This window comes from Clostridium sp. CTA-1 (assembly GCF_054768215.1).
Genome location: NZ_BAAAAP010000006.1, coordinates 57,672 through 115,342, shown reverse-complemented (window position 1 = coordinate 115,342; position 57,671 = coordinate 57,672). Strand labels below are relative to the sequence as shown.

Annotated in this window: 59 protein-coding genes, 1 tRNA gene and 1 pseudogene (1 of these 61 only partly in view); 9 read left to right on the top strand and 52 right to left on the bottom strand. The window is 26.8% G+C overall.

Annotated elements, in window-relative coordinates; genetic code table 11:
* Positions 1-96 carry the final stretch of an SH3 domain-containing protein gene (locus ACYUEW_RS06575; protein ID WP_460276487.1) on the top strand. 2,145 nt of this gene lie to the left of the window's left edge, so only the last 96 of its 2,241 coding nucleotides appear in the window; the start codon falls outside the window, past its left edge; its stop codon occupies positions 94-96.
* Positions 97-245: 149 nt separating this feature from the next.
* Here ACYUEW_RS06575 and ACYUEW_RS06570 read toward each other — a convergent pair whose 3' ends face one another.
* Positions 246-1,196, bottom strand: coding sequence for a response regulator (locus ACYUEW_RS06570; RefSeq protein ID WP_042386118.1), 951 nt, complete (start codon positions 1,194-1,196; stop codon positions 246-248).
* Between the two features lie 61 nt (positions 1,197-1,257).
* On the bottom strand, positions 1,258-2,001 hold the full coding sequence (ymfI, locus tag ACYUEW_RS06565) for an elongation factor P 5-aminopentanone reductase (RefSeq protein ID WP_003488425.1): 744 nt from the start codon (positions 1,999-2,001) through the stop codon (positions 1,258-1,260).
* A 372-nt stretch (positions 2,002-2,373) separates the two neighbouring features.
* Between ymfI and tpx the strand changes: the two genes are divergently transcribed.
* Entirely contained in the window at positions 2,374-2,868 is a 495-nt protein-coding gene (gene tpx, locus ACYUEW_RS06560) for a thiol peroxidase (protein WP_003488423.1), read from the top strand.
* A gap of 96 nt (positions 2,869-2,964) precedes the next feature.
* Here the strand turns inward: tpx and ACYUEW_RS06555 are convergent, their stop codons facing one another.
* A complete protein-coding gene (locus ACYUEW_RS06555; protein ID WP_003356414.1) occupies positions 2,965-3,228 on the bottom strand; it encodes a DUF3892 domain-containing protein in 264 nt (87 codons plus the stop codon).
* A gap of 218 nt (positions 3,229-3,446) precedes the next feature.
* Positions 3,447-4,100, bottom strand: a complete 654-nt coding sequence (gene trmB / locus ACYUEW_RS06550) for a tRNA (guanosine(46)-N7)-methyltransferase TrmB (protein WP_460276486.1) — start codon at positions 4,098-4,100, stop codon at positions 3,447-3,449.
* A gap of 261 nt (positions 4,101-4,361) precedes the next feature.
* Here trmB and ACYUEW_RS06545 point away from each other — a divergent pair, with 261 nt between their 5' ends.
* The 3 genes from ACYUEW_RS06545 to ACYUEW_RS06535 all read left to right on the top strand — a co-directional run bounded on the left by ACYUEW_RS06545 (position 4,362) and on the right by ACYUEW_RS06535 (position 7,650).
* A complete protein-coding gene (locus ACYUEW_RS06545; RefSeq protein WP_460276485.1) occupies positions 4,362-5,684 on the top strand; it encodes a hypothetical protein in 1,323 nt (440 codons plus the stop codon).
* 126 nt (positions 5,685-5,810) lie between these two features.
* Positions 5,811-7,073, top strand: a complete 1,263-nt coding sequence (locus ACYUEW_RS06540) for an ArsB/NhaD family transporter (protein ID WP_042386453.1) — start codon at positions 5,811-5,813, stop codon at positions 7,071-7,073.
* A 106-nt stretch (positions 7,074-7,179) separates the two neighbouring features.
* A complete protein-coding gene (locus ACYUEW_RS06535; protein WP_003488415.1) occupies positions 7,180-7,650 on the top strand; it encodes a hypothetical protein in 471 nt (156 codons plus the stop codon).
* Positions 7,651-7,774: 124 nt separating this feature from the next.
* Here ACYUEW_RS06535 and ACYUEW_RS06530 read toward each other — a convergent pair whose 3' ends face one another.
* The 18 genes from ACYUEW_RS06530 to ACYUEW_RS06445 form a co-directional block, all read right to left on the bottom strand.
* Positions 7,775-8,923, bottom strand: a complete 1,149-nt coding sequence (locus tag ACYUEW_RS06530) for an ABC transporter permease (protein ID WP_460276484.1) — start codon at positions 8,921-8,923, stop codon at positions 7,775-7,777.
* On the bottom strand, positions 8,923-10,050 hold the full coding sequence (locus ACYUEW_RS06525) for an ABC transporter permease (RefSeq protein ID WP_460276483.1): 1,128 nt from the start codon (positions 10,048-10,050) through the stop codon (positions 8,923-8,925). The genes ACYUEW_RS06530 and ACYUEW_RS06525 overlap by 1 nt, the downstream gene beginning before the upstream one ends.
* Positions 10,051-10,061: 11 nt before the next feature.
* Positions 10,062-10,997, bottom strand: coding sequence for an ABC transporter ATP-binding protein (locus ACYUEW_RS06520; protein WP_043031293.1), 936 nt, complete (start codon positions 10,995-10,997; stop codon positions 10,062-10,064).
* Positions 10,998-11,610: 613 nt separating this feature from the next.
* Positions 11,611-12,243 carry a response regulator transcription factor gene (locus tag ACYUEW_RS06515; protein WP_242850917.1) on the bottom strand — a complete coding sequence of 211 codons (633 nt, stop codon included), beginning with the start codon at positions 12,241-12,243 and terminating at the stop codon, positions 11,611-11,613.
* A gap of 171 nt (positions 12,244-12,414) precedes the next feature.
* Positions 12,415-13,506: a sensor histidine kinase gene (locus tag ACYUEW_RS06510; protein ID WP_460276482.1), complete on the bottom strand. Its 1,092-nt coding sequence runs from the start codon at positions 13,504-13,506 to the stop codon at positions 12,415-12,417.
* A 251-nt stretch (positions 13,507-13,757) separates the two neighbouring features.
* Positions 13,758-14,408 (bottom strand): site-2 protease family protein, encoded by a 651-nt coding sequence (locus ACYUEW_RS06505; RefSeq protein WP_072585353.1) that lies wholly within the window; start codon positions 14,406-14,408, stop codon positions 13,758-13,760.
* Positions 14,409-14,650: 242 nt separating this feature from the next.
* The gene (locus ACYUEW_RS06500; RefSeq protein WP_043031287.1) at positions 14,651-15,793 is read right to left on the bottom strand and encodes an ABC transporter permease; all 1,143 of its coding nucleotides are present in this window, start codon (positions 15,791-15,793) and stop codon (positions 14,651-14,653) included.
* Between the two features lies 1 nt (position 15,794).
* Complete coding sequence (locus tag ACYUEW_RS06495; RefSeq protein WP_460276481.1) at positions 15,795-16,919, bottom strand: SagG family ABC transporter permease subunit; 1,125 nt, start codon at positions 16,917-16,919, stop codon at positions 15,795-15,797.
* An 11-nt stretch (positions 16,920-16,930) separates the two neighbouring features.
* Complete coding sequence (locus ACYUEW_RS06490) at positions 16,931-17,863, bottom strand: ABC transporter ATP-binding protein (protein ID WP_043031283.1); 933 nt, start codon at positions 17,861-17,863, stop codon at positions 16,931-16,933.
* A gap of 161 nt (positions 17,864-18,024) precedes the next feature.
* The gene (locus ACYUEW_RS06485) at positions 18,025-18,753 is read right to left on the bottom strand and encodes a SagF family protein (RefSeq protein WP_043031282.1); all 729 of its coding nucleotides are present in this window, start codon (positions 18,751-18,753) and stop codon (positions 18,025-18,027) included.
* A gap of 7 nt (positions 18,754-18,760) precedes the next feature.
* Complete coding sequence (locus ACYUEW_RS06480) at positions 18,761-19,399, bottom strand: CPBP family intramembrane glutamic endopeptidase (protein ID WP_042386110.1); 639 nt, start codon at positions 19,397-19,399, stop codon at positions 18,761-18,763.
* Positions 19,374-20,732 (bottom strand): YcaO-like family protein, encoded by a 1,359-nt coding sequence (locus tag ACYUEW_RS06475; protein ID WP_003488393.1) that lies wholly within the window; start codon positions 20,730-20,732, stop codon positions 19,374-19,376. The genes ACYUEW_RS06480 and ACYUEW_RS06475 overlap by 26 nt, the downstream gene beginning before the upstream one ends.
* A 15-nt stretch (positions 20,733-20,747) precedes the next feature.
* Complete coding sequence (locus tag ACYUEW_RS06470) at positions 20,748-21,830, bottom strand: streptolysin associated protein SagC (RefSeq protein ID WP_460276480.1); 1,083 nt, start codon at positions 21,828-21,830, stop codon at positions 20,748-20,750.
* Between the two features lie 2 nt (positions 21,831-21,832).
* Entirely contained in the window at positions 21,833-22,789 is a 957-nt protein-coding gene (locus ACYUEW_RS06465) for a SagB/ThcOx family dehydrogenase (RefSeq protein WP_460276479.1), read from the bottom strand.
* A gap of 164 nt (positions 22,790-22,953) precedes the next feature.
* Positions 22,954-23,127, bottom strand: a complete 174-nt coding sequence (closA, locus tag ACYUEW_RS06460) for a clostridiolysin S (protein WP_003359769.1) — start codon at positions 23,125-23,127, stop codon at positions 22,954-22,956.
* A gap of 321 nt (positions 23,128-23,448) precedes the next feature.
* The gene (locus ACYUEW_RS06455; protein WP_003488385.1) at positions 23,449-24,465 is read right to left on the bottom strand and encodes a hypothetical protein; all 1,017 of its coding nucleotides are present in this window, start codon (positions 24,463-24,465) and stop codon (positions 23,449-23,451) included.
* A gap of 9 nt (positions 24,466-24,474) precedes the next feature.
* Complete coding sequence (locus ACYUEW_RS06450; protein ID WP_003488383.1) at positions 24,475-25,479, bottom strand: phosphodiester glycosidase family protein; 1,005 nt, start codon at positions 25,477-25,479, stop codon at positions 24,475-24,477.
* 449 nt (positions 25,480-25,928) lie between these two features.
* A complete protein-coding gene (locus ACYUEW_RS06445) occupies positions 25,929-27,305 on the bottom strand; it encodes a PhoH family protein (RefSeq protein WP_003488381.1) in 1,377 nt (458 codons plus the stop codon).
* Positions 27,306-27,869: 564 nt separating this feature from the next.
* Here ACYUEW_RS06445 and ACYUEW_RS06440 point away from each other — a divergent pair.
* A complete protein-coding gene (locus tag ACYUEW_RS06440) occupies positions 27,870-28,049 on the top strand; it encodes a hypothetical protein (RefSeq protein ID WP_003488379.1) in 180 nt (59 codons plus the stop codon).
* Between the two features lie 456 nt (positions 28,050-28,505).
* On the opposite strand, the gene ACYUEW_RS06435 is transcribed toward ACYUEW_RS06440, so the two are convergent.
* The 23 genes and pseudogenes from ACYUEW_RS06435 to ACYUEW_RS06325 all read right to left on the bottom strand — a co-directional run bounded on the left by ACYUEW_RS06435 (position 28,506) and on the right by ACYUEW_RS06325 (position 45,422).
* Entirely contained in the window at positions 28,506-29,471 is a 966-nt protein-coding gene (locus tag ACYUEW_RS06435) for an NlpC/P60 family protein (RefSeq protein WP_460276478.1), read from the bottom strand.
* A 277-nt stretch (positions 29,472-29,748) separates the two neighbouring features.
* A pseudogene (locus ACYUEW_RS06430) lies at positions 29,749-30,516 on the bottom strand (N-acetylmuramoyl-L-alanine amidase).
* 41 nt (positions 30,517-30,557) lie between these two features.
* Positions 30,558-30,752, bottom strand: coding sequence for a hypothetical protein (locus tag ACYUEW_RS06425; RefSeq protein ID WP_460276477.1), 195 nt, complete (start codon positions 30,750-30,752; stop codon positions 30,558-30,560).
* Between the two features lies 1 nt (position 30,753).
* The gene (locus ACYUEW_RS06420; protein ID WP_460276476.1) at positions 30,754-31,032 is read right to left on the bottom strand and encodes an SNARE domain-containing protein; all 279 of its coding nucleotides are present in this window, start codon (positions 31,030-31,032) and stop codon (positions 30,754-30,756) included.
* Positions 31,033-31,091: 59 nt separating this feature from the next.
* On the bottom strand, positions 31,092-31,379 hold the full coding sequence (locus ACYUEW_RS06415) for a hypothetical protein (protein WP_460276475.1): 288 nt from the start codon (positions 31,377-31,379) through the stop codon (positions 31,092-31,094).
* A 28-nt stretch (positions 31,380-31,407) separates the two neighbouring features.
* On the bottom strand, positions 31,408-32,892 hold the full coding sequence (locus ACYUEW_RS06410; RefSeq protein WP_460276474.1) for a hypothetical protein: 1,485 nt from the start codon (positions 32,890-32,892) through the stop codon (positions 31,408-31,410).
* A gap of 32 nt (positions 32,893-32,924) precedes the next feature.
* Entirely contained in the window at positions 32,925-33,122 is a 198-nt protein-coding gene (locus ACYUEW_RS06405; RefSeq protein ID WP_030033404.1) for a hypothetical protein, read from the bottom strand.
* Position 33,123: 1 nt separating this feature from the next.
* Positions 33,124-35,640, bottom strand: a complete 2,517-nt coding sequence (locus tag ACYUEW_RS06400; RefSeq protein ID WP_460276473.1) for a phage tail spike protein — start codon at positions 35,638-35,640, stop codon at positions 33,124-33,126.
* A 3-nt stretch (positions 35,641-35,643) separates the two neighbouring features.
* Positions 35,644-36,084 carry a gp53-like domain-containing protein gene (locus ACYUEW_RS06395; protein WP_030033403.1) on the bottom strand — a complete coding sequence of 147 codons (441 nt, stop codon included), beginning with the start codon at positions 36,082-36,084 and terminating at the stop codon, positions 35,644-35,646.
* Between the two features lie 56 nt (positions 36,085-36,140).
* Positions 36,141-36,596, bottom strand: coding sequence for a gp53-like domain-containing protein (locus tag ACYUEW_RS06390; RefSeq protein WP_030033402.1), 456 nt, complete (start codon positions 36,594-36,596; stop codon positions 36,141-36,143).
* On the bottom strand, positions 36,596-37,387 hold the full coding sequence (locus ACYUEW_RS06385; protein ID WP_460276470.1) for a distal tail protein Dit: 792 nt from the start codon (positions 37,385-37,387) through the stop codon (positions 36,596-36,598). The genes ACYUEW_RS06390 and ACYUEW_RS06385 overlap by 1 nt, the downstream gene beginning before the upstream one ends.
* Entirely contained in the window at positions 37,387-39,087 is a 1,701-nt protein-coding gene (locus ACYUEW_RS06380; RefSeq protein WP_460276469.1) for a phage tail protein, read from the bottom strand. Before ACYUEW_RS06380 ends, ACYUEW_RS06385 begins: the two co-directional genes overlap by 1 nt.
* Before the next feature lie 246 nt (positions 39,088-39,333).
* Complete coding sequence (locus ACYUEW_RS06375; protein ID WP_460276467.1) at positions 39,334-39,816, bottom strand: hypothetical protein; 483 nt, start codon at positions 39,814-39,816, stop codon at positions 39,334-39,336.
* Positions 39,817-40,028: 212 nt separating this feature from the next.
* Positions 40,029-40,514 (bottom strand): hypothetical protein, encoded by a 486-nt coding sequence (locus ACYUEW_RS06370; RefSeq protein WP_460276465.1) that lies wholly within the window; start codon positions 40,512-40,514, stop codon positions 40,029-40,031.
* Positions 40,515-40,570: 56 nt separating this feature from the next.
* The gene (locus tag ACYUEW_RS06365; protein ID WP_460276464.1) at positions 40,571-41,164 is read right to left on the bottom strand and encodes a bacteriophage Gp15 family protein; all 594 of its coding nucleotides are present in this window, start codon (positions 41,162-41,164) and stop codon (positions 40,571-40,573) included.
* Positions 41,164-41,508, bottom strand: coding sequence for a DUF6673 family protein (locus tag ACYUEW_RS06360; RefSeq protein ID WP_030033396.1), 345 nt, complete (start codon positions 41,506-41,508; stop codon positions 41,164-41,166). Before ACYUEW_RS06360 ends, ACYUEW_RS06365 begins: the two co-directional genes overlap by 1 nt.
* Before the next feature lie 67 nt (positions 41,509-41,575).
* Positions 41,576-42,055 (bottom strand): hypothetical protein, encoded by a 480-nt coding sequence (locus tag ACYUEW_RS06355; RefSeq protein ID WP_460276463.1) that lies wholly within the window; start codon positions 42,053-42,055, stop codon positions 41,576-41,578.
* Positions 42,056-42,493 carry a chloramphenicol resistance protein gene (locus ACYUEW_RS06350; protein WP_460276462.1) on the bottom strand — a complete coding sequence of 146 codons (438 nt, stop codon included), beginning with the start codon at positions 42,491-42,493 and terminating at the stop codon, positions 42,056-42,058.
* Positions 42,494-42,796: 303 nt separating this feature from the next.
* Entirely contained in the window at positions 42,797-43,273 is a 477-nt protein-coding gene (locus ACYUEW_RS06345) for a hypothetical protein (protein ID WP_460276461.1), read from the bottom strand.
* Positions 43,274-43,352: 79 nt separating this feature from the next.
* Positions 43,353-43,517 (bottom strand): hypothetical protein, encoded by a 165-nt coding sequence (locus ACYUEW_RS06340; protein ID WP_460276460.1) that lies wholly within the window; start codon positions 43,515-43,517, stop codon positions 43,353-43,355.
* 45 nt (positions 43,518-43,562) lie between these two features.
* On the bottom strand, positions 43,563-44,351 hold the full coding sequence (locus tag ACYUEW_RS06335; RefSeq protein WP_460276459.1) for an ATP-binding protein: 789 nt from the start codon (positions 44,349-44,351) through the stop codon (positions 43,563-43,565).
* On the bottom strand, positions 44,284-45,090 hold the full coding sequence (locus tag ACYUEW_RS06330; protein ID WP_460276457.1) for a DnaD domain-containing protein: 807 nt from the start codon (positions 45,088-45,090) through the stop codon (positions 44,284-44,286). The genes ACYUEW_RS06335 and ACYUEW_RS06330 overlap by 68 nt, the downstream gene beginning before the upstream one ends.
* A 140-nt stretch (positions 45,091-45,230) precedes the next feature.
* On the bottom strand, positions 45,231-45,422 hold the full coding sequence (locus ACYUEW_RS06325) for a helix-turn-helix transcriptional regulator (protein ID WP_030033388.1): 192 nt from the start codon (positions 45,420-45,422) through the stop codon (positions 45,231-45,233).
* Positions 45,423-45,638: 216 nt separating this feature from the next.
* On the opposite strand from ACYUEW_RS06325, the gene ACYUEW_RS06320 reads away from it, so the two are divergent.
* Positions 45,639-46,070, top strand: a complete 432-nt coding sequence (locus ACYUEW_RS06320; protein WP_460276456.1) for a helix-turn-helix domain-containing protein — start codon at positions 45,639-45,641, stop codon at positions 46,068-46,070.
* Positions 46,071-46,078: 8 nt separating this feature from the next.
* Positions 46,079-46,531: an ImmA/IrrE family metallo-endopeptidase gene (locus ACYUEW_RS06315; RefSeq protein ID WP_030033385.1), complete on the top strand. Its 453-nt coding sequence runs from the start codon at positions 46,079-46,081 to the stop codon at positions 46,529-46,531.
* A gap of 288 nt (positions 46,532-46,819) precedes the next feature.
* On the opposite strand, the gene ACYUEW_RS06310 is transcribed toward ACYUEW_RS06315, so the two are convergent.
* The 3 genes from ACYUEW_RS06310 to ACYUEW_RS06300 all read right to left on the bottom strand — a co-directional run bounded on the left by ACYUEW_RS06310 (position 46,820) and on the right by ACYUEW_RS06300 (position 49,994).
* Positions 46,820-46,894: transfer RNA gene (locus ACYUEW_RS06310), tRNA-Glu, on the bottom strand.
* 430 nt (positions 46,895-47,324) lie between these two features.
* On the bottom strand, positions 47,325-49,553 hold the full coding sequence (locus tag ACYUEW_RS06305) for a heavy metal translocating P-type ATPase (RefSeq protein WP_460276455.1): 2,229 nt from the start codon (positions 49,551-49,553) through the stop codon (positions 47,325-47,327).
* A gap of 75 nt (positions 49,554-49,628) precedes the next feature.
* Positions 49,629-49,994 (bottom strand): ArsR/SmtB family transcription factor, encoded by a 366-nt coding sequence (locus ACYUEW_RS06300; RefSeq protein WP_003488369.1) that lies wholly within the window; start codon positions 49,992-49,994, stop codon positions 49,629-49,631.
* Between the two features lie 213 nt (positions 49,995-50,207).
* On the opposite strand from ACYUEW_RS06300, the gene ACYUEW_RS06295 reads away from it, so the two are divergent.
* Positions 50,208-50,369: a DUF1540 domain-containing protein gene (locus ACYUEW_RS06295; RefSeq protein WP_003488367.1), complete on the top strand. Its 162-nt coding sequence runs from the start codon at positions 50,208-50,210 to the stop codon at positions 50,367-50,369.
* A gap of 94 nt (positions 50,370-50,463) precedes the next feature.
* Here ACYUEW_RS06295 and ACYUEW_RS06290 read toward each other — a convergent pair whose 3' ends face one another.
* The 4 genes from ACYUEW_RS06290 to ACYUEW_RS06275 form a co-directional block, all read right to left on the bottom strand.
* Positions 50,464-51,315, bottom strand: coding sequence for a YitT family protein (locus ACYUEW_RS06290; protein WP_003488366.1), 852 nt, complete (start codon positions 51,313-51,315; stop codon positions 50,464-50,466).
* Between the two features lie 862 nt (positions 51,316-52,177).
* Complete coding sequence (locus ACYUEW_RS06285) at positions 52,178-52,726, bottom strand: NUDIX domain-containing protein (RefSeq protein ID WP_460276453.1); 549 nt, start codon at positions 52,724-52,726, stop codon at positions 52,178-52,180.
* A 27-nt stretch (positions 52,727-52,753) separates the two neighbouring features.
* Positions 52,754-56,284, bottom strand: a complete 3,531-nt coding sequence (locus ACYUEW_RS06280; protein WP_460276452.1) for an AAA family ATPase — start codon at positions 56,282-56,284, stop codon at positions 52,754-52,756.
* Entirely contained in the window at positions 56,259-57,488 is a 1,230-nt protein-coding gene (locus ACYUEW_RS06275; RefSeq protein ID WP_460276450.1) for an exonuclease SbcCD subunit D, read from the bottom strand. Before ACYUEW_RS06275 ends, ACYUEW_RS06280 begins: the two co-directional genes overlap by 26 nt.
* Between the last annotated feature and the right edge of the window lie 183 nt (positions 57,489-57,671).

Here is a 57,671-nt window from a genome sequence, read left to right as displayed (position 1 = left end):
ATAGGTGGTGGACAAATGATACATGCTTCAAAACCAGGTGATGTAGTAAAAATTTCATCAGTATGGGCATTTTATGCAGGAGTAAGAATAAAATAATTAACAAATCTTTATATAAATTTAAAAACTATAAAAGGATTTTAGTATGAATAAAAGGCCTACCTGCAAAATAATTGCTGGGAGGCCTTTGCTTCTTTTGATTACTCTTTATTTTAAAATAACAATAAAATTTTTCCTAATTATTATTATTATTTTAATTTTATATTTTCCCTCATCTTATCCATAAGTTTATCTAAAAGTTCCTCTACAGTATCTCCATCTACAGGATAAGTTACATTTCCATATCCTACATGATATTGTGATAATTGAGGATAAATTAAAGAAAGCATTTTATATTTTTCTTGTATTTTATTTTTCATATCTTCAACTTTATCTTCATCACAATTTGGCAATACACCTACAAAAGTTAATAAACCATGTTTTGTTATAAAATTTGGACCTTTAAAAATATCTTTTATTCCTTTATAAAAAACATCTGTTAATGTTATATAACTTTCTTTTACATCTATTTTTTCTTCCTCATCTGTATTTTTTATAAGAGTAAATATAACTGAAGAAACTTTTGTGTTATCTGTTTTAGCTTTATTTAATTCATCAACAAAATAAATTTTAAACTCTTCCGGTAATTCTTCTTCCTTAACATTGAGATCTATAATTTCTTTTTCTTTAAAAACTTCTTCTTTAACTTCATTAGTATTTTCATTATCTTCATTAATATATATTTTTTGAACTTTAGATTCCTTTTCTGTTGATACTTGTTCTTTACTACCTTTACTTTCTTTTATAGTTTTAACTATTCTATCTAATAGAACTTTATTATCAAAAGGTTTTAATATATAATCTGAAATACCTTCTCTTATTACCTTTGCAAAGGCATCTCTAGTGTTTACCTTAGTTAATATAACTATAGGAATGTCCACATTTCTTTCTCTTATTTTTTCAACTACCTCAAATCCATCTTCCCTAGTTAAACCTAACTCTAGTATTATCAAATCTATATTATCCTTTTTTTCATAAAGCTTATTAAAAAATTCAAAGGAAGTAGAAGCCTCATAAACTTTTATGTCTTTTTCCTCTAAAAGATCTTTAACTCTGTATCTCATATAACTCATATCATCTAATATTATAATATTTTGCACACTTATCACTCTCATATTTAAATTATTTTTTATACTTTGAAATTTTTATGTTTAATATTAATTAACACATAGCTCCATCTATTGTTATGATTTGTCCATTTACATAAGAAGAATCTTTACTACTTAAAAATACAACAACCTTCCCTACTTCTTCTCCTTCTCCCAATCTCATAAGTGGAATTTCATCTTTAAGACTATTTAAATCTTCCTCACATAAAGAACTATTCATATCTGTATTTATAACTCCAGGCGCTACAGCATTTACTCTTATGTTGTTAGGACCAAGTTCCTTAGCTAATGCCTTTGTAAAAGCATTTATCCCCCCTTTTGAAGCTGAATAAATAACTTCACAAGATGCCCCTATATTTCCCCACATAGATGACACATTTATAATAGTTCCTTCTCCTTTATCTAACATGTATTTAACTACATTATGGCTGCAGTTAAATACTCCTTTTAAATTAGTATTTATTATATTATCCCAATCATTTTCATCCATATCTATAAATAGTCCTATTTTAGCTATACCGGCATTATTAACTAAAATATCTATTTTACCAAATTTATTTATTGCAAATTCTACTAATTCCTTTGAACTATTATAATTTGAAACATCTGCCTTACATACATATCCATATCCCCCTAAGTCTTTAATTAAACTTAAAGTTTCTAGGGCATCTTCTTTGTTTTTGTTATAATTTATAATTACATTAGCACCAGCCTTTGTAAGCTCTAAAGCTATACTTCTACCAATACCTCTAGAACCACCTGTAATTATTGCAACTTTTCCTATTAAATTTACCATTTTTATCTCTCCCTTTAATTATCTATTAAAACCAATAATTCTTTAGTGCAATTTTTAATTTAATTAAATTTTTTTTATTATATTTATGTTGTATTTTTATAAATACTTTTACATAACTTATAATATTAAGAGCATTTATAATTTGACTTATTAATTACAATATTTATCAAATTTATATTAACATTAAGTTCTTTTACTGACAAACTTATTTATAATATAATGTAAGTTTATTAGTAAAAACTATATTATATTGTAATTGTTTTCTAATTATTTTAAAATATCATAAAATTCATTGCATAATGAAAAATTTTATGATATGCTTTTAATAAATATTAATTATTTTTTAATATGAATTATCAGGAGGTAATATAAATGGAAATAAAATTTATGGGAAACCCAATAACCCTTGAAGGAAATGAATTAAAAGTTGGAGATATGGCACCAGACTTTACTGCTATAGACAATAATATGAAACCAGTTTCTTTAAAGGATACCAAAGGTGTGCGAATACTTTCCGTAGTACCTTCTTTAGATACTGAAGTTTGTGATCTTGAGACAAGAACATTTAATTCAAAAGCTGCTGAAATTCCAAATGTAACTATTTATACCATATCTATGGATTTACCTTTTGCACAGGCTAGATGGTGTGGAGCTCATGGTGTAGATAAAGTTATAACTTTATCTGATTTTAAGGATAGATTAGTAGGTAAAAATTATGGCACATATATAAAAGAATTAGGTTTATTAACAAGAGCTGTTTTTGTAATAGATAGTAATAATAAAATAACTTTTGTTGAATATGTACCAGAAGTTACAAGTCAACCAAATTTTGATAAAGTATTAGAAGCTGCCAAAGCTTCTCAATAATATAAAATAAAACTTATTTAAACATATATATTAAAACAGGTATTTCTTAATTTGTAGAAATACCTGTTTTAATATTATTTAAAAGAATACTAAAATTTATTCAAATGAGTTTTGTTTTACAGTTGGTAATGTTTGAAGATCTATTCCGCCAGTTTTTTCTGGTATACCATGTAAATATTGTTCTCCATTTTGAGCTGTACCTATAACTACATCATTTATTTCTCCCTCTGCCGCTCTTTCTATAGCCTGTTCTTTAGTTAATAATTCACCATTATTTAATTTATAACCAGTTACAGCACCTTTTCCATCTTTTACTAGAGCTACAATATCTTTACCAAAATTATTGTTACCACCAATCATAATAACACCTCCAATTAAGGATATGTTATTATGTTTCCCAATAAAAATATATTTATATATTTTATAAATATATTTTTTAAAATTCTCTAATTAATTTCTAGTATTATTTTTAAATTTATGTATTAGCCCTCTTTACTTTTCTAAAATGGTTTTCACAAAATCTAACATCTATCCTATGGCAAATAATTTATACTATAGCTCATTACATATAAATTCTTTTATGATAACCTAGCTCTTAAAAACATTATTTTCATTCCCATAGATTCAAATTTTGTTTCATATTCTGTTTTTATATTTTCTTTAAAGTCACTATTATGAAGATCATATGTGATGTATTCTATATTAAATCCACTTTCCTTAAAATATTCCTGTGAATCCTCAAAAAGTTCTTTATCATCAGTTTTAAACCATATTTCTGTATTTGGTTTTAAAAATTTTTTATATTCTGTTAGCAATTTCGTATGAGTTAATCTTCTTTTATTATGTCTTTCTTTTGGCCAAGGATTGCAAAAGTTTATATATATTTTACTTATTTCATCTTTATCAAATACTTCTGCTATTCCCATTATATTCATTGTAATAAATTTTATATTTTTAAGTTTTCTTTCAACTTCTTCTTCTTTTTCTTCAACTTTTCTTATAGCATAAACTATAACTTCATCTTTTAAATCTATTCCTACATAATTTATATCTTTATTTTTTTCTACTAATTGTGATATAAATCCTCCTCTTCCACAACCTAATTCTAAATGTATTTCATTATTATTATTAAATTCCTCATTCCATCTTCCTTTTAGTTCTTTAGGTTCATCTGCAAATTTATCACTAGCTTCTATCTCTGGTCTTGCCCACCATTTCTTTCTAAGTCTCATCTTTTAACCTCCAGATATTTTTAATCTATTACTGAAATATTATATCATAACATCTATTATTATTAGTAATCTATAATTTAATTATATTTTAAAATACAACTTCACCATGCTGTAATTATTCTAACAAGTAACTACAAGACTAGTACTTCCCTCACATTATGTTTATTATTTACTATAATAATTTAAGTAAGCTCATTATATGGCGATAATTATACTATTTAGTAGAATTATTATTGGAAGGATTATATAGGAACATATATTATGAATAATTTTTTAGAAGAATTAAAAACCACTAAAGTTATAAGCAAAAATGATATTGARAAAATCAAGAAATTTATAAATATTAAGTATAAAGATGAAGATAGCAAAAAAAAAGCTTATATGGTATCTTCTACTATTCATAATATTATTGAAAGTAAAATAGATTTCTTTCCAAAATCAATACAGAAAGATTTCAAAAATACTATTTTAAAAAATACTTTTTTAAATGATAAAGATTCCATTTATTTATGGGATATCTTTTATTCTTATATAGATTATGCAGATTTTAAAAAAGAAAACCTAGAAATATTATTAAATTGGACTAATATTAATATAAAAAATAAAACTGATAAAGAATCTTTAGTAAATTGTTTATATAGAAATAATTTACTAAAATATGATGAAAAAAATACTAAAATTAAAGATACTTCTAGTTCTAGTTCTAGTTCTAGTTCTAGTTCTAGTTCTAGTTCTAGTTCTAGTTCTAGTTCTAGTTCTAGTTCTAGTTCTAAAGATTCTAGCACTAAGCTCTCAAATGAACAACCTGATATAAAAATTAAAAAGGATGATTCTATTTATCTACAAAATATCCATACAGAATTTAATAATAATGTTATTAATATTAAACAAAATCCAACAAATATAATAAATGATAAATATAATCCTAAAAATATTACTAAAAAACTCAATATAGATCTTTTATATAAAAATAATATATTTAAACTTTATAATAACTCTATTGCTTTTGCATTAACTATATTATTTATTTCTTTAATATCTATATATTTATTAAATATAAATACTAGCATTAAAACTAATAGTAAAAATATTATTGTTTATGAGAATAAAAATGTTAAAACTAAAAAAAATAATACTCTTGATAAAAATAAGCATCTACCCCAATATGTTAAATATAAAACTTTAAATAATGAAAAACTGAAGAAATATTTATATACCAAAAACTCTTTATTAGCAGACGAACCTTATTTTTCATCTATAATAGCATCTGCAGAGGAATTTGATATAAATCCTTTAATATTGTTTGCAATAACTGGACAAGAACAAGGCTTTGTCCCTAAAAACAATAAGTCTGCTAAAAAAATAGGAAATAATCCATTCAATGTTTTTCATAGTTGGAAGGAGTATAATTCTGATATTAAAGATTCCTCTAGAATAGCAGGAAGAACTGTATTTAATTTATTAAATACTATGCCTAAAGGACAAGATCCTTTTAAATGGGTGAACAATACATATGCTGAAGATGTTAATTGGTGGAAGGGTGTTAAATCCTTATTTAATGAATTAGAAAAAGCGGTAAAATAAGAAATCTTTGTTAAATATATAATTAATTGAAAAGGGGTTTATTTATTTCCAAATTAGTATTAAAATCTAGAGGTACATACTAAAATTTTTTATAGGGGGATGATTAAAATACTTAATAATTTTAACATGATGCTTCCAGCAATTATATTTATAATAGTTTATGGATTAATTATTTCGGAAAGGGTGAACAGGGTTGTTGCTTCTCTAAGTGGAGCTGCTATTATGCTCATATTAAAATTAATTACCCAAGAAAAAGCTTTCTTAAAAATTGATTTTAATACTATAGGCTTATTAATTGGGATGATGATTATAGTAAATATAACTAAAAGAACAGGTATCTTTGAATATATAGCTATAAAAGCAGCTAAATTTTCTAAGGGGAATCCTATTAAAATATTAATACTATTTTCTGTAATAACTGCTGTTTTATCTGGAGTATTAGACAACGTTACTACTGTGCTTTTAATAGTACCTGTAACTTTGGTTATAACTAAAACATTAGAAATAGATCCAATTCCTTTTTTAATGTGTGAAATATTTGCATCTAACATAGGAGGCACTGCTACTTTAATAGGAGATCCACCAAACTTAATGATAGGAAGTGCTGCAGGATTAAGCTTTTTAGATTTTGTTAAAAACTTAGCTCCTGTAATTATAATAATACTTATAGTTACATTATTAGGAATAAACCAATTATATAAAAATTCTATGCAAACTTCTGAAGAGGATAAGAAAAAAATTATGGCTTTAGATGAAAGTAAAGCTATTCGTGATAGGTCTCTTATGAAAAAATGTCTAACAGTACTATTTTTAACTTTAGTAGGATTCCTAACTCATAGTTATTTGGGTTTTGAATCTGCAACTATCGCCATAGCTGGTTCTGCTATATTATTAGCTATAAGCAAGGTAGAACCAGATGAAATACTACAAGAAACAGAATGGGGTACTATATTCTTTTTCATAGGTTTATTTATAATGACTGGGGTTTTAGAAGATGTTGGCATCATGGAGGTCTTAGCACAAAAAACCTTGTCACTAACAAAAGGCAACCTAGTTATGACGGGAATATTTGTGCTTTGGATATCTGCTATTGCCTCTGCATTTATAGATAATATTCCTTTTGTAGCTACTATGATACCTTTAATAAAAGCTATGGGCACCATGGGCGGTATGAATATAACTCCACTTTGGTGGGCATTATCTTTGGGTGCTTGTCTTGGTGGAAATGGAACTATGATCGGAGCTTCTGCTAATCTAGTAGTAATTGGCATAGCAGAAAAAAGTGGTTATAAAATTTCTTTTAAGGACTACTTTAAACTTGGATTTCCTGTAATGTTAGTGTCAATAATAATATGTACTGCTTATCTTTTAATGTTTTTTTTGAAATGATTCTAAAATTATTTTATAATATTTTGAAAATTGTGGATATTAATACTTGCTTAATGGTATAATATAAACAAAGGATAACTCACTTAGTTTATAGGGGGGCTTTTAAATGGACAATTATATGAAAGTTAAAAATTCAATGTTAACTTTTTTATTAGAACAAATGGGAGCTAAAATTCATAGAATCACAGGAATAGTATGCTATGTTGAATTCACCATACACTCTGTCATTATAAAATATATGTATCACTTAGATAAAAAAAATAAATACTTCTTAGAAAGAATTTCTCCCTACAATGTAGCTATTGGACAGTTTGAGAAAGAAGAAGATGTGATAAACACCATAAAAATAGATATATCTAAGTTTGAAAATGCAAAAAATAGTAATAAATTTAATAAATTTATTAATACTGGGAAAGATTTTGTTGATATAGTTAAATCTTTTGAAGATCTTTATTTACACTATAATGTTTCAAAATATGATTTAGCTGATATACAGCAAAATATAGAAAGCCTAAAAGAAAAGTTAGAAGAAGTATCTACTAAAGCTGATGTAGTTTATGATAAGCCTACAAAATAACTGAAGATTATTAAACTAAAGATAATTTATAATGTATGAAAGTATAAAAACTATAATACTAGTAAACTATTAAAGTCTAGGAACCTATTTTTCAAATATATGTTCCTAGACTTTTTTCTTTAAATTATATAAACTCCTCTGTCTTATTTTCCATTTTTAGCTTATATACTGTAATAATGAAAAATGTACTTGCAAACAATATTAAAATTAGCATATTTATACCTATATCTTTAAAATTAGCTCCAGTATTTATCTTAAAGATAGCGTCAATAGCCCATTTTTGTGGTGTAAAGCTAGCTAAATTCTGCATAAATTTTGGCATTATTTTTATCTCCCAAAAGCCTCCTCCTATCATGGTGCTTAATACTGTAACTATTACACTTAAATTAGAGGCTTCTGATGAAGATTTACAAATAGTTACTATAAATATACTAAGAGAAATAGCAACTATAGAAAACATAATTAATATTAAAAGTATTATAAGATTTTTACTTCCCATAAGATTTTCTTTTAATACATATTTGTCTACTATAATCATAACTATAATTATTTGAATTAAACTAAACATAAAATTACAGAGTATATTTCCCAAAATATATTGCTTAGGACTTACAGGAGTTGTTGCAATTCTATTATAGGTTTTATTTTTTCTTTCTTCTAATATAAACTTACTTATATTAGAAGAGGAAGTTAATACAAACATCAATAACATTCCTATAGTTATATAGCTTAATTCTTTTTCTCTAGATTTATCTTTAACTTTTTCTACATTAAGTTTAAGTATTCCGTTTTCAGTCTTATTATAAAATTCATCAAAACTTTTTTTATCCTCCTTATGGAGGTTACCTATAATTTTTAAATTATCTATATATATATTTAAATAATTTTCTAATGAACCCGTAACTTCAGCTCCTTTTATAGATACTATTTTTATTCTTTTTATATTATTATTGTATACTTCTTCTGAAAAATCCTGTGGTATAACTATTACACAATCTACCTTTTCCTTTGAAATAAAATTATTTATTTCTTTTTCCTTTACGTTTACTATTTTAAATCTATCTCTTTTTTCTACGTACTTTATTAATTTTTTAGATATTATTCCAGCATCCTTATTATTTATACCAATTTTTATATCTCTTCCACCACTTGTATTCATTATTATCATAAATACTGCTAATATAATTGGTAGTACGAAAGTTATCCATATGGTACTCTTTTTCTTCATAGCTACTTTTATCGTATTAAAAACTATTAATAAGCTTTCCCTCATTATATTGCCTCCCTTCTACTAAAATTTAAAGAGGAGATAATTAAAAATATAAATGCTATAGATAAATTTATAATTATAATTTTATAACTTAAATCATTATTATTAAAAAACATACTATTAAATATAGCATCCTTAATCTTGCTAAATATATTAAAATCATAAATCAATCCTAATACTTTACTCTCCTGAAAGTCTATAGGTGTATATCCCCCTCCCAAAAATGTTATAAAGGGCAATATACCATTTAAAAATGATTCTGCTACACTTTGTTTTTTGAATAAATATATTATAGATATTCCTGCAAATATAGCCATAATTATTTCTGATAGTAAAACTAAAAGTATTATTCCTTCACTTTTTCCCCAATACACTTTTAATGCATATTTACTAAATAAAAATACCAATAAGATTTGTATTGCAGATACAAAAGTTAACCCTAATACTTTTCCTATAAATATCTCATGCTTTGAGGCAGGAGAAGAGGTTAACTTAATTATAGTATTTCTAGTATATTCATTGCCAAAAGAATTAACTGCTGCTAAGGATATATATAGAATTATCATTACTATCATAGCTACAGCATAATATTCCAAAGAACTAGGCGTTTTTTTATTTTCTAAGGATTCCATTTCCACATATTTATTTATTTTATTTATATTATCTTTCTTAATAAGTGTGGGATTTATTTTTATTACCTCTACCACCGTATTATATTTTTTAATAAAGCTATTCGTTATTACTTCTACTACTGAAGCCTGGGAACTATATTTATCATTTTTATAAAAATCAATTTTATTACCCTCTTTATGAAAATTCAAATAACAAATATACTCTTTATTTTGAACTTTCTCCTTAGCTATTTTTGTATTATTTTCTTTATAAATTTCTATTCCTTGTTTTTTTATTATATCTAAAAATTCTTCAAATGCTTGTTTATTCTTTGTATCTTCTCCCATGGTATATATAACTTTAGTATCCTTGAATAAATCAATTTTATTAAAAGCACTATTTAAAGAAAATCCTAGCACTGTAATAAGCATCATAGGCCAAATTATAAACATTATCATACTTTTTTTATCTCTAAAATTAATTTTTATTTCATTAATAGCTATATTTAAAAATTTCATTTTCCTCACCCTTAATCTCTTAATTTTCTTCCTGTTAAACTTAAAAATACAGTTTCTAAATCCGGATTTTTAGTTTCAACATTTTTAATAGGGATATTTTTATTAGTAAAAAACAAAATTATTTTATCTAAATTATTTACCTCCTTATAGCTATCTATTTTTATTAAATTATCTTTCACATATACATCAGTAACTCCATTTATATCTTTTATTTCTTTTTCATCAATATTTTCTATTCCACCAACTGTTATATATACTGTATTTTTATCTCTAACTATTGCTTTTAATTCTTCCTTTGTACCCTCTGCCACCAATTTACCATGATCTATTATTCCTATATTAGTACATATTTCTTCAACTTCCTCCATGTAATGACTAGTATATATTATGGTTGATCCCATCTCATTAAGTTTTTTTACTGATTGTAATATGTGATTTCTTGATTGTGGATCTATACCTACTGTAGGCTCATCCATTATTATTAATTTAGGTGTGTGAGAAATAGCACAAGCAATATTCAATCTTCTTTTCATTCCCCCAGAAAATTCATTAGGGTGTCCCTTAGCCTTATCCTTTAGTCCAACAAATTCCAATGCTTTTTCCACTCTATTTTTTAACTCATCTCCCTTAAAACCATAAAGAGAAGTAAAAAATTTAATATTTTCATAGGCAGTAAGTTCTTTATATAAAGCTATATCCTGAGGAACTACGCCTATATTTTTTTTAATTTCCCTCATATTATTTTTTATGTCCTTACCTAAAATTTCAATATTTCCCTTATTAAAATTTAATAGTCCGCTAATTATATTTATCATGGTACTTTTCCCTGCACCATTTGGCCCCAAAAGTCCATATATATCTCCTTCTTTTATTTCTAAACTTACATTATCTAAAGCTGTAACTTTCCTAAAATTCTTACTCAAATTATCTATTTTAACAATATTCATAAATTATCTTTAGTGAGACAATGTATTGAATCTATACCTCCCCACTAAATATTCACTTCCTTTCTATACTATTTCATATATTTAACAAATACCTTAACAAAATTATAATTATCCAATACTTTTTAACTGCTGTTCATATATCTATATCCTTCATTAATAAGGACCAAGCTCCTAGAAACTCTGTTAGTGATATCAGATCTAGTAAAGTATATTCTTAAGCAAACCCTTGCTGATATAATGGTTTAATTAAACTAAATTAGAACTTAGTTTATAAACAGAGTTCTTGGCTTTAGAGGGAGTTTTCACTCCCTGTAAAGCCTAGAAATCGTTATCCAGGAACGTATCCGCTCTTTACTCTCACTTTGAAAAAGATGGAAGTATTAGAGCGGGTAGTCATCGGATAACTTAATTCTATAAAAAAATGACCCTTCACATCAGTGTAAAAGGTCATTTTATATGTATGACGAAAGTAATATATTTAATTATCCCCTGCCTACCTACCACAATATCTTTATATTATTAAATATTATAAATAACGAAAACTATATCTTTGAATAAGTTCTTCTAAGATTTAACTGGAGCGGGTATCCTTATAATCAAATTCTATCTAAAGCTAAGAATCACTTAATTCCCCCTTCAAATGGTATATGGCTATTTGAGTTCTATGTTCTAAACCAGTCTTAGATAAAATAGAACTTATATAATTTTTTACAGTTCCCTCTGAAATAAATAATTTTGCTGATATTTCTTTATTAGATAATCCTTCTGATATAGCCTCTATTACATCTATTTCCCTTCTTGAAAACATATCTTTATTAATATTTTTAATATTTGATTTACAGGAATTAAGTACTTTATCCATAACTACGTCCTGTATAACAGAATTACCTTTATAAACCATTTTTATAGTATCTATTATAGTATCTGGAGTATTGTTTTTTAAAATATATCCCTTAGCCCCAAAATGAAGAGCTTCTCTTATGTAATCATCCTCATCAAAAGTAGTTAATATTAAAACCTTCCCATAACCTTCTTTGCTTATTATTTTTGTAGCTTCTACTCCATTCATAATAGGCATTCTTATATCTAAAAGTGCTATATCTATTTTATTATTTCTACAATATTCTACTGCTTGCAATCCATTTTCTACGGTTTTCTCTATCTTTATATCTTCATCCATATCTAATATTATACTTAAGCTTTCTCTTATAAAAGCATCGTCATCTGCAATTAAAACCTTAATCACTCTATTCCCCCCTTTTTTATACATTAATTATATTTTAAATACACTTTCTAATTACATTACTATTTTAAATACATACAATCTTAAAATATATAGAAAATAAATTATTTCTTAACCTTAAGTGTTATTACTAAAGAATGAGCAATTTACAATGTGTTCACCAAAAATAATTTTTTACTTAGGTAAAAGTATTATGAGTGAAAAACCATCTCCTCCATCTATTATTAATTTACCATTTTCATTTTCGCATCTTTCCTCTATCCCTCTCATTCCCATTCCTTTTTCTATATTTATACACCCTATTCCATTATCCTTTATATTAAACTTTATGAATTTATTTAGCTCTTCTATAATTATAGAAACTTTGGTAGCTTTAGAGTATTTTATTATATTGGTAAGACATTCCTGCAAACTTTCCTGAATTATTTTCCACTGCTTGTAGCCTACTAAACTTAAATCCCCTTTAGTAACCAATTTTGTATCTATATCTGTTTTTAACATAAAATTATTTATAACAGTTTCTATCTTTGTCAAACCTAATTGTTCCCTTGGAGGTTTTAAATTTCTAACTGTTAACCTTACTTCTTCTAATCCCTCTCTTAAAGATGATATGGATTTTTCTATTAATTTTTCACTTTTTTCTTTATCCTTCTCCATTAATATTTTACAAGCTTCCAACTGCATTATATTCCCTGCTAACACATGTCCTATTTTATCGTGTATTTCCTGAGAAATTTTATTTCTTTCCTCCAATTGTGACAAATATAAATTATAATTTTCTTGCTTTTCATTTAGAACTATTTGATTATTTAAGTTATGGTTTTTTTGTGTAATATTATAATTTTTTTCCGTCAATTCAATTATCCTTTTATAACATTTTTTATACAATAAAAAATTCATAAGACTTAGTAGAGCTATTACTAAAAATTCCTTGGCTATTTCATAAGGAATAAAACAACTTAATATAAAAATTATAATTAATGCTATATGATTTTTCTCATTAAAATAATAGTTTATATCATATATATTAACTATTATTWAAAATATATTAAATTCACCCTTGCTTATAAACAATAACCACAAAATTATAGAACACAAATTTAAAATAAGTTTTGCCTTATTGTTTTTTGAAATTTCTATAGAAAAGTTAAATATTATATATAAAAGAAAATATAAAATAGTCCAAGTATAAACTCTTTGTTCCGTATACGTATATGCACAATATAAAAATATTATCATTTTATTATAAATTATGTATTCTCTCATAAAATTCTCCCACTTAGTATGCTAAGCATATTAATAAAAAATACAGTTTTAAATTTATATATCACAAAACATAAAATGCATTTATATCATTAATTCTATTCATTATTTGCAATTGAATCAACAATCTTTTTATTTTTAAGCAATAAATCAGTTTTACAATTACTTTTATTTTATGTAAGTTTTCTATAATTTCCACTAACTAAAAAAGTTCCTCAAAATGAATATAATTTTGAGGAACTCTTTTTTAAATTCTAAAATATAGTCATAGCTATTTTCATAAAAGAATAATGTAAAAAATTAGTTGGAATTCCTACTAAAAATGATGAAATAGGAGTTACCACAAATATCAATAGAATAATCATTTGATATCTATAAATTACATCAGATATTTTATAAAAAGTCTTAGGCCATAAATCTCTCAATATGTCAAAGCCATCAAGTCCTGGTATAGGCATTAAATTAAATATTGCTAGCATACAATTTATTCTAACTATATAGTTCAATATTAAACCTATTATACCACCTAAGGAAGTTATATCTCCAAAGTTCACTAAATTTAACTTTAACAAGAAAGCTGTTAATAATGCAAATAAAAATGCTGTAATTACATTTGCAGTTACCCCTGCTACAGAAACTTTTATCTCATCTTTATATCCTCTTTTTAATGCACTTGGATTAATTTGTACTGGTTTAGCCCATCCAAATCCAATCAATAATATCATTACAAAACCTATAATGTCTATATGTGAAAAGGGATTTAATGTTAATCTTCCTTGAAATTTAGGAGTTTTATCCCCTAATTTATCTGCTACATAGGCATGAGCAAATTCATGTACTGTAAGACCTACTAATATAGCTGGTATTATTAGTATTTTTGAAAGTATTCTATAGTTTAAGTCCAAAAAACTCATCCTCTCCTAAAATTGAAACTTCAAAACAATTATAGCAAATTTAAATAAATACAACAATTAAATAAATATTAATATAAAATAAATGGATATTCATATATTCACATTATATCAACTTTAAAATTCTCAAAATGCTTTTATAACTTTACAAATATTAACATACTAATTTTATTTTAGTCCACTAATTTTAATAAAAACCTATTTAAAAATTTTTATCAATATTTATTTTTTATATCTTAAAAAATACTTTTTAAGTTTTCATCCTTAGTTAATTTTAATATTCCTATAATAAAAAAACTTACTGCAAATAAAATTACTATACCAATATATAAAACAACCTCATTAAAACTCTTCCCTTGTTGAAGAGAATCTATAGTTTTAAGTATCCAGGTCTGAGGAAATATATTAGCTAATTTTTGCATAAAGTTTGGCATCATATCTAAAGGCCAAAAGCATCCTGATAGCATACACGTTGGAGTTATTAGTATATTTGATAAATAGGATGATTGATTAAGACTTTTAGAAAAAGCTGCAATAATTATTCCAAAACCAATAGATACAAATCCGAAGGAACATAATATTATAAACATTATCTTTGTATCTATATAAAAATTAAGTTTCAGAACATATAATGACATAAACAAAATTACAAATATCTGTATTAAAAAAATTATAAAATTAGCTATTACATTAGCTATTATATATTTACTTTTACTAATATTAGAACAAAATATTCTATAATATGTTTTATTAGCTTTATCCCTTAATATAAAAGATGATGCTGTACTAGAGGCTATAAGCATAAATACAAGTAATAACCCTATGCTTTGTTTTGTTACGGATTTACTCTTAGTTTTATCTCCTATAGATTTATAATTAAGCTTTAAATCTTGTTTTTTAAATCCATCATACATATCTTTAAAAGTTTTTTCATTCTTATTAGAAACCGTACTTATATTATTAAGAGTATCTATATAATAATTCAAATAATTTTTTATCCAAGAAGTAATATCTTCTCCTCTAACAGATATTATATCTAGTTTTTTAAAATTACCCTCTATTATTTCCTTATGAAAATCCTTAGGAATAACTACTACACAATCTACTTTTTTATCCAATAATTGTTTATTCATATTATTCTTTGAAACTTTAACTACAACAAAATTTTTCTTAGAATCTATTGATTTTATCATATCTTTAGATAAATAAGATTCATTTAAATCTACCACTCCTATTTTGCTATAAGAAGTTCCAGAGGCATTTAAAAATAAAGCTATAAATACAGCCAATAAAGGAAGTAATATAAAGGTTATTATATTAGACTTTTTTCTAAAGGTTCTTTTTAAAATACTTTTGGTTAATAAAAATACTTGTTTCATTTTATATCACATCCTTTCTTGGAAATAATATAGCTATTAATAAAAATAAAACTCCAGCCCCTATATTAATTAGCATAGTTATGCCAAATATACTTAGATTATTGCCAAAAATAATTTTAAATATAGCATCATTGCTCCATTTAAGTGGTGATATATTTGATACAGAATTTAACATTTTGCTTCCTATTGGTTCTAAAGGTACATAACCTCCTCCGAGGAAAGTTAAAATAGGTACGAACATATATATAATTATAGACATAACCCCTTCATTTTTTATAGTATTAGCTATACAAACCCCTGCAGATACTGCCATAAATATTAAAGATGCTACCACAGAAACCAAAGCTAATTTATTATTCCCCCAATTTGTCCCTAAAATATATTTACTAAACAAATATATTAAAAAACTTTGAAAGGCTATAACCAAAAAAGAAGCTAATATTTTTGAAAATAATATTTTTAAAGGTGAGGTATTACTACAGATTAATCTTTTATAAGTTCTTCTTTTTATTTCACTAGCAATACTCATAGCTCCTACTGCTGTTCCATATAAAATAGTCATAGTAAGCATAGTAACAGCATAATAATCTATTCCCCTTGGAGAATCTTTACCATCTATAGTTTTTGTATTTACAAAATTAGGTGAGGTATTAACTTTTATTTTAGACAAAGCCATTGGATTCTTTGATACCACTTCTTTTGTCATATTCACTTTATCCACAAAAGCATCCAACAAAGTACTAACTAATTGGGAGTTAAATGCTCGCAAATTATTTTCATAAATATATATTTTTTTATCATTTGGAATCTTTATATATACATCAGTTTTACCATTACTTATTTTTTCTAAAGCATCCTTTTCATCTTTAGTTTCTTTAAAATTAACTTTCATAGTTTTTTCAATTTCTTTAGTAAAATCCTTAAAGTTTTTATCTATTTTTACATCCTTATTTATAGAATACATAACATTAATCTCTGGGATATTAATTGTAGATGCAAAATTTCCTGAAAAAACCGTTCCTAGTATAGTAATTAAAAGCATAGGAAACAAGGTCATTAAAAGCATAGATTTTTTATCTCTCAAATTTTGAAGTATTTCTTTTTTTAATATATTTAATATTTTCATAGAGGTCACCTCTAATCTCTTAATTTTTTGCCAGTTAATTTAAGGAATATTGTTTCTAAATCACTATGTTTATTTTCTATATTTTTTATTTTAATTTTATTCTTTAAAAAGTACATGATTATATCATCCAAATTATCAGATGACTTGTTTGTAATTTCAATAGTATTTTCTTTAATATTAACCTCTATTACGCCATCTATAGATTTTAATGCTTTTATATCTACTTTAGTTAAATTTTCAGTATTAATTACAACCATATTTAAGTCCGAATATTTTTCTACTAGTTCATCTTTTTTACCCTTAGCAATGATAGTTCCCTTATCAATAATAGCTATATCTGTACATAATTGTTCTACTTCATCTATATAATGACTTGTATATATTATTGTACACCCTCTTTCATTTAGCTTTTTTATAGACTCTAAGATATGATTTCTTGATTGGGGATCAATACCTACGGTAGGCTCGTCCATTATAATAAGTTTAGGTTGGTGTACTAGAGCGCAAGCAATGTTTAATCTACGCTTCATACCACCAGAAAATTTATATGGAAAATCCTTTGCTCTATCTAATAAGCCAACAAATTCTAAGGTTTCCTTTACTCTTTCTTTTAGTTCTTGTCCTCTTATACCATAAAGACCTCCAAAGAAAGCTACATTTTCATAGGCAGTTAAATCCTCATATATAGCTATATCTTGAGGAACAATGCCAATATTATTTTTTAAATCCTTAGCTTTATTGTCCATTTTCTTACCTAAGATAAATATTTCACCTTTAGTTGGAGTTAAAAGTCCACAAATCATATTTATAGTAGTACTTTTTCCTGCCCCATTTGGCCCTAGAAATCCAAAGACTTGTCCCTCTTTAACAGCTAAATTTATGTTATTAACGGCAGTATTTTGTCCGAATTTTTTTTCAAGATTTTTTATTTCTACAATATTCATAAGATCATCTCCTTTGTAATATCTCCTACAGTAATCGTGCAAAATAAACATTTATAATATTTTATACATATGATAAAAGGATATAGTGTATATTTTTTCATATAACATTTCTTGTATAAAATATACGATTTACTATTCTCTAAAAGTATAATGTTTAAGGTTTATTCTTTAAAAGCTATTATAAATGAATAAAATAAATATAGAATAAGAGTAAGAATGATGGAATTACTGTAAATCATTATACAAGACCCAATAAAATTTAAAACAAAGGCCCAAATTCCATATATTAAGGCTTGCTCTTTGTTTTTTGTAAAAACTAATTTACTTACGCAATATAATATTGCTATGCCAGTAATAGAATATATAAGAGGTAATTCTAAAAAATCATTAAATATATATAACATTACATAATAATAAAGAATCACTTCAAAGAAAGCATATATTATTGGTTTAACTATTCCTGTATGAAATGGATATCTTTTATTAAATTTTATCCAGGATACCTTACTCATTTCTTTTCTACTATCCTTTTTCATTAAATATGAAATAATAACTATAATTATAAAAAAGCTTATTTCTAAAACCCCTATAAAAGACAATATTATCAAAATAAAAGACTCAATTATATTTGTTTGGGTATATATGTTATAACTTTTAACAAAACCTTTGTATAAAAAGTATGCCATGGGTATTACACCTATAATTAATAAATGTATATATTTTATTAATTTCCAACAATTAGTTGGTGATATTCCTATAAATCCACCTAAATTTAAACATAATTTTTTTATAGATTTAAATTTTTTATAATTAATATTAATAGGTAAATAAAGCAGTACTATGTACATACTCATTAAAATAAATACTAAAATTTTAAAATATAAACTCATAAACTTATCAACCTTTCAAGAGAATGACTGTATTTTCTAAGCAATGAGTTATTATAGGAATTAATATATTAAATCCACTAAAATAAAATAATCCTCCATAAACAACCCCTGCTAGTATTTTTTGAAATAATACCTGTTTACCTAAAAATATATGATTTAAGGCATATACAAAGGATGTAATAATAAAAACTCCCACTATATGTAACTTAAAATCTTTAAATAAAATATTAAACCATAATTGTCTATATACAACTTCTTCAAAAATACCTATAAAAACAGATAATATAATCACATTAATATTGGTTTTTGTAAATGCCAAGGATATTTTAAATTTGGGAAGGATCTTATCAGAAATACCTATCACAATATATCCTACAATTATTTCCAAAATTATAGTTAATGGTACAAATATAACAGCAATAATATACCAATAGTAATTATTATCTATATTTATATAAAATTTTTCCTGGGAAATAACAAATATCCCCATGAGTATTATTATATAAATTATAGCTAGTATTTTAAGGCTTTTTTTCAATGATTCATTGTAGGATTTTTCATTATTTAAAAATAACTGAGTTAATACTATCGGATTAAAGGTAACTAATAGTATTAATAAATTAAGGCATTGGGTGCGGATGTTCATTAATTACCCCCCCATATTTTTTCATTCTTGGATGATTTTCAAAGGGAAACTCTGGTATACACATTTCAATTAATTCTGGAATCATAACTCTCATAACATACCAACCCTTGTCCCTAGTTTCTGGCGGCGTTAAATCTAAATATACTGCATATTCACTCATATTTTTTAAATAATTTAATAAAGTCTTTATCTGCTCATCTACATCTTCTATATTTAATTTATTTAAAGAACTTAAATTAATTTCATTCTCTATAAACTCTTCTACTAGTTTATTTTTTTCTTCAATTTTGCTTGGAAGAGAATAATATAGCACATTTGAATCTAAATCCAAAAATTTATGATCATCTTTCATCACATTATTTAGCATATTTTTATTATAAATCGTATTAAAATATGCTCCATAGGATATTGAAGCTGCTTCCATTATTCCTCTAGTTAGAGCATGCGAAGCATCTAATCCTCCTTGTACACCAAATAGTAAATAAGGAAGTTTATTATCCTTTCTTCTTAAAAAAACTCCAAAATTATGTATAGGGCATTCCTCTAAAGCCATATATACAGGTATTATTTCATAGGGAGAATTTTCTCCTAGATTTACATCTTCTAAAACTTTAAGCACATTTTCATCATCTATTTTAACTAAAGAACATTTCCCTTTTGTATACCAAGTAATCATAAAAGAATCAATTTGAATATATTCAATTAGAGCATTTAAAAGAGCTTTTTTAAGACTTTTATGAGCTGCAGTACCTGTACTAAAGGATGGTATAAAATTCATTTCTCCTTTACTTTTATCCTCTTCATAGCCTACAAACATCATTTTTGCTGGTACATATATTTCTTCACCTTTGTTTAATAAAGAAGGGCATTTAATCCATCCTATTATGTCATCTTCTTTTACTTTTTTATCACAAATAGCCACATTTAATTCTTTAGCTTTTTTTATTTGTTTTTCTGTAAATACATCTATATATTTTAAAGGCATCACTTTATTATTTTTGCTTAATTCCTTATGACTTTTATATATAATCTTATCCTTTAATAGTGTAGGTCCCATAATACTAGAATACCTTTCAATACTTTCACCGGTATATTTAATTAAAGCTTCCTCATAATGGGATCCATAACCTATTATGTGATATTGCATAGATACATCCTTATTAAATACTTGTTTATGATAATCTGGCATGTTTCCTGTTATACTTTTCAAAAACACATCACTATTAAAATTAACTACAGGCATACAGGATGCTTCTAATATACCACTTTGATTTCCTGATAAAGCTTTAAAGTTCTCTAATATATTATTAAAACTTGGGTAAAATTTTATCATCTCAAAGCCTCCTAGTTAAGAATTAATATCTTCTAAAATTTCATCCACAATATTTCTAGTGGATATATTTATTTCACTTAACTTAGCCTTTGATATATTTCCACAAGCAGGACAAAATGGTACTCTTAATAAATCTTGAGTTTGTATTTCTAAAGTAGGTACAAATATACTAAGTACCCTACCTTCAATTTTACAAGTATTAAAATTATTTATTAAAAACCCTTCAGATATCAACATATTAGTCATAATATTTAATAAAGGAATTATGGATTTATGAGGTTTTTCACTAGTTTTGAAGTCACTTTCTATAAATTTATGATATAAAACATGATCTTCAAGTCTTGATAGTATTCTTTGTTCAAAACACTCTAGACATCCCGTTTTAGGTGGTAATGTACTTAAAATAGTTATAAATGGGCCATCAATAAAGGACATAATAATAGGTTTTTTAAGTTCTATAGATACTCTATTTATATTTCTAAATAAATTCATATTAATGTGCCCCATACATATTAATATGCTAGAGTAATTCTTTAATTTATTTTTTAGATTCTCTGTGTTTGATTTTTTTTCTAAAGCATCCAAATTAGAAGTTAAATCCATAGAAATTATATTATCTATAGTTTCTTTTGCACATAAATCTAATTTCATATTCATTCCATCAGATAAACTTTTAGCAGTTTCTTTAGCATAATCATTATCTGATATAAATAATACTTTTTGGGGCTCCCCCTCTTTTTTATTAAGATTATATCTAAAATCCCCTAATAATGCCTTTGACATTTCAAATTCATTGTCTTTTTCATTTTCACTACATAACATACCTGCTTCACTTAAAGAGCTTATAACATTAATTAAATTATTCTTCTCTTGGTCATTTAGATTATGTTTATCTAAATATTTCATTGAAAAAGCTTTATTATTTTTCAAATCATTTATAATAATTCTAAAAGCTTTTATAAAATTTGGTGTCTCTGAGCTTAAGTCTAAAACTGCTTCATTATAGTTCCACAATCCACTTCTAAATCTTATTTCATTTTCACCGCTATCATATATTCTTAAATTATTGCTTAATTTGTATATAGTATTATTTTCCATAATTAATCCTCCTGTTCCCAACCTACAACAGTCATATGTACTACATGTTTTAATACTCCATCTATATTTAAAAGCTCTTCTATGTATTGTTTTTCATATCCCCCTATATCACAAGCTCCATAACCTAAAGCCGTAGACACTAGTTGCAGATTTTGAGCAATTTCTCCTGTTTCAATTAATGCATAAGCAAAACCTCCATCCCCATATTTTCTTGAATTTTTCAAGAAATTATATACATAAAAAACAATTATATTTGCATTTTCAGAATTCAAAGTTCCAAATTCTGCCAACTTATCTATCTTTAAACTTTCTTTATTCACTTTAATAGGTTTTAGACTATGAGAATAAGGATAGTATGTATATACGCCATCCTCTAGGTCTTTTATATTTTTCATATATACATATAATTGTATAGGGTATAACCCTCCTGCGGATGGATTAGCTCGCAGTTTAATTTTTTTTTCATTACTTTCAAGATTATATGGTTCTACTTCATCACATATCCCCTGAGTATAGTAAAGTATATTTGCCACATCATTTAAAGACATAAATTTATTAGAATATCTTCTTACACTCCGTCTGGATTTTATAGCTGTTGATAAACCTACTCTTATATTTTTAAAAGATGGAAGTTCTATAATATCTTCCCCTTCTTCTTCCATATTTAAATTTACAGAAGTTAAAGCAGCATCCCTTTGGAAAAAACTTGCTACTCCTGTTCTAAATCCTAAATTATTATTGTTAGATCTATAATTTAAGAGATATTCTTCACTTACAAATCTGTTATGTTTAGAGTATAAACTCCCTTTTATTACTGTATCTGGGGTTTTAACCACAGTACTATCAGCATAGGGTGATATACTAGAATACTGAGTATTAAAATGAATAAGCATTCTATTTTCTATATCAGTATTTTTTTGCTTTTTTACTTTTTGTTTCTTCAAGTTTTTTAGTAACATTTTTAGCTCCTTGTGTATATTTTTAAATTTTAAATATAAATTAAATATTTAAATGATATTAGCCAGGTGATAAAATAATATTAAATTATAATCACCTGGCTAGTTGAGTTTAAATTATTATTAAATAATTGAATTGTGAAAGATGCTTGTACAAGATAAAATTATTAATTTCCACCTTGTCCAGCAGCTGCTCCGCCACCTGTTGATGCTGAACCGCCACCTACACTAACACTAACGCAACAGCAACAAGAGCAGCAGCAACAACTTCCTGGAGCCACAGTAACCTTATTATTATTGTTATTAGTAGTTGTCAGTACGTGTTCATTAAATTTTAACATATCTTTCACCCCTTACCATTAAATATTAAATTAAATGACATTTAATATTTAATTTAATACTTCTTTATATTTATAGTATCGAATAGCTTTATATATAATTTATACTTTTTAACAATTTTGTAAAAAAAAATAACCAAATTGTTATATATTTTATAAAAATATTGGCTATACCCTATTATTTGTATTAGAAAATTCATCTTATAAATAGAATTATAGAAAAAAAGGTTATCTCAAAATATATTTTATTTTGAGACAACCTCAAATTTATTATACCTAATAATCCTTTTTAATTATTTTCATGTACACTTGGATTTTATATTATTATTTAAACTTAGTTTTTACTAACTTACCATCACTAATAGAAGCTACTCCATCTATATACATCTTCATCATAACTCCAGAATACTTTGTCTCTTTTCCTGTGCTTATCTCTTTTATAACACCCCTTAAGTCATCATTTACATATACGCTTCCTAGTGGTGAAACATAAATATCTTTTACTTTAGCTCCATTAGGTATATCTAATGATTTCCAAGTAGATGTGTTATTTTTTACATTACCATAATAAACTTTTACTACTTTTTCTTCCTGTAATTCTCCTATATATACATTATCGTTATCATCTATAGATAACAATTTTGGTGATTTTACGCCTTCTATATTTATGGATGATTCACTATGTGTAGCAAAAATCTTTTTATTTATTTTATCCTCATAAATCAATATATCTTCATGAGGAACTATATTCATGTCTCCAACCGCTTCTGTCATTATATCTATTCTATCTTTTTCTTTCATTATATTAACACTATATAATCTATTATTATTTCCACCAACATTTACCTTAACATATATTAAATTCATAAGTGGTGCTGCTTTTATATCCTCAATTTTAGCACTTGAACTTTCAAAATTGAATTCACATATTTTATCCTTTTGATCTTTATCTACATCATAAGAATTTAGCAATACTTGTCCTTCTTTATTTTCCGTATATATAATTCTATTTCTATCTGAAAGCCATATATATTCTAATCTATCTTTTTTACTTTCAAACTCAATATTCTTTTTTTCACCATTTTTAGTGTTGATTACATTCAATTTATTATCTTTAAAATAAGAAATATATTTTCCATTAAAGGATACATCTAACTCTTCTACGTTTTCTGGTATATTTACATCATAATCTTTATTTTCCGTTCCTGTATTTGTAACTTTTTTAGCCTTTATCTTAGTTCCCCCTGATGCTAAAAAATATTTATCAATATAAAACAATCCTGCGAATTGTAACGTTAATGAAATCATTACCCATAATATTATTTTTTTTACTACTTTCATATTTTCCTCCTAAGGTTCAACATACAAAATAGATGGTACTGATCTTTCGCCTAAAGAATTGGCAGGATTATTTATAACTTCACCTTCATGATACATTGTAGTTGAAGATCCACCGTCTAAATTTGTAGCAGTATATGCATCATATTGTAACATGATATCTTGTACATCTTTTAAGGTAGCCCCTAAGCTAGATGCTTGCCTACCATCTATAACCAGCATAAGTATAGCTCCGTCTTTTTTTTGTCCAATGGCGGTTCTAGGTGCCATTCCCCATCCACCATCTCCAGAAGTTATGGTACCTTGTCCATTTACTACTAAAGCTGGTCCAAAAGTTATGGCTTCTTGTACATTCAAATTTTTTAATTCTTGTAAACTATGTTTACCTACAAGTAAAGCTCCCTTTTTAGTTATGGCTGCTACATCTCCTGTAAAGTTTCCTTGCTTATCACTATTGTATTTAACTTCACCTTTATTAATTATTACTCCTTCAACATTTCCACCGGTACCTGTCCACTTGCTATTAGCTGATTTATCTGTAAAACCACCAGCATTAATAGCTGCAACAGCTCTTTTGTTTCTTGCTATCTGACTTGTAAGTTCTCCCTGTACCCCTAATTTTGAACTATATCCAACCTTTACTCTAGTTGGATCATGAACTACTAACATATATCCCTTAAACTTTTTACCGTAACTTATATCATATCTTTCTATTGTACTATCATGTTTATTTTCAAATTTTAGTACAGAATTTTTATCTTGTTTTATAGTTTGTATAGAATCTTCACCTAGTATCTCTTTTATTTCAGCATCTGACAAAAATGTCTTAGCTATATATTGATGGCTTAAAGTAGTCATAGCTGCTCCCACCATAGTTTTCTTAACATTTTTAAAAGGCCCATGAAATATTATAAAGGGCGCTGTAGCTGCTGTAAAAAACAACTCAAAAATTATAAAATATAAAAATATTTTAAAAGAAAATTTCTTATTTTTCGACTTTTTCTCTTTATTTTCCATCTAAAAATTCCTTTCTCTTTATTTTACATCTTTCATTATTGTACACTAAATATAAATTTTTTTAAATAGTAAGCTTTATGAAATATTGTAAAACTTTCTAAAATTCATTTAATTTTTCTTTAAACCACAATAAATTGTCCAAATTAAAGCTATTTATACAGTAATCACCATAATTTTCATTAAAATAAATTATATTACATAAAATATAAAGAGCATCTCAAAATATATTTAACTTTGAGACACCCTTTACTTATCTATAGTATAAAATTTATCCGATGACTACCCGCTCTAATACTCCCATCTTCTTAAAGTTAAGAGTAAAGAGCGGCTATGTCCCTGGATAACGATTTTTCCTAAAGGATAACGACTTCTAAGGAGTAAAACTCCTAAGAATTCTGTTAATGAACTTCAGTGGAAGTAATAACTTCCTCTGAAGCCAAGAACTCTGTTTATAATCGCTTTGCTCCTTCATAGGCTAATGGTGATCTTTCACATTCATGGTCCTTTAATGTTACTTGATAACAAAGTTTACTTCCCTTCATTTTTTCTGATGCATAACATAAACCATTTGACCTAGAATCTAAAAATGGTTGGTCTATTTGATCTGGATCACCTACTAATATAAGTTTCGTTCCTTGTCCTACTCTAGTTATAACAGCCTTAACTTGTTTTGGTGTTAAATTTTGAGCTTCATCTATTATAACCCAATTTTTTACTATAGATCTACCTCTCAAATAGGCTACTGCTTCTGTAGTTATAATTCTTCTATCAAATAACTCTTTTATTTTATCATATAATTCCTTTTCATTTTTATATCTTTCCTTTTCATCAGAATCCACTAAGATCTCTAAATTATCAAAAATAGGTCGCATAAAAGGCATTATTTTTTCTTCCTCTGTTCCAGGTAAAAAGCCTATATCTTCATCCATAGTTACATTAGGCCTACATACTAAAAGCTTTCTATATCCCTCTTCTCCCTCTTCCATAACTTTATGAAGTCCTGTGGCTAGAGAAAATAAAGTTTTAGCTGTACCTGCAGGTCCCTTTACTATGACTAATGGTGCATTTTTAGAATCTGTTAAAAGAGCTTCTAACATAAACTTTTGTCCTATGTTTCTAGGACTTATTCCTAAAGGCTTGATATCTTTGTAAAAAAGAGGAACAACTTTTTCTCCATTATATCTTCCCAGCGCTGTTTGTTTTGGATTTTCCATAGACTTAATTAATATAAATTCATTTATATTAATTTCTGCTTTATAGTAATCATTCTTTTCCTCTGAATAAAAAAATAGGTTTTCTACATTTATATATTTATTCTTATAAAAATTTTCTAAAGTATTGTGAGATGCAAAAGCTTCACATCTTCCCTTATATTGACTTTCATATTCTGGTACTACCTTTTCATAAAAATCTTCTACATCTATATTAATAGTATCTGCCTTTATCCTCTCAAAAGTATCCTTTGTAATTAATACTACCTCTTCCCCTTTTTCTTTTAATCCTTTACAAACTTGTATTATTCTATTATCTGGCTTACTCTTATCCCAAGATGGAGGCAATTTTACATCATAATGATTCATTTGCACCCTTAAAGTTCCTCCACCAGGTAACACTACACCATCTATTAAACTTCCATTTTTTCTTAATTTATCTATTATTCTTGCCGCATACCTAGCATTAGCCCCTAAATCATTATTATTTTTTTTAAAGCTATCTAATTCTTCTAAAACTACTTCAGGTATAACTACATCGTTATCAGCAAAAGAAAATATAGCTCCTGGTGAATACAAAATAACATTAGTATCTAATACATAAGTTAGTTTCAAGTCTACTCCTCCTCTCTTTATATTATTATATTCAACTAAAGTTATAACTTTATTAAATTCTTCACTTTATTAAATGAAAAATATTATATTCTTGTGGTACTATATTCTCTAAACTATCTATTACTCTTTTTATATAATTTGAAATAAAAAAGATTTCTACATTGATAAAAATCCTTTAAATAAAAAAAAGACCTCTATATTAATAGAAATCCTTTAAATAAAAATAAAATAAAGAGGCGTAAATAAGAATATCCCCTATATAATATAATAATAAATAGTAAAAATAGTTTTATTAAGTAGTAAATTATACCACTTAATAAAACTATATATCACATCCTAAGGGTTGTCAATATTTTTTTCTAAATTTTCCTAATACTTATTTTTTACAAATAATTAAAAGCATCTAAATTAATAAACACTTCTAAATTACTCTAAATTCTATTATATATTTATCATCTTTATATACTAAATAATCGACTTTTTATTATTAATGAGGATATTTCATTAACCAAATTTTATAGTATATCATTTAATATAGTATATACTATAAAAGGAGTTATATATATGAAGGATCTAAATTGTATAAGCCCTGAAGAATTGGCTCTCCTTGCTAATTTAATAGCCTTAGAATTATCTAGAGGGAAAAATGCCAACGAATTAAATGTACTTGGAAATCTCGTTGCCGCAGTAGGAACTATTTTATTAACCATTGCAGCTCAAAAACAAAATCTTGAAAATAAATAAATATATATTAAATTATAGTGTTTAGCAGTACCCAGCTTTAAAATTTAAAATAAAAAAAGCACTACAAATACTGGTATTTACAGCATTTCTTACAATTTGGTAGCTCCTAGGGGAGTCGAACCCCTAATTTGTTTTTGCAAAGTTTAATAAAATTTTTACATACCTGTATCCGTTGATATTACTCTGTTTATGGTTTATAATATTTTGTATGAAATCAAGGACATTTGAAACTAGTGTGGAAAAGATTCAGGTAGCAATATCGTAATTGCCACCCCAGGCTGTTAACAAAATATGTTTATCAACAGCCTGAACTCCAGTAATAAAATGGGGTTCTTTTTTTATGTAGAGGTTTATGTATAACTTATAGAAAGCTATTATATTTAATATTCTATAAATACTAAAAATTCCTTTAAATAATAAAAAATAGCAGCCCAATTATGGACTGCTTTCAATTATCTATCTTGTTAAATATTGTTTCTCTACCCATTGAGGAGTTCCTCTTGCAACTAAATACCAATCTCCATATACCGCATATACATCTACTTTATCACCTTTTTTTAAATTTCTAGTTACTGAACCGTTTTGTCTTGGATAATCTCTTGCTACTGTTGATGATGTTACAGTAAATGAACCTGATAAAACTGGTTTAGCTGATGAATTTGTTATTGCATTTGGCACTTTTAAACTTATAGTTTCTGTACATATAACCTTTCTATTATTATCATAACCTCTAACTGTTATTTTGTAACTTGCACCAGGTGTGAAAGGTTGTCCACCATTTCTAAAATTTATATACCTATTTGTTCCTTTATACAATTTTGTATACTTATCATTTTCTGGTACTTTTTCAAATGCCCAAGATGAATTTGAATCATTGTCAACCCATGCAAAAACCCTAGCTACATCATCAGAGTAATCTTTTATTATTAAATTCATTGCGGAGGTACCATTATGAGGTAATGCTCCCCAACCATCTACTTTAGCATAAGATTGTTGTTTATTTATAATTCTTCTACCTGCATAAAATCCATATACTGGTGCAATTCTTACTACATCTCCTGTTTTTGGAGCATGTATCATTTGCCCATTTCCAACATATATGCCTACATGACCCGTATGTGGAAATACTAAATCTCCCGGTTGTAAATTACTTTGTGATACTGGAGTACCTTTTGTAATCTGTCCATATGTATCTCCTGGCAATTCTATACCTGCAGCATTTTTATATACATAGTATACAAAGCCTGCACAATCAAATCCACTTGGTGACTTACCTCCCCAAACATATGGAACTCCTTGAAATTGTTTGGCATAGTTTACTATATCTTGCCCAGTTGCTGCAGCCTTAACATTACCTACATTTAATAATAAAGTCATAAATGCAGCTAGAAAGATACTTAATAAAGTTGCCTTTTTTTTCATGTTGCTTCCTCCTATTTGTCTATTTTATTTTATGTTTTTACCATCAATATCCATATTCTTCACAGTTAATCGAACTCCTTCTTTTTTTATCCTGCATATTCGTACTTTTTCATGCATTATTCTATATTTTAAATATAACTTATTATATAGAAGTATTTTCTTAATTTAATATTCTAATTGTCTTGAAAATCTACCTATAATTCATTTATTTCATTTAAAAATTTTACCATAATTCATAAAAAAGGAGGTACTCCCATTATATAAGTACCTTTTAAATTTAATATCTTACATATTTACCATAAATATATCCACCATGTGGAGGATAATAAATATGTATCCAATCTCCTCTCTTTCTATATAGTTTAATCTTTGCACCATTAGGTAAAGCCCCTAATATTCTGGAACTTGTAGATTTCTTTTCTCTAACATTTACACCACTTGGAGTGCATATAGTACCTGTTTTCCCATCTAAATTAATCCATCCATTATCGCTAGTAGATGGCTTGCTTGGTGTTACATTTCAAGATGTTCCTAAAGCACCATTTACTATTGCCTTAGCAATTCCATTCATGCCATATTTATTAAGTATGGCCACATCTCCAGAACTATCTATAAAACATACTTCTATATAAATTGTTTTTGCTTTAGTTCTTTTAGTTAGTGCTAAAGGTTGGTCTTTGATTCCTCTATTCCTAAATCCTAATTTATTCAGTTCTTTTAATACTATATCTGCTTCTACTAAATGCTTACCACCATAAGTATACACTTCTGATCCATAGCCACCTACTGTAGTGTTAAAATGTATGCAGATATTTAAATCTGCATTTACTAAATTACACAAGGTTACCTGCTTATTTAAACTTTCTTGTAATGTTGATGCATAATCTACTCTACATCTGTTAGTGCTATGTCCTCTGCCTCTTAATTCTTTATCTATTTCCGCCACTAATTGCCTTGTTAATACTTCTTCTTTTAATCCATTTATTCCTCTAGTTCCTACATCTCCACCACTTAATGTGTGTCCTGGATTTAAATTAAATAATATAAAACATTCCTCCTATAAATTTAATAAAAAAAGAACAGGTTTTATTCCTGCTCTTTACTTTCCTTTACTGCTTGTCTAGCTGAACTTTGTCCAAAATAAAATCCTATTATTAATGTAAAAACATCTAAAAACTGAGTACTTGATAAGCTCTCTTTAATACTTAAAATACAAAACACTATAGTAGTTAGTAATGCTATAATCTTCTTTATTTGCAAAAAATCTTTTAGAAGTTTCATATTAATCCTCCCTTAATAATGAATCAATTCTATGATGTGCACTTTTGCTACTTTCTTCTACTTTAATTAATCTCGTATTTATATCCTCTATTTTTCTATCAGCTGCCTTTAAATCTAATCTTATATCATCTACCCCCTTTGAAATATAATCTAATTTTAAGTCGGTTACACCTTGATGCTTACCATTTTCCTTACTGTCCTTGTCTTTAATTCTTTTAAAGTTCAAATACGTTATAGTTGCACCTAATGTAGTACAAAGTACACCTAATTCAATATTCATGCGTCACCTCTCTAAGTAATTTAGGGTAATAAAAAAAGACCTAAGTTTTTTCTTAAATCTTATTCTAGTAATCCCATGTTATAGGCTAATTTAATTTCCTTTAATTTCTCCTGGATCTCTTCTTTATTAATTCTCTCTAAAGCCTTATTTTCTATAAAATTATCAAATTCATCTCTGTCTTTAGGGCAATCTTTAAAAGCTAAGTATATGCCCAACTTATTAAAGCTTATAGTGGTTAACTTATTTTCTTTTCTTTCCCCTAAAAATACATCTACATAACCGACTATTTGAAGCTCATTTGAATCATATATATTAGTTATTGATTTTTCTACATTGTAATAAAACACTATATTATTCCCCTCCTACTTATAATTTTTAATCTAATCTTTTTAATCTTAAATTTTTAAATCTAAAAGTTCCAGTACCTGTATTTTGGCAGGCAATAACCAGTGTATTGATTTTATCCTGCGTTATAAATTCACCATTATAAGTACCTGAATTATCAAAAACCCTAGCAGCGCTTATATTAATATTATTACACCTTTGTGTAATTGCTACATGTGCTAGATTATTAATGTCTTCTATTTCTACCTCAATTTTATATCTGTTGTTAGGCAATATTGGGAGTATAATTGAGCTCCCTTGATAATTTGCTGTGGCTACCAATGTTAATATTGAACCATCTAAATTAACAGTTGCATTTGGGTGTATATACCAACTACTATTAAAATTGGGAACTATATTTGGGTTTTTATCTTTTAAAATTATTTCAGCTTCTTGGTCTGTAAATACTCTATCTAAAAATTGAACGTCTTCAAAAAATGCATCACCTTGTAAATTACCATTGCTAGTTTGAGCTAAATAAAATTTATATAATCCAGCACTAAAATCAACATTGTCTGTAAATATTCCTTTTCTTACTCCTTGTGAATCTAAATGATACATTGTATATACTTTATTTTTATATTGTATTAAATAATTATTTGCCGTAAATTTTTTATCTCTAAATGTAGGCATATTAGGGGTTGTACTCCATTGCAAATTATGCTGAATACCTAGTCTACCTATATTTCCAGTAATATATCTATAAGATATAGCTTCACTATCGTTACCCATCCAGAACAGATACTTCTCTGAGTTTGTACTATCCCCTGAAGGACTAAAACCTTTGATTAAAATACTCCATTCTTCTCCTAGTTCCACTTCTATTGGTTGCATTTTATCTTGTTGTCTATTTAATTTTAATGTAATATTTATATAATCTATCCATACTTTACTTGCAATAGTTCCATCCGAAGGATTTTCACTTGTTATAAGAACATATACTAATCCATTATTTATTCTATCTTTAGACCATTGAACAATATTATCTGCTGTCATATCTTGATTAGGAGTTATTATTTCTTGTATGATAGAGTTTTTATTTCTTCCAACATAAGAATTAGCCCAGTTATCATTGCTTCTCCATACTATACATTTACAATCATAAAGGATCTGACCGCTATTTGAACTTTCTGCTCTAGCATAAGCAGATACTTTTAGGCTTTTAATTTCATTTTCTAATTGTGATATATTTCCACCATAAAGGCTGTTACATAGCCCATTTAAATCCAATTCCACAAGTAATTGTGCTTTTTCTCCTGCTGTCGTTGTATCTGCCATGGCAGATATACTATCTTGTTTTTTCAATTTCTCATAATTATTTTGGTCGGTTTCATGCCAGTTTGGGTCATTTGGAAGTAATAAATCTGTAGCCTTAGTCCAATAAAATTTCATGGGACACTCCACCATACTTCCTGCTACTTTAGTAAAAAAATTATACTCTAATTCTGTTGTATCTCCCCCAACATAAATTGCCATTAATCCACCTCTTTTACTATTTGTAATGCATTTTATTTTAATCTATTTTCTTTTATATAATTTTCTACTTGATGTATAGTATTAAGGAACTCGTTATCTAAGGCTATAAAGGATTCTTTTTTATTATCCTCAATTATAGAACCTGTTTCCTCATCTATTTCAGAATAAGTAAAAGCTATTCTTTTACCTTCCGCAGTATTAATAATTGCAGTTCCAGTTAATCTTTTCATATTAAATACCTCCTAATAAATCATCTTCTATATTTTTAGTTCTTAACAATATTTCATCTAGGCTAACAGGTTCATATTTATCAAAGTCAACCATACTCCCAGGATGGTTTAATATATTTTGATCCTGGAATTTTTCAGCCCTTATATTTTCATATCCCTTGCGTTTTGCTTTTAATTCCCATGTGAATTCTGCTGCTGGTTCTCCTTTTAGTACAAAATAAGTCGAAGTCATCTTAACTAACCTAAGTGGAGAACGCTGTTTAACTTCCTCGTTAGTTAACATTTCAGGAATTATTTCAGTGTAAGTAACATGATAAGGAATATCAGTATTCATTATTTGTGTTACCATATCTTCTATTTCTATATAAGCAGTTCCATCTTCACCTATAAAACCTCTTCCTAAATCTCCAAGATAATATCCAAGAGTTTCATAAGCATTTATTAAGCGCTCACCGTAATCTTTTGTTTTTTGTAAGCAATTTTTAGCCCCAGATACGGATAAATTTCCAAATATATTAACACCCTTACTAAATTCTGCATTTTGCCAACTTATAAATCCAACGTTATTTACAGAAGTTCTATGATTTAGTGCACTAAACATAGTTTCAAATTCAGATGACCATGCTCGCCCAAAATTCAACCTAGAATTATCTCCCATATATCCAATAGAAAGTCCAGAACTCCACAAATCTATTGAACTCATAGCTTCACCATCGCCGTTTTTATACCAGTACATAGGTCGTCTGATTTGCATATTTTCCCATACTGTAATGGGTTGCTTTGAAGTTATTGCCTTTAAATATTTATCAAAGGTAATATATCCACCATAATTTTCTTCTTCAGGCTTATAATAAGATAATGTCAACATATAATCTTGAAAATGAGCTAAATTTAAACCTAATTGATTTGGCTGATTTGTTCGGTATGATGTAAACAGCATTCCTGCTTTACTATTAGTTTTCTTCCAATCGTAAAAAGATAAATTCATATCTTCCATATCTATAGCAGGTAATCCAGCATAATTGTAAGTTTTAAAAGATCCCCCACCTAAGTCTATTTTTAAAGTTCCATCCAATGATTGAAGATTACCAGCTCTAATTAAATCTGCTGTAAATCCTTGTCCAGTTCCAAATGTTGTCCATTGCCATTCATCATTTGTCATTTCTCTAGCTATCTGGAAGCCACGTGTGCCCAAACACATTGCTCCGTAGGTACTAGAATTCTGGTCTTTGTCCTCGAATATTATAGCCCTTTCCACTTGTGTTTCGGCATTATCAGCAATAGCTCTTAAACTAGCCTTTGTTGCATCTATAGTTCCCCATATAGCATCACCTTTAACTTTTCCATCATTAGTGGTTATATTATCTATTTTACTTAGTGAGTTTGATACATTTTTTTTAAAATTACCTAATTCAACTTTTTCATTAACCCATACATTACCTTTTAAATGCTTAGTTGTTTTTATAACTTTAGCTTTTATGTGTAGATTTGATTTATTGTATCTTACTGTTACTGTGTCGCCAACTTCCACCTTTTCTAAAGATATATAATCTTTGTATTGGTCTGTTTTAGAAAGCTCTATAAAATTTACTTTGTAATTAACTTCTGGGATATCCATTTTTTCTACTTCGTAAAGATCCTTAATTTTCAACCTTAATAGCCTTATTACATCATCTTTAGTTATTCCCATTTCTTTATTTACTTTTATATCTCCATAATGTATATGTCTAATTTTAGGATGCGGGTACATATCTATACTAGGACTATCTATATATTTTTCAGGAAGAATAATAACAGTACCATTTTCATCTAATCCTGTAGGCATAACCCTTGTAATTACATTATCTGTATCTAAATTATCCTCTATACCCATTAGATTTTTACCACCTTGGATTAAAACGCCTCTATCATTTCCTCGAGAATCCCATATACCTATATTAAAATTATCTCTTACTATTTCCCCACCCCATGTTTCTAAAATACCTTCTTTACCCATTATAGAGTCAATTGGATTTTTTCTTACAAAGTATCTTGCACTAGTTGGTCCAGTATTACCAGTAGCAACGAAATTATGTGTGAATTGTGTTCCAGCTAAAACCAAATTTAATGCACCTATTCGTGACAAATTAGTTATTTTACAATCTTCTAAAAAATTATCTAATAAGTCATAAAAAATATGCCTACAATTAATACTAATCATAGACATATCCTTTTTTACATTATAAATCCTAAAAGCCTGATTGTTAGCATACACTATATAATTATCTTGTAAAAAATAACTTTTAGAATGTAAATTAACATTAGCTTTAGTTCCTGCTATTGTGTTTTTACCAATGATTATATTTTTATTAGCTTGTATTGTTCCTTTTACAATTTTAGGTTCCTCTATAGGATATTTAAAATTTAAAGAATAGTTTCCGTTTAATTCTTCTACTATTTCTGGATCTACTATATTAGTTAATATAGTTATTCCATTGGTTGTAAAATTTTTAGCATTAGGCTCAAATACTTTAATCATTAACTACCACCCCACCGCAAGATAACTACAAGCTCCACTATTTGCAGCACCATTATATCTTCCAATTGTAAAGCCAGTTTTAGAGCGATTACTAATTGTTAAAGTTCCATAGTTACCAGCTCCAGAACCAAGATTTGTAGCAACTATATGAAATACTGCATTAGGAAATGGTGTTGAAAAAGTAATATTTAAAGTACCTTTATCTTGAACAACACCAGTTTCTCCCCATTGTAATAAGAAACCATTAGGAAGCATAGTATACCCTTTAGTGGTTAAAGTTTGAGAAAATGAACTTTTAAGAACATAACTTTCTAATTGACCTTTAACATCATCTACTTGAATTCCATTGTTAGATATACCCTGCTCCATTTTATTTAGATTATCAGCGTTTAGTGCAGTAAAGCCATCAATCCAGTTTGTTTTTACATATGCGATGATAAACACCTCCAATTAATTCTTATTTTAAATCTGTATTAGATTGATATATCTTAATTAATTTATCATCTACCTATAGCAATGTAACTCACATCAACAGGAACCATTGGAACAGCTTTATCCAAATTTCTTATATATACATTAAAATATGAATTATCAACAAATTGAACTGTGGGGATCATGTCTGTATATCCTAGATAATAAGGTGTAGCTATAATTTGATATACTTCATTAGTAAAACTTTCTGGAAATTTAGCCTTTATATATCCTTTTTGCCAACCTTCATTACTAGAGTTATATTTTGCTCTCCCCCATTGAATAGTTATACCATCCAATAATTTTATACTACCGCTGCTACTTTTATTTTGTACGATAGCACTATTTAAAACATAATCATTTAATTGATTTTCAATATTAGAAATATTACTTTCATTTTGCTTTATTCCATCTTCTATATTATTTAGATTTTGAGAGTTTAAAGGGGTAAATCCATCAACCCAATTTGTTTTTGTGTATGCCATTACAACCACCTCCAATTAGGTTTTATCTCAAATTTTTCTATATTCCCTATCCATGATATTTTATTTATTCCTGGTTTAAAAGTTGGAAAATCTCCATTCATATAATTATTAAATAATTGTCCTTCTCTATAACAATCCATTATTTCAGAATCTATGATTATATGGTTTGCCACATTAGTAAGATTAATTATATTATCATTAATGTTTAAATCCATACTTCCATATCCATAGATAGTTATAACTGGCTCACTTTCTATATTTCCAGGATTGAATATTTCTATAAAATTATTTTCATGAATTGTGGCTAATTTATTAGGTTCTATTAAATTTCCATTTGTATAATTTAATGTATTTAAAGGATGTATTACTTTACTATGTCTAGTTACATTATCTGCAGTTATTTTAATTATTTCTGTATTACACTTGTCATACGCAAATGGCTGACAATCAAACTGAACTATACCACTATGAAATTTCTTTAGCATTTGCTCCAAACTTACTTTATTACTTATTGTGGCTTTATAATATCTGTCTGGTTCATTTGAAAATACGACTTCACCTTCACCCTTTAACCAAGATTTAATATCGTCAAATTGATTATCGAAATAATCAAATTCAACCTTTTTTGTTTCTCCCTCATAATCATTACTTGTAATTGTAAGGTGTCCATTTCTACCTGGTACAACTATTTTTTCCGCTCGTTTTTCAGGAGTCGTTATGTCTGGAAGAGATATAATTTTAAGTCCTTTTTCACTTGAATGAATACCATTCCAAATAAATCCATCCTGCATTAAATTCCTCCTTTTGCTAAGCTATTTTGTTTTCTATAAAACTCAAGTTCTTCCATTAATGATTGAACATCTTGATTCTTAGTATTATTAAAGTTTTCTATATTGACATTTAAAGCATTATCATTGTTGTTTGTAACTGTAGAGTCTGTCGGTGTATTTCTATTTCCTACTACTCTTGCAGTAGTAATAGCCACTTCATGATCTACTGTCGTTTGCATTTTAGAAATTAGTCCGTATAAATCTTTTTCCATAGAATTTTTTACATTTTCAGTCTCATCTTCAAAACCAACTCCAACACCTTGTGCCATATATTTTCCTACTTGATCTCTAAAAACTCTTGAAGGTGAATGAATACCTAGTGCAGATTTAGCACCATCTACAACTCCACTAAAAAATCCATTTATTCTGTCCCTAATCCAACCACCCATTCCAGTAATACCATTCCATACACCTTGTACAATATTCCTTCCTATATTCGCAAATTGAGAAGGAAGGTTTGTAACTGCTCCAATTATATTATTCACCATATTACTTCCAGCTGCGTGTGCTGCAGAAGCTAGACTAATAGCAAATTGTCCAATCATAGATATTGTATTTAATAACCATTGCCATATTCTATTCGGTAATGTAGAAAACCATTGGACAACTGCATTTATAGCATTATTAACTGCATTGACCATATAGGTATAAGTTTGTTGTCCCCATAGTACTATATTATTGAGTGTATTAACTAGCCAAGCCCATATTGTGCCTGGCAGTTGAGCAAAAAAGTTACCAACATTATTTATCCAAATAGGTACATTAGTAATAAGGTAATTCCATGTATCTACACCCCACATAATTATTGTTGTTAGGACATAACCTAAAGCAAATCCTATTAAATAAGGTAATTCATTAAACCAATTAAAAATCTGATTTATCCATACTGGAATAGTAACTGTAAAGAAATTTACTATAGCATTCCAACCGTCTACAAAAGCCTGTTGAATTGTAATCCATAAATTATAAAACCACTCAGGTATACTAACAAAGAAATCTACTAATGATTGCCATGCTGCCGGTATATCTACAGTAAAGAAATTAACTATTGCTCCCCATACTGTTTTACCAGCCTCTAAAATAGAATTCCATGTTTCTATTATAAAATTTCTGAAATCTTCATTAGTATTCCATAAAGTTATTAATCCAGTTACTAATGATGCTATTACAATTATCGTCCATCCTATAGAAGACACTGCCATAATTGCCTCCCATGCTTTTTGAGCTGTTGCTACAATTCCAACTGCTTTTGCAGTTCCATTTAATACTCCAATCAAATTAGAGATTATAGAAACTACATTGAATGTTAATAAAGCCGTTCCTATTCCCGCTATACCTGAAGCTACACTACTAGCATTATCTATAATCCATACTAAAGCATCAATAATTTTAGGTAACCAAATTTGGCTCCCCTCGGCCATGATGTCAATAAATTTTTCGAAACCTAATGCAAGTTCATCTAAACTTTTCCCTAAAGTACCATTTGTAATATTATTAGATAACTTATCCAATGATCCCATTACTAAATCTAGTGATTTTATAAAAGGCTCTTTAAATTTCTCAAACATGGTTATACCTAAATCAACAATTGAATTTTTTATCATTTCTTCAGCACCCTTTAAATCTATCTGGGTATCTATAATAATTTTACTATCTGCCATTTTTTCACCTGCTTTTTATATAAATTAAAAAAGACGGGCTCCCTCACTACCCTATGGTGTGATTTGGCTCTGTTCTTTGATTAACTTCCAATTTAATTATTTTTCTACACCTAATACACTTTATTTCTCCTTTAACATAAACAGCCTTCAACAATAACTGATTGCACTTAGCACATCTTATTTCCTCAATATTAATCACCTCATTTGGAATATAAAAAAAGCGCCTACAAATGGAAGCGCTTAATTCTATAAATATATTTCTTTTTCGATATTTTGTTTAATTTTACTTTTAAGTTCTTTAATAAAAGGCCTCCACACTGAAAACCCAATTATTTTAAAAGATAATACTTTTAATTCCTCATCTTTATTTCTATAGTTTACTACAAAATAATATTCTATTTGATCATCTGTTTTAGTTCCTGTTCCAGACATTCCTCCAACTGTAGCACCTAATGATCCTAATAAAAGACCACCTATTGCAGCTCTTCCAACTACACTTTTACTCTGTTTAACTATCTCATATCTTGTAATAATATTTGCATCTATAATTTGTTTATACTTTAAATTAATATCAGGAATATTTTTGCAAACTTTACTATTAATCGTCAAGCATTCATTTTCATTATTTAAAGTAATTTGTAAAATTACATCTCTACTGTAAATAGATAGTCCATCAACCAACAACACACCAATAGATCTATTTTTATTCTTCTTACTAAAAAAACCCATATGTTCAACCCCTTTATATATGATACAAAAATTATACAGTACATAAGGAATATATTACAATACTTTTCTTAAATCTCTACCATTCGCTGATGATATATTTTATGTTTCAATAAGATTTTTTCTCATCTTTGTTTATACTAATAGGACGTCTTATTTGTTAAATATTAATCACCTAATTTGGAATATAAAAAATCACTTACCAATGTAAGTGCTTATAAATAAATTTCCTCATCATTATTAATAGGTATATTTTCTCTTAATTTATTAATAAACTTAGGCATACTTAAAGTAATGTTTTTTATCTCAAAACTTATCACCTTAATTTCTTCATCTTTGGATTTATAATTAATTACTAGAAAAGTTCTTAATTGAGAATTTTTCTTACTATCTACTCCAGAAATTCCTCCAACGATAGCTCCTAGTGGGCCTAATAGAATTCCTCCAGCCATTGCTCTACCAACAGAATTTTTATTAGTTTCTATAATATCTTTTTCATGCACAATATCAACAGCAACTAATTTTTCAAAACTTATATTCACTACAGGATAATTATTTTTAGAATCCTTAATTACTAAACATCTTTTCTTATCATCTAAACTTAAACTTACAGTAGCTCCTTTGATATATCTATCAATTCCATCAATATAAACTAAATTAATAGGATTAATTTCTTTGTTTTTTCTATTAAATAACCCCATATTATCAACTCCCTTGTATAGCATGTACTACAATTATACAATACATAAGGAATATATTACAATACTATATCAATATCACCACCATTCAATAAAATGTTATTTATTTCTTCTAACTTATCTTTTTCATCTTTATTTATAGGAATCTTATATAACTCTTGCATTTTCCTGTAATATTTTTTTTCCTCTTTATCTTTTATTTTAGATAAATCCATGCTCCTATATCCCATTATCTTAACTATCTCGTTACCTTCTTTAAGACTCTTAAACATAGCTTTAAACTTCCACCAATGTAGATATTCTATGTCTTGTAAATCTATTCCGTACTGGTCTAAAAAAGCTGAATAAATATAATCATCATCATATTCAAAATTATATATTTGTTTACTTTTACCTTTTCCAGTGCCTTTAGAGGGTACTATATATTTTCCACATCTATAAAACCATAACATTCTATCTATAGCTATATTAATATTAGATGGTATAACAGGATAATAAAGTTGTAAAGCTTGTATAATTTTATTTTCTTCACTTATAGATTTATCTTGCATTAAAAGTTCAAAGAGAACAGAAGTGCGAAAATTTGAATTAATCTCATAATCTTCGCCCTCTATTTCAACTGTAATTGGCACTAAGTCTATTAATATATTCATTATTTTTTATTTCTTCTTGTAGCTCTGTTATGAGAATATTTGTTAGCTATTTTCTCCACTTCTGCATTTTGAGCATTTACCTGAGTTATAAGTTCATCAAAAGCCTTTAGGCAGGTTAGAAGATTAACTTTATCTCCAAATACTTTTTTGTCAGTACCTTCACCGAACATAGTATTAAATACATTAAATATGGCATTACACTGGAATTTTATGCTTTCAGATATTTTCATACCTTGTATTTTTTTTGATATTCCCTCAACACTCTCCATTGTTTTTTCATATTTTTCGGCTACTTCTAAATCTAATATATCTAAGTCTTGTAATTCTACTCCATTAATTTTCATTATTTATCCTTAGTGAGAGAGTGTATTGTAATTACTAAACTCTCACTAAAATTCACTTCCTTTCTTTTTAAACTGTTTTAGCTGTAAAACCTTCTGTAAATTCTTTAGTTGATAGATCAAAAGTACCCTCTACAGGATCAGAAATACCTAAAAAGTTTCCCGCAATTCCTAGTTCTCCGTCGTTGTCATCAAAAGAATCCACTGCTATAGCTACTTTAAATTTTCTTGCTCTAAAACCTGTTGCAGCTGGTTTGTCTAAATCAACTATCAAATAATCTGTTTCAGTATCAGGACCTGTTTTTTGCATTTCTCCAATATTTCTAATATATTCTATAACTTCCTCTGAAGCTATTTGGTCAGCATTGAATGAAGTTGTCCATTCATAGCCCGTTATAGATTGACTTGCACTAGATTGATTTATATATCTTTTAGAAGTTGTTTGAGCTGCTGGAGTTTCATTTAACTCTGTGAAACCTGCACCTAAAAGCTCAAATTTTTCATCAACCTTTAAATAATTTGCTTGTATTTTTCTTTTTCTAACTGCCATTTATATCACCTTTCCTTTTTTAAAATATTTTAATCTTAATTGTATTTTAAACTGTGCAGTATCTTCTGTTACTGCACAGTTATAACCAGTACTAATGACTTTAATTTCTAATGTTTTTAAACCATTTTCTAATATTGGTAATATTCCATTCTGATTATTTTCTTCTATTTCATCAGCTAATTTTTCATAAAATCCTGAATTATGAATATTAGTAAGTATATCTTCTCCATAAGGTTCTCTGCTGGTAAAAATAAAAGCATATTGCCTTATACTATCACCATTGATATAACTTTTTATGATTGGTTCTACGGCTATTTCTTCTATAGAGTAAGTATCTATATCAGTAGGTAAATAATTTACATTTACCTTTATAGCATTATTTAAAGTATCAAGGCATTTTAAGTTTTCTATATAATCCTTAAGTCTATCTATTATCATCTGCTCCTACCTCCTACGAATGTTCTATATTGTATTAATCCATTTGTTTAAACACAATATATTGCATACAAATTTAAATGCTTTTAATTATATAATTTGCTTATTTATTCTTTATCCATAATTTATCTATTAAATATGAAACATTTATAAATTGGAAAAGGCACTTGAAACTAATCAAGTGCCTAACTTTAAAATTTATTGTGCAGTTATCTTTTTTATAGGATAAAATTCCTACTGCATATAATTCTTCATATTATCATTTTATATTATTATGCTCACTTTTAAAACTCTATCTTTTCCCTTTTACATCCCCAAAGCTTCAACTCCCCATAATAAAATACTTAATTCATTTAGCACTAATTCAGACCATATTTTAGGTTGATTTTTCCCACATTTTAAAAAATCCATTATTTCCTCATTAGTTTTTTCTTCAATATAATACAGTTCAAAAGCTTTATATTTATATTCCATACATTCTTTTTTAAATCTCTTTTTTAATATTTTTAAAGCACTATAAATATGCGCCATCATTTTCATTGTTCTTAATTTAGTCCTTGCTATACTTGTTAACCATACTTTATCTTCATTTTCTAATATTTCAAATTCTACATTAGCTTTTACATCATCTATATGTGAACTTAGCTTATTATAATTTTTCATTAATAATCTAGTATTATGTAACCTTTTATCCTTATAACTCATAATCTTTTCTCTATCATATTCTCTTATAGCTTCATTGATTGCTTTTTTTATAATATCATATACATCTATATCATTCATAACATTTTTCCCCCTTTTTTATACCGCATACATCACTTTGTTCACAATTATTACAACACTTATTATCAGCTTTAACATTTTATATTACCCTACTTTCTATATATTCTTTATAAATTATATCTGCATTCTTAATTTTTAATTCTTCTAATTTTTCAATACAATTTTTAGATTTCATTACAGGCCCATATCTATTTAGCCATTCATTTAAACCTATTTCTTCAATATCTATTGTTTTAAATTGCATATTCCTTATACCCCCACATGAGTTTCATATAAAAATCTTTACCCTTTATTTAGCAAACTGCCTCATTCTATAGTTATACTTATTTCCTTTAAACACTGTCATATTTTCTCCACATTTTTCTAATATTCTTCCTGCTAATGCTTCATCTAATTCTATTAACATTTCTTGAGTACATTCTGTACTAATTAAAGTTGGGAAATTATTTAGATATCTATAATTTAATATTGGATATATATTTTTTATATCTGATTCACTTAATCCTATTATGTTTCCTTGTCTATCTTTTATTAATTGACTATTTTTAATCTTATCCTTAAACAGATCATCTATTATAAGAACCTTAGAATGTTGATATTTATTTATTAATCTAATATAATTTTCTTGAGATAAAGTATTAGCTTTTAACTCTCTTATAGCTTCTAAATAAGGCATATATATTACTTGTACATTTTCTTTTAATAAAGCAACTCCTATAGCTATAATAATGTGGCTTTTCCCTGAACCTGCTTGTCCAAATAATCCAAAATTATTTTGTTTGGTATCTTTTATCTTCTGAAAATATTTTATATAGTCTATTGCTTTTTCTTTAACTTTTTTTGTTACCTCATCATAAGGTTTATAATCATTTAAGTTTAAAGTATTCCGAGGGTCTACTCCAAACTTATGCCACATTCTTTTTATAATTTCCTTCTCATAACATTCACATCTTTTAAATCCTTCTGTTGTTTTTATCCATGTAGTATCCCTACATATTTTACATTTATAATCAGCTTCCAAATCTCGAGAAATCGTACTTAACTTCATTCTCTGTATTATTCTTTGTAGTTCCTTCATTTTGATTTTCTCCCCATTTCTTTTTTCTACTTTGAGAATATACTTTTGCTTGCTGTAAATTTTTAATACCGTTATTGTTCCAATCTATAAGTATTCTTTCTATATATCTCCAATTTCGCACATTATTCTCTGTTGCTATTTCTATTGCATGTACAACTAATTCACTTCCTAATGTATTAGACCAATCTTTAATTGCCTGTATCTCTATAACTCCAGGCATTGAATATATATTATTTTGATATACCTTTATTGGATTAACTTCTTTATTATTTATATATTTATTATTATCATTATTGTTTGTATTTATTTGCAATTTGTTATCAGGTTGTTTATATTTTATTCCTAATTTACCTATAGTTTGTTCCTCTTTGCTACACATTGATATCACTTTATTTGTATCACTTTGCTTTTGATACATTTCATAATTGATTATTTTAATCTTTGTATAATTTTTTCCCGTATATAAAATCATTTTGTCATCTTTTAATAGATTTAAAAAGTTTCTTACTTTTGTATTTCCCCACCCCCAACATTCCATAAGTTTAGCTTGTGATGTTATAAAACTTCCTTTTTCTACTAAAATCAATTCATTTCCTAATAGTATTTTGTTTTCTTTATGATTAGCTGACAAGAGAAGGTCTATCCATGCCTGTCCTTTACTAAACGGCTTATCTTGCCATAACCAATGTTCTTGTATATTTCTATATAGACTTATCCAGCCTTTACCTTCTCCTGCCATATAATTCCCCCTAATATATTCCTATTTTTGTAAAAAATCTATCATGTTTTGTAGATCAGCTTTGTTCCTAATCTAATAATAATTTCTTAAATATTTCCTTTCTGTTTTCTTTTTAAATTTTAATATTACTATTTTCCTTTTTAATTTAATTTGAATACTTTTTCTACATCTAAATTTAATGCTCTAGATATTTTTTTCATTACTTCCAAACTAGGATTTTTTCTTTTACTTTTTGCAAGTAAATATATATAAGTTGGCGTTAATCCTGATTCTTTAGCTATCTCTCCATAACTTAAACACTTCTTTTTTCTTAAACTATCAATTTTATTCATTATTAACCTCCTGTTATTTTTATTAGTTATTCTTAACTGCAAGTTAATTATATGTTTAACTGATAGTAAAGTAAAACTTTATTTTAACTATCAGCGAATCATTTTTTTAACTTATGGTTAATTGCTTTTTTAATTCTCTTATTTTCTTAAAATTTTATTGACTTTTATTAACTGCGAGTTATAATTAATTTATAAGAATTAGAAAGGAGTTAACTTATGATAGGTGACAATATAAAAAAAGCACGAATAAAACAAGATATATCAGCAAAACGACTTTCTGAATTAACTGGATTAACGCAAGCTTATTTAAGTATGCTTGAGAACAATAAACGTAAAAATCCTTCATCCGAAGCTTTACAAAAAATAGCTGATGCTCTTAAAATATCAGTAAATGAATTTTTTGATGATGATAATAAAGACAATAAAAAAGACATTAATATTACTCAAGAGTATTCAAATAAATTCAAAATTACATCAAAAGATAAAAAGCAATATGAAGAAGAAATGAAAAAAGCTAATGAAGCATTCTTTATGAATGACGAACTAAGTGAAGATGCTAAAAAAGAAATGCTAGATTTAATGTCTGAGCTGTTTTGGAAAGCAAAAGCTCTTAATAAAGAAAAAAGAAAATTTTCTAAAGATAAGTAGGTGGTGCAATGATTAATTTTAAAGTAAGAGTAAGAAATCTTGTAAGAAAATACCATACACGTAGCCCCTACAAATTATGTAATGAATTAGGGATTGAGATCCATGAGTGTTTTCTATCTGAAAATATGCCTAAAGGTTTTTTTAAGAAAATCCTAGGCAACAAATTTATTGTAATTAATTTAACTAGAGTCAAAGATGAATATGATAAGGAATTTATTTTAGCTCATGAATTGGGACATGCTTTATATCATTCAAGTAGTACTGCATTCTTTTTACATGATCATACTTTTTATCAACGTGGTAAATTTGAAGTTGAAGCTAATAAATTCGCTGCTGAATTGCTCATTGATGAAAAAGAAATAGATAAAGTATGTCTCTACAACATGAGTATTGAACAAATAGGCTATTATTTTGGTGTTCCTAAAGAACTAGTTAGTCTAAAGTTCAATAATTTTTTTTAATTTCTTATCGAACTTTAGTTCTGGGATTTTATAGAAAACATAACCTAAAGATATTGAACCTAAAAATAACAAATATTTTAGCATTACTGCTTTTTAAAAATAGATTATACTGGCAATTAAATGATCTATTTTTTATAGCGATTTATAACTGAAAAAAGCTAATAAAAGAGGCATCAGCTTCATATATGTTTGTACTTTTCTATCCTTGAAAAATATATTAAAATATAAATCTTCACCTACAAATGAAAAATGCTGCAAACATTACTGTTTACAGCATTTCTTCAAATCTGGTAGCTCCTAGGGGAGTCGAACCCCTGATTCCACCGTGAGAGGGTGGCGTCTTAACCGCTTGACCAAGAAGCCTCAATTATTTTCTTTCAACATTTATAATTATATTACAGCCTAAATTTTAAGTCAATATTTTTTAGAAATATTTTCATTTATTTTTAATTTTTTTATAAAATTATTAAACCTCTTATTTTTACATAACTTTCATTATAATATATATGGAAGTATCAAATGCTTATCTCGTGCTTTCTAATAAACATACTCCTATTTATATTGATAAGTTTTTATGTTCCCATACAAATTCATCTTCTATATTTATTATTTCCCATTAAATAATAATGTTCAGATGGAGAAAAATAATTATTCTAATCAAACTCCATCTGAACCTGAAACTTACTTAATTAAAGTTATTTCAGTTTTAATACAATTATATAGATATTAGCTATCTTTGTCTAAAATTATTTACTTATATTCTCACTTAGGAAATAATTATTTTGGTAAATTTTTATTTTAGTATTCTTAAAGCATTTATTACCGCTATTAAAGCAACTCCTACATCTGCAAAAACAGCCATCCACATAGTACTTTTTCCCATTATAGCTAGAGCTAGTACTGCAAACTTAATTATTAAAACTATAATTATATTTTGCCATACTATTTTATGAGTTTTTCTAGCTATTTTTATAGCATCTATTAATTTTGATGGTTCATCAGACATTAAAACTAAATCAGATGCTTCTATAGCTGCATCAGATCCTAATCCTCCCATAGATACCCCTATATCTGACATGGCTAATACTGGAGCATCATTTACTCCATCACCTACAAAAACAATTTTTCCATCTTTAGATGTTTGAGACTTTAAAGACTGCATCTTTTCTACCTTTTCCTGTGGTAAAAGTTCTGAATATATTTCATCCATTCCTAGGAATGTCCCTATATTATTAGCTGTAGATTTTCTATCTCCTGTAAGCATAGCCGCTTTTTTTATGCCTATATCTTTTAATGATTTTATTGTTTCTTTTGAATCTTTCTTTATTTCGTCATTTATAACTATATACCCTATATATTTATCTTCTAATGCTATATAAAGGATTACCCCATCCTCTGGAGCTTTTTTGTAGTTAATATTTAATTCTTCCATTAATTTATTATTACCAGCATAAACTTTTTTGCCATCGATATAAGCAGTTACACCTCTTGCAACTATTTCTTCATAATTTTCTATTCTTTTGTTATCTATGGTTTTTTCATAATATTTTAGTATAGATTTTGCAATAGGGTGATTAGAATAACTTTCTACTAAAGCCGCATATTCTATTAATTCTTCTGAATTTACTCCTTCTTCTGGCTCAATTTTTGATACTTTAAATACACCTTTAGTTAGGGTTCCTGTTTTATCAAATACTATTGTATCTGCATCATTTAAAGCTTCTAATGCTGTTCCTGTTTTTATTAAAACACCTTTTTTAGATGCCCCTCCAATACCAGCAAAGAAACTTAAAGGTATTGATATTACTAAAGCACAGGGACAAGATACTACTAAAAATACAGCTGCTCTATAAACCCACTTAGATATATCTGGATCTTTCAGTACTAGTGTAGGGATTAATGCTAAAGCTAAAGCCGCAAAAACAACTACAGGAGTATAATATCTGGCAAACTTTGTTATGAATTTTTCTGTATTTGCTTTAGTAGCTGATGCATTTTCTGTTAATTCCAATATTTTTGAAACTGTAGATTCTTCAAAGGTTTTTGTAACTTTTATTTTTATAACTCCATTTTTATTTATATATCCACTTAATACATTACTATCTTTTGCAACTTCACTTATTAAAGATTCACCTGTTATGGCTGATGTATCCACAGAAGATTGTCCCTCTATCACTATACCATCTAGCGGAATTTTCTCTCCTGGTTTTACCATTATAATATCATCTATATTAATATCTTCTGGAGAAACTACTTCTATCTCTTCACCTTTAACTAAATTAGCATAGTCAGGTCTTATATTCATAAGTGCTGTTATAGATTTTCTAGATTTGTTAACAGCTTTATCCTGCAAGAACTCTCCTACTTCATAAAACAGCATAACCGCTACTGCTTCTGGATACTGTTTTACTGCTATAGCCGCTACAGTTGCAACAGCCATTAAAAAGTTTTCATCAAATACTTGTCCTTTAGATATATTTCTTATAGAACTTAATATTACCTTACCTCCAATTAATACATAGGAAGCTAAATATAAACCTATAGATAAAGTTTCTCTAGATTTAAATGCGGTAGCTAAAATTAATAAAATAACTCCTGAAATAATTCTTATAAGAGTCTTCTTTTCTAAGGCATCACTATCTTCTCCATCATGACTGTGTCCATGATTATGATCATGATTATGCTCATAACTATTTTCTTTTTTATCTAATTTTAAATTTTCCTCTTTATTATTCTGCACGTTCAAATTATTACTATTTTTAACAGGTGCCTGCACTACCTTTCTTTTTAAATTTTCTTTATCTATTACCTTTACTCCAGGTTCTATTCTATCTACTATTTCCTGCACTGTTTTTATAATGCTATCTTTATGAACTTCTTCTAAGTTTATAATTAAAGTTGAATTATTAAAATTATAGGTAGCCTCCTCTATTACATCTAGCTTTTGAACAGCTCTTTCTATTTTTGCTGCACAATTGGCACAATGTAAGCCTTTTAAAAGCAATTTCTTTTTTATAATCATACTCCCACCATCCTTCTAAAATAGTTATTAAAAAATCAAAATTTCTGAAATTACAATAAAATATTAAACTTAATTTTATCTATGCATTATGTGTTCTAATCCTTGCTTAAATACATTCTCTACATGTGAGTCATCTAATGAATAATAAACAACTTTACCCTCTTTTCTAAATTTTATGAGTCTAGCTGTTCTTAAAACTTTAAGTTGATGAGACACTGCTGATTGTGTCATATTAAGAAGATTTGAAATATCACATACACACATTTCTGATGATGACAATGCATATAAAATTTTTATTCTAGTTGGTTCTGATAAAACCTTAAAAAAATCTCCTAAATCTTGTACTTTATCCTCTTCTATCATATTATCTTTAACTTTATCTACTACATCATGGTGAATTACATTGCATGTGCAAGTATCTATCTGTCTTTCTTTATCCATATTTATGTTCTCCTTTACTGTATCTTAATTAATATTATATATGAACACATGAATAATCATTCATATGTTTAAATATAATGTATCACATTTATTTTTAAATTACAATATTATTTTAAAAATAATTTACTATTTTTTCTACACATAAAAAAAATCTATAATCAAATAATAATAGAGAAATAAAAAAACATTTCAATTTGTAGGAGGTAATTTAATATGAATCATAATGATAGTATAGGATGTAGTGTTCACGAATGTAAATATCACGCTCAAAGCACAGACTATTGTACACTTAACAAAATCCAAGTAACTAAGCATACACATGAGGCTGCAAGTGTTGAATCCACAGATTGTGGAAGCTTTGAAGCTAGCCACTAATTAAAGATAAAAATAAGGGTTTATATTAAAAGCATTTTAATATAAACCCTCATTATTTTCTCAATTAATAATTAATCTTATTATTTTTTTATTTTTAAAAGGCCGCTGCTTTAAAACCTCCACCTTGACATTCTGTAGTATTAGATACAGATATTAATGCATGTTCATCAAAATCTTCTATTATTTTTTTTGCTTTTACTATTTGTTGGCTAGTCATAATACAATATATTATTTTTCTTTTTGCTCCAGAGTAAGCACCCTCACCATACATAATAGTTGCACCTACTCCTAATTTTTCTAATAATTGTTTCTTTATTTCTTCATCATGATCTGTCACAACAAATAGTATTTTCTTACCATCAAAGCCTTCTATAACTTTTCCCATAACCTGTGACTTTACAAACATAGATATCATTGTATAAATAGCTACTTCAAAACTTCCTAGTAAAGCACCGATAGTAACTACAACACAATTTATCATAAAATCTATAGTTGATATCTTTATTCCAAGTTTCCTTTTTGCTAAAACAGATATTACATCTGTTCCTCCTTGTGAAGCTCTGTTTCTAAATATTAGTCCCATACCAGCTCCACTTAGAACGCCCCCACATATACAAGAAAGTAAAATATCATTCATAACGTAAAAGTCCATATAATTTCTACTTAAAATTAAAAATGAAGACATGCTTATCATTCCAACAAAGCTGAAAATACCAAAGTCTAAATCTACTTCCTTAAAAGCTATAAGGAATATAGGTATATTTATAAGAAGGATATAATATCCTGATTGTATACTAGTTAAATATTGAAGCATTATTGCGATACCAGCAACTCCCCCACTTAGTAATCTATGAGGAATAAGAAACATATTAACTCCTATGGCATATATTAAACTTCCCATCATTACTAAAAGCAATCTTTTTACATTTTCCTTTTTAAGATGCATAATAAATAAAAACCTCCAAAATAAAATTAAACTTATTTTTTACTATAACATACATACTTATATGTTTATTCTTTTAAAAAATATTTTTATTAGTAATTATTTTTAGGTAAATGAATAATTAATTTTTAAATATTCATTTATTGGGAAATTTAATATATTACCCGCTGTCAAACATAAAATTAACACCCCATTTATTTTTTTATTAAGTTACTTTGTATTACGCAGCAATTATATTTATATTTTCTTTAAATTTTTTTATTTTTTTAAAGTATATTGTACTAAGTTTTTATATTATTAGTAGCAGCTATGAAACACATTGAATGAAAACTTGCATTTTTATCAATAAAATTTTTTTTATTTTTTTTAAAATATATAAACTAAAATTTTATTTTGCAAATATTTTAAACAAATGAATAAAAACCTTCTTTTTATTTAATATATAAATATTTTCATGATGTGTCAACCTCTTATTTATCAATGGATTCTAGTTTCGTTAATAATATGTTACTATATTTAATTATATCCCAATTATACACTAGTGAATTTTTTATTTCATTTCTTTTTTGATGGAAATTATGCAAATGTTATATATTTTTTTAATTTCTATATATCTTTCATTAACTATGAAGGTTTCATATATATATTTTATATAAGTTAACTCTATAAAAATACTTTATAATTTAATTAAAATATAGATAAAATTTTTTAAGCCCCTTTTGCTCACTTGATGAATCAAAAAAAGAAGATGTTTCATAATAAAACAGATTTAATTTTAATACATATAATAAAATCTATTTTGAAACACCTTATTTTTTATATTTAAATTAAAAAATAAAACTATATTCACTTAATAAACGGTTAATTATAATTTAAATCCAAATATGTACCAAGGACCTATCCCCACATCTACACCCTTATTTTTTTGTTCTATTAAAAAGTCTCTACTTTCTTCTTTAGACACTAATATAACTTCTATATCCTCTGAAGGTTCTAGTTCTTGTTTAGGATTTTTATTCAATTCATTATTTTCATCAATTTCCATTTGAACTAATATAGCATAATCTGTTAATAAAGCTGGATTAGGTCTTATCTCTGGACTTATATCCACAACCTTACCTATATAACCTGTTTCTTCTTTTAATTCTCTTTTAGCCTCTAGCTCAATATCTTCCTGTTCTAATAATCCCGCAGGAAATCCTATAACATAATTATCTATAGCTGGTCTATACTGTTTTATAAATACATATCGCTCTGTTGGAACTAATTTTGCCACAATAACCACAGCTTTAGTTGTATTAGTTCTCTCTACTGCCTCCCATTTTAAAAGCTTTTCTTCATTATTTAAATAACTTATTTCCTTAAAACCTATCCATTTACCCTTGTATAATATTTTCTCTTCTAATTTCTTCATCTAATTACCTCCATATTTTGTCTACTATTAGCTATACTCTATTTTTATTTTACTTCCACCCTCTCCTGGCACTGCAGGATCTACTATAAGTTTTATTGGTACTCTATTTTTAAGTTCCTCTACATGACTTATTATTCCTACACTTAATCTATCACTTCTTAAATTTTCTAAAGAAGTCATAACTGTATCTAAAAGCTCACTATCTAAAGTCCCAAAGCCCTCATCTAAAAAGAAAAATTCTAAAGGGGAGCTTCCTTTTAGCTGTATCTGTGAAGACAGCGCCAAAGCTAGCGCCAATGATGTTAAGAAGGTTTCCCCACCAGACAAAGTATTTGTAGGTCTTATACCGCCTCCATTAAAATCATCCCTCATAGTAAAGTTCCCATTACAATCTAATTCTAATGCATATCTTCCTCTAGTTATATCCTTAAGTCTTTTAGAAGCTTCAAAAACTATATACTCTAACTGATTCATAGCTACAAATTCTACAAATTTATTTCCCTGAACTAATTTATCTATATCTTCTAACAAAGCTTTTTTATGAGACACCTTTTCTTTTTCATCTAATAGATCCTTTAGTGCCTTTATATTATTTTCCATATCACTTATAAGCTTTTCTTCTATTACAATATTTTTAATTATATCCTCTAGTTCTTTTTCCTTATTTTCTTTTTTAAGCCTTATACCTTTCCAACTTTCTTCCTCTATCCTTTCCCCCTTCGATTTTTTATTTACTCTTTCTATATTCATATTTAAATTATTATACTCTTTTTCAAATTCTTCTATTTCTTTTTCCAATTCCTTTATTTCTTCTTTACATATTAACATTAATTTTGCATCTTCTAAAGTATGGAATTTATTTTCCTCTAATGCTCTATTTAACTGAATAAATTTTTCATTATAAAGTTTTTCTAGATTAATTTTTATTTGTTCCTTACTTATTTTATTTTCCCATAATACTTCTCTATTTTTACCTTCTAACTCTAACTTAGATTTTAAAGTTTCTTCTTTTCCCTTTATATTCTCTATAGCTTTTTTTACATCATCTAAATGTTCCTTAGAAATCTCTCCTACATTTAATTTTTTTATTTCCCCCTCTTCTTTGTCTATAAAATTTTTCTTTTCTTTTCCAGCTTCTATTATTTTGCCTAACTCTATTTCCATAGTATTTATGTGCTTAATTATTTCTTCTCTTTTATTATTCTCACTCTCTAAAATTTCTCTTTTATTTTTTATAACCTTATTATATTCCTCTATTTTTTTATCAGAAGCTCTAATTCTGCTTATTTCTTCTTCCACATTAGAAACTTTAATTTCTTCTTTTAAATTTAAATATTCTTTTTCTTTTCCCTTAAATAATATTTTTCTTTCTTCCTTGTCCTTTTTTATAGAAGCTATTAGTTCTTTCTCCTTTGATATAGCTTCATGATTTTTAGCTTCCTCTTTATCTATATGGTTTTTTTCTTTTTGTAGCCTGTTTATATTTTCTTCTAATATTAATTTTTCTTCTTCCCAGGACTTTATATTTTTATTTAATTCTTGAAAATCATTTTTTTCTTTTTGTAGTTCTTCTCTTATATACTCTAAGTTTCTATCTTTTAATTGCTCTTTTAAATTTTCTAATTCCTTTAATATTAATTCTTCTTCTTTTTCCATAGAAATTAAAAGTATATTTTTTTCATTTTCTTCTATTTTTATATTTTCTAATTCTTTAAAAATAGTACTATGTTCTTCTTTTAAAATTTCTAATTCTTTTATATCAACCTTTTTAGCTAATTTAATATGATGCATAGATCCACAAACAGGGCATGGCTCCTGCTCCTTTAAATTAGCGGCTAATATAAAGGCCATATCCATTTTTTCTATATCTTTTATTTTTCCCTCTAGACTCACAACCGTTTCTTCTTTAAACTTTAATATTTCTAATATTTCTTTATGCTGTTTTTCTAAATTTAATTTTACTACTTGTTTTTCTTTTAGATTTTTTTTTAATTCCTGTTTTTTATCATTTATTTTATTTAAATTATTAAAAGTTTCACCTAATTTATTTATGTAATCTTTTTTATCAAGCAAAATATCATTACTTCCATGAGAGTTTTTTATTAATTCCTCTTTTTTATCTAAAACATATTCTAATTTTTTATTTATATCCTTCTGTGCTTCTAATGTGTCTTTATACTTTAATTCATACTCTTTTAAACTTTTTATTTTTTTATTTATTTTTTCTGTTATATTATAAACTTCTAAATTTAATCTTTTATATTCTTTATCTATTTCATATAGTTTCTGTATCTTTTCCCTTCTATCCCCATCTATTTTTAATGAATTTGTTTCTTCATCTTTTAATTTTATTTCCTCAGAAATTTTATTTATATTATCTTCTATATTTCTCTTCTCTATATTTTTATTTTTTATTGAAGCATCTTTTTCTTTATATTTTTGTGCTAAAGTTGCCTTTTCTCTCTTTATAGTTTCAACCTTCTTCTTTATTTCTATAGCCTGTAGTAAATTATTTTCTTTTTGCATTAATAAAGGGATTTTTTCTTCTTTATCCTTTGATGCTTTCTTATATTCATCCTCTAAATTTTTCAAATTTAAATTTATATTTTTTAACTGCTCTATTGCAGCATTTAATTCCTTTTCATTTATATTTTTATCTCTTTCAATTTTGTTGATCTCATCTATATAGGGTTTAACATTTAAGGCATTCTTTCCTTTTTCTACTTTTACTTTTTTCCCTTCAATATCCAATAACCCTTTTTTAAGATCTTCTAATTTATTTAAATAAACATTTAACTCTTCTTGAAGTTCCCATATATTTTTATACTTTTCATAAAGCTTATCCATTTCCTCTTTTTCTTTTGCTATTTTAGATTTCTCTTTTAATAAATTTTCATATTGTATTTTTAGCTCTTGTAATTTTTCCTTGGATATATCTTTATACTGTTCTAATCTTCCTTCTATTAATATTAAAGAGGATATTTCCTTATTTCTTGCTTTTCTTATTCTTTCTGAAAGTTTTTTGCCATACTTTTCTAGTCCAAATATTCTCTCTAACATATCTCTTCTGCTTTTCCCACTTAACTTTAAAAACTCACTAAATTTACCTTGAGGTAACACTACTGAACGAGTAAAATCTTCTGCGGTTAAACCTATTATAGATTCTATATTTTTTTGTATATCTCTAGGCTTATCTGCTATTATTTCTTCTTCACCTTCACTATTTTTAACTAACCTAGCTGCAGTAGTCTTATAACCACCTTTTTTATCTCTTTTTACTGTTCTAGAAACAATATAGTCTTCTCTTTTGTTCACTGAGGCTATGTCAAACTCATAGCTTACAAATAAGGAATCTGTATCTAAGTTTATAAACTGAGTACTATCCCTTGCTATATCTCCATATAAAGCAATAGTTATAGCATCTAATATACTGGATTTTCCACTGCCCGTAGGGCCAAATATACCAAACAAACCTCTATTAACTAAAGTTTCAAAATCTATTTCCTGCTTTTCTATAAAACTGTTTAAACCTTTAATCACAAGTTTCTTCGGTTTCATGTGCATCCTCCTCTTGAGCTATACTTAAAAATAAATCCATTAATTCTTCATTAGCCTCTATTCCTCTTTGATTAAAATAAAAGGATTTAAATAATTCTGCCATAGATTTTTCTTTTATATTTCCTTTAAAAACTTCTTCCCTTTTTTCCTCTATCTCTGGTACTATCTCCACTATATCTTTTTTTATTTCTTTTAATGCTTTTATATCTTCCGTACTTATATATTCCTTTGTTTTTATATGTAAATATAGCCACATATCCTTTTCTTTATTTTCTTTACATTTATTTATAGCCTCTTCTATTCCATTACAACTCCATACCTCTATAGGTTTATAGTTGTTAAAATAAACATCTTCAATAATAGCTTTTTCTCCTGGATGTACATCTATTATCTTACACCCTTTACTATAGCCTCTTTCACTTTTACTATAGGGCAGTGGTGAACCGGAATAATAGGCATTACCTAATCCCCTTACCTTTTGTGGTTTATGAAGATGTCCAAGTCCTATATACTGAGCTTTTTTAGGTAACTTGTCTGCATCTACTGCTAAACTTCCTCCCAATTGTATAGGTCTTTCAGAATCTGTTTCCTCTGATCCATCTACAAATATATGAGAAATAGCTAAATTAACAGTGTCATCTTTATAATATTTTTCTTGTAAATTAGAAAATATTTCTCCTATTCTTTCTGAATAAGTTTTTCTTCTATCTTCATCATTGTCCATTTCTTTAGACAATATCTCATTTAATCTTTTTTCGCTAGGGTAAGGTAAAGATATAATTACTGTCCTCTCTCCCTTTACCTCTATTTCTAAACATCCCAAATCTGAATTTATTACCTTAAAATCCCCATACTTTCCCTTTGGAATTATAGTTTTAGGGGTACCCATAAGTATTATTCCCTCATCATAAGCTAAAGGACTTGCAGCAACTAATCTCTCTGGATTATCATGATTCCCTGCTATAATTAAAACTAATCTTTCTCCCTTATTGCTTACTTTTTTTATACAATCATAAAACATTTTTTCTGCTCTAGCTGGGGGATTCCCATTGTCATATATATCCCCAGCTATTATCACCATATCTATATTATTTTTATCCACAATGTTAATAAAATCCTCTATAAATTTTTCCTGCTCATCCATTCTACTAAATCCTTCAAGGTTCTTTCCTAGGTGCCAATCGGAGGTATGCATTATTCTCATGATTTTCATCTCCCTTTTATATCTAGTTAATGCTGCGCTTCTCCATGTCATTTTATTCATTATATTTACAAACTCTATATACAGATTATATTATTATTTATATTATAACGTAAACTCTCACTACTTGTAGATGAAATAAAATTATTATGGAAATATATCCAACATTAGGTAGATTAAAATTTG

Bases quoted from the DNA above. Each gene is read 5' to 3' on its own strand.
- ACYUEW_RS06375 (WP_460276467.1), bottom strand. From the start codon at position 39,816: ATGGGTTTTTTTAGTAAGAAGAATAAAAATAGATCTATTGGTGTGTTG.
- trmB (WP_460276486.1), bottom strand. From the start codon at position 4,100: ATGAGACTTAGAAAGAAATGGTGGGCAAGACCAGAGATAGAAGCTAGT.
- closA (WP_003359769.1), bottom strand. From the start codon at position 23,127: ATGTTAAAATTTAATGAACACGTACTGACAACTACTAATAACAATAAT.
- ACYUEW_RS06490 (WP_043031283.1), bottom strand. From the start codon at position 17,863: ATGAATATTGTAGAAATAAAAAATCTTGAAAAAAAATTCGGACAAAAT.
- ACYUEW_RS06360 (WP_030033396.1), bottom strand. From the start codon at position 41,508: ATGAAAATTAATGGAGTAGAATTACAAGACTTAGATATATTAGATTTA.
- ACYUEW_RS06410 (WP_460276474.1), bottom strand. From the start codon at position 32,892: ATGGCAATTTATGTTGGGGGAGATACAACAGAATTAGAGTATAATTTT.
- ACYUEW_RS06530 (WP_460276484.1), bottom strand. From the start codon at position 8,923: ATGAGGGAAAGCTTATTAATAGTTTTTAATACGATAAAAGTAGCTATG.
- ACYUEW_RS06335 (WP_460276459.1), bottom strand. From the start codon at position 44,351: ATGAAGGAACTACAAAGAATAATACAGAGAATGAAGTTAAGTACGATT.
- ACYUEW_RS06475 (WP_003488393.1), bottom strand. From the start codon at position 20,732: ATGATAAAATTTTACCCAAGTTTTAATAATATATTAGAGAACTTTAAA.
- ACYUEW_RS06385 (WP_460276470.1), bottom strand. From the start codon at position 37,387: ATGCAGGATGGATTTATTTGGAATGGTATTCATTCAAGTGAAAAAGGA.
- ACYUEW_RS06440 (WP_003488379.1), top strand. From the start codon at position 27,870: ATGAAGGATCTAAATTGTATAAGCCCTGAAGAATTGGCTCTCCTTGCT.
- ACYUEW_RS06345 (WP_460276461.1), bottom strand. From the start codon at position 43,273: ATGAATGATATAGATGTATATGATATTATAAAAAAAGCAATCAATGAA.
- ACYUEW_RS06390 (WP_030033402.1), bottom strand. From the start codon at position 36,596: ATGGCATACACAAAAACAAATTGGGTTGATGGATTTACCCCTTTAAAC.
- ACYUEW_RS06500 (WP_043031287.1), bottom strand. From the start codon at position 15,793: ATGAAACAAGTATTTTTATTAACCAAAAGTATTTTAAAAAGAACCTTT.
- ACYUEW_RS06465 (WP_460276479.1), bottom strand. From the start codon at position 22,789: ATGTTACTAAAAAACTTGAAGAAACAAAAAGTAAAAAAGCAAAAAAAT.
- ACYUEW_RS06435 (WP_460276478.1), bottom strand. From the start codon at position 29,471: ATGAAAAAAAAGGCAACTTTATTAAGTATCTTTCTAGCTGCATTTATG.
- ACYUEW_RS06315 (WP_030033385.1), top strand. From the start codon at position 46,079: ATGATTAATTTTAAAGTAAGAGTAAGAAATCTTGTAAGAAAATACCAT.
- ACYUEW_RS06295 (WP_003488367.1), top strand. From the start codon at position 50,208: ATGAATCATAATGATAGTATAGGATGTAGTGTTCACGAATGTAAATAT.
- ymfI (WP_003488425.1), bottom strand. From the start codon at position 2,001: ATGGTAAATTTAATAGGAAAAGTTGCAATAATTACAGGTGGTTCTAGA.
- ACYUEW_RS06365 (WP_460276464.1), bottom strand. From the start codon at position 41,164: ATGAATATATTAATAGACTTAGTGCCAATTACAGTTGAAATAGAGGGC.
- ACYUEW_RS06355 (WP_460276463.1), bottom strand. From the start codon at position 42,055: ATGGCAGTTAGAAAAAGAAAAATACAAGCAAATTATTTAAAGGTTGAT.
- ACYUEW_RS06340 (WP_460276460.1), bottom strand. From the start codon at position 43,517: ATGCAATTTAAAACAATAGATATTGAAGAAATAGGTTTAAATGAATGG.
- ACYUEW_RS06455 (WP_003488385.1), bottom strand. From the start codon at position 24,465: ATGAAAGTAGTAAAAAAAATAATATTATGGGTAATGATTTCATTAACG.
- ACYUEW_RS06480 (WP_042386110.1), bottom strand. From the start codon at position 19,399: ATGAACATCCGCACCCAATGCCTTAATTTATTAATACTATTAGTTACC.
- ACYUEW_RS06520 (WP_043031293.1), bottom strand. From the start codon at position 10,997: ATGAATATTGTTAAAATAGATAATTTGAGTAAGAATTTTAGGAAAGTT.
- tpx (WP_003488423.1), top strand. From the start codon at position 2,374: ATGGAAATAAAATTTATGGGAAACCCAATAACCCTTGAAGGAAATGAA.
- ACYUEW_RS06540 (WP_042386453.1), top strand. From the start codon at position 5,811: ATGATGCTTCCAGCAATTATATTTATAATAGTTTATGGATTAATTATT.
- ACYUEW_RS06300 (WP_003488369.1), bottom strand. From the start codon at position 49,994: ATGGATAAAGAAAGACAGATAGATACTTGCACATGCAATGTAATTCAC.
- ACYUEW_RS06425 (WP_460276477.1), bottom strand. From the start codon at position 30,752: ATGAAACTTCTAAAAGATTTTTTGCAAATAAAGAAGATTATAGCATTA.
- ACYUEW_RS06450 (WP_003488383.1), bottom strand. From the start codon at position 25,479: ATGGAAAATAAAGAGAAAAAGTCGAAAAATAAGAAATTTTCTTTTAAA.
- ACYUEW_RS06350 (WP_460276462.1), bottom strand. From the start codon at position 42,493: ATGATAATAGATAGACTTAAGGATTATATAGAAAACTTAAAATGCCTT.
- ACYUEW_RS06285 (WP_460276453.1), bottom strand. From the start codon at position 52,726: ATGAAGAAATTAGAAGAGAAAATATTATACAAGGGTAAATGGATAGGT.
- ACYUEW_RS06370 (WP_460276465.1), bottom strand. From the start codon at position 40,514: ATGGGGTTATTTAATAGAAAAAACAAAGAAATTAATCCTATTAATTTA.
- ACYUEW_RS06420 (WP_460276476.1), bottom strand. From the start codon at position 31,032: ATGAATATTGAATTAGGTGTACTTTGTACTACATTAGGTGCAACTATA.
- ACYUEW_RS06325 (WP_030033388.1), bottom strand. From the start codon at position 45,422: ATGAATAAAATTGATAGTTTAAGAAAAAAGAAGTGTTTAAGTTATGGA.
- ACYUEW_RS06330 (WP_460276457.1), bottom strand. From the start codon at position 45,090: ATGGCAGGAGAAGGTAAAGGCTGGATAAGTCTATATAGAAATATACAA.
- ACYUEW_RS06495 (WP_460276481.1), bottom strand. From the start codon at position 16,919: ATGAAAATATTAAATATATTAAAAAAAGAAATACTTCAAAATTTGAGA.
- ACYUEW_RS06280 (WP_460276452.1), bottom strand. From the start codon at position 56,284: ATGAAACCGAAGAAACTTGTGATTAAAGGTTTAAACAGTTTTATAGAA.
- ACYUEW_RS06470 (WP_460276480.1), bottom strand. From the start codon at position 21,830: ATGGAAAATAATACTATATACAAATTAAGCAATAATTTAAGAATATAT.
- ACYUEW_RS06525 (WP_460276483.1), bottom strand. From the start codon at position 10,050: ATGAAATTTTTAAATATAGCTATTAATGAAATAAAAATTAATTTTAGA.
- ACYUEW_RS06380 (WP_460276469.1), bottom strand. From the start codon at position 39,087: ATGGCAGATAGTAAAATTATTATAGATACCCAGATAGATTTAAAGGGT.
- ACYUEW_RS06305 (WP_460276455.1), bottom strand. From the start codon at position 49,553: ATGATTATAAAAAAGAAATTGCTTTTAAAAGGCTTACATTGTGCCAAT.
- ACYUEW_RS06290 (WP_003488366.1), bottom strand. From the start codon at position 51,315: ATGCATCTTAAAAAGGAAAATGTAAAAAGATTGCTTTTAGTAATGATG.
- ACYUEW_RS06275 (WP_460276450.1), bottom strand. From the start codon at position 57,488: ATGAGAATAATGCATACCTCCGATTGGCACCTAGGAAAGAACCTTGAA.
- ACYUEW_RS06535 (WP_003488415.1), top strand. From the start codon at position 7,180: ATGGACAATTATATGAAAGTTAAAAATTCAATGTTAACTTTTTTATTA.
- ACYUEW_RS06405 (WP_030033404.1), bottom strand. From the start codon at position 33,122: ATGAAAAGATTAACTGGAACTGCAATTATTAATACTGCGGAAGGTAAA.
- ACYUEW_RS06320 (WP_460276456.1), top strand. From the start codon at position 45,639: ATGATAGGTGACAATATAAAAAAAGCACGAATAAAACAAGATATATCA.
- ACYUEW_RS06400 (WP_460276473.1), bottom strand. From the start codon at position 35,640: ATGATTAAAGTATTTGAGCCTAATGCTAAAAATTTTACAACCAATGGA.
- ACYUEW_RS06555 (WP_003356414.1), bottom strand. From the start codon at position 3,228: ATGATTGGTGGTAACAATAATTTTGGTAAAGATATTGTAGCTCTAGTA.
- ACYUEW_RS06485 (WP_043031282.1), bottom strand. From the start codon at position 18,753: ATGAGTTTATATTTTAAAATTTTAGTATTTATTTTAATGAGTATGTAC.